The sequence below is a fragment of the Bacillus sp. T2.9-1 genome (genome assembly GCF_950097965.1).
Taxonomy (GTDB): Bacteria; Bacillota; Bacilli; order Bacillales; family Cytobacillaceae; genus Niallia; species Niallia hominis.
In genome coordinates this window covers 2096-53502 of sequence record NZ_CATNHG010000082.1, presented here as the reverse complement: position 1 = coordinate 53502, position 51407 = coordinate 2096, and the positions used below count along the sequence as shown (strand labels likewise).

Below are 51407 nucleotides of genomic sequence, written 5' to 3'. Positions count from 1 at the left end.
CGACTTGCATGTATTAGGCACGCCGCCAGCGTTCGTCCTGAGCCAGGATCAAACTCTCCAATAAAGAGTTGATTAGCTCATTGCTAAACTCTAGCTTTTTTGTTACTTGTTGTCATTCTATAACATTTGTTATAAAACGATTATTGTTGACGTTTGTTTGTTCAGTTTTCAAAGAGCAATTTGTTTGTTGCTATCAGAAGCAACTTTTATATCATACCAACCTTTGATGAGTAAGTCAATTACTTTTTCAAAATAATTTTCTTTCTTGCTATCAATCAAAGTAATCAATAGCTTTCATAAGGCTGTTTTTATAAAATAACATCTGTTTACATTTTCGTCAACAAAAAACGATAAAATTATATCTTTTTAAATTAACATTGTTAATATAGCTATTCCCTCTATATCTATCATCTATCCAAATTATTATTTCAATAAAGTGAAACTTCCATCAGTTGGTGCTTTTTCCCCCATACTGAAGTTTAAGAGTAGGATAAAATTAAGTATTACTTAACAAGTTATTACAATCCTTTAAACTCCAAGTAACCTTACTTCTCATTATTCCGTTTAACAATCGCTTTTTTCCCACAATCCCCCCCCTTATATATAGAAAAAACCCGATCAAAAGACCGAGTTTCTTCTATATATATAATTACTTAGTAATCTTTACTACATCTTCTTCTTTTAGTTCCACATTACCAAGTTTATTAATTTGTACAGATTCACCCTCAGCTAAATTTGTAAATACAACAGGCGTAATAGTTGAAGTTGCATTTTCTTTAATATAGTCAAGGTTTACTTTCAATAGAGGTTGTCCTTGTTTCACTTGATCATTTTCCGAAACAAGTGTTTCAAAACCTTCCCCTTTTAACTTAACAGTATCAATACCAAAGTGAATAAGAATTTCTCGACCATTATCAGCCAAGATTCCAAGGGCATGTTTTGTTGGGAATAAGTTAACAATTTTCCCGTCAACAGGTGAAACAACTGTACCTTCTGAAGGAATAATCGCAAAACCGTCTCCCATCATTTTCCCCGCAAAAACTGCGTCAGGTACATCTGTTATAGCTACTAGCTCCCCTTTGATAGGAGCAACGAAAGAATCTTCACCAGTTACATTACCTTGTAATGCACTTGGGTTTACATCTTCAATTTGCTCTTTCACTTCTTTATCCATAGATGGTTGAGCAGTTGGGCGTGGTCTTTTCCCACTCATAATATCTCTCATTTGGCCTTTAATCGTTTCAGAACGAGGACCAAATATTGCTTGAATATTATTTCCAACTTCCAGTACTCCTGCTGCACCTAGTTTTTTCAGACGATCTTTATCAACAGATTTAATATCATTAACTGATACACGAAGACGCGTAATACATGCATCTAAATGCGCAATATTTTCTTGTCCACCCATCGCTTCTAATACATCATACGGAAGATCACTAGTTGTACCTTTAGCACTGCTTTCTGTTTCATCTGATTCATCTTCTCTACCTGGTGTTTTCAGGTTGAATTTTCGAATTGCAAAACGGAAACCGAAATAGTAGATTACAGCAAATACTAAACCAACAGGGATAATAATCCATGCATTTGTTTGTGGGTTAATAAGACCGAATAATACATAGTCGATTAAACCACCAGAGAATGTCATACCTACTTTTACATTTAATAAATGCATTGTCATAAATGATAAACCTGCAAAAACAGCATGAATACCGAACAATATTGGAGCTACGAATAAGAATGAGAATTCTAATGGCTCTGTAATACCTGTTAAGAAAGAAGTTAATGCTGCTGAAGCCATCAACCCACCAACAATCGCCTTTTTCTCAGGACGAGCCTCATGGTAAATAGCAAGAGCCGCAGCAGGTAATCCAAACATCATGAACGGGAATTTACCAGTCATAAATGTACCTGCAGTTAAGTTTTGAACACCATCTTTAATTTGGTTCATAAAGATAGCTTGGTCCCCTTTAACAATTGTTCCAGCATTCGTTGTATAACTACCAAACTCGAACCAGAAAGGAGAATAGAATATATGATGTAAACCAAATGGAATTAACGATCTTTCAATTAACCCGAAAATAAACGCAGATATTGTTAAATTAGCACCCAACATATTTTCAGAGAATACATTTAGACCATGTTGAATCGGCGGCCAAATAACAATCATAATTAAACCTAAAATAACAGCACATGCAGCTGTCACAATCGGAACAAAGCGTTTACCTGCAAAGAAACCTAAATAAGAAGGTAACTCAATTTCAAAGAAGCGATTATACATCGCGGCGGCGATAATACCGACAATGATACCACCGAACACACCCGTTTGAAGAGTAGGAATTCCTAAAACAGCTGCATATTCAGTACTTCCAACTAATGCATCAGCATCAATCCCTAAAACTGTTCCCATAGTAACGTTCATAATAAGGAATCCAATAATAGCAGCTAGACCTGCTACACCTTCACCGCCAGCTAAACCAACAGCAACCCCAACAGCAAATAGTAAGGAAAGGTTACCAAAGATGATATTTCCTGCATCCTCCATAACGGACGCAACCATTTCCACTCCACTATTATTCAAAAATGGAGCAATATCAAGAAGCGTTGGATTTTGCAACGCATTACCAAATGCAAGCAAGATACCAGCAGCTGGAAGAATAGCAACTGGTAACATAAGTGCTTTACCAACTTTTTGTAAAACACCAAACAACTTTTTAAACATTTTGTTGACCTCCTAAAGCAATTTTTCGGCTCAAAAAAGCGTTCTCAAACAAGAGTAAAAAACAAAAAAGGCATGAGCGTAGATAGATTGAAATAAACGCTAAGGTTAGGTTACCCTAAAACATTTAAATCAATCATCTTTTTCACTCATGCCTGATCGTATCAGTAACACGTTTATAAGATAATAACTATTTAATTTTTTTCTGAAGTCTTTGTAGATGCATCGTCAGATAAACTGCTTCTGCTTCAAAGACTGGCTTTTTCAATGCTTGTTGCATCACTTTTATGAGCTTCCATGCAAGATTATAGCACAGTGGATACTCACTCTTCAATAGCAAAATTATATTTTCTGGTTCTTCTACTTTTTCTCCTGAATTAACCCGTTCTATCGTAAAACGCAAATGTCTAACAAGACGCATATAGTCGATGCTATCTTTATCAATTTTTGTATCTAGTTGTTCCTCTATGAGATTCACAAGATGTGTAACTAATTGTGAATGCTGATTGACCTCTGATAAACTTTTGTTCATCATTGCACTATGAATATGCAATGCGATGAAACCGATTTCACCTACTGGTAATTGAAGCCCTGTTTGTTCTCCGATTAATTTCACAACCTCTTCAGCGATTGCATACTCAAACGGGTACAATGCCTTTGTTTCAATCAGAAATGGATTATTCAATACTAGCCCGTTTGTAACACGAGAGGCAGCAAACATAATATGATCCGTTAACGCTATATGGATATGCTCGTTAAGCTTTGTATTTGTCTTATTTTTAATTAACTCTATTGATGAAATAATTACATCCAACAACTCATTATCCACTTGTGGAAGAAGCTTCAAGTAATTGCTTTGTTCCTTTTCATCTTTTAGGACAAACAACTTTTCTACAACATTAACATCAATATAATCTCCACTTTTCTGATTAAAGCCTATTCCTTTCCCTATAAGCACTACTTCCCCATAGGATGGATGGTCTCCAATGAGCACATTATTATTCAGCGCTTTCTTTATTAGTAAATTAGGCATACTTATTTCCCCACTTCGACAGACTTCTCGGTACCTCAATGTTATTAAAGTCTTTATAGGAAGTCAACGAAAAAATGAGAAAAAGGACATCCAAAATGGACATCCCTTTTCTTCTTAGCAAAAAGACTTTTTCTCGCAACCCCAAAATAATACAATATAATATCGTTAACCCTTTATCACAATGAGTTATGAATCATCTTCCCTTCTATTGTAAGAAGATAAAGTACAATGCGAAGATGACAAAGAATATATACATAATTGGATTAATATCTTTAATACGACCTTTAACAATCATAACAATCGGGTAGAAGATAAACCCAACAGCTATACCTGTTGCAATACTATAAGTCAAAGGCATCGCAACGATAGTAAGGAATGCTGGAACGGCCACTTCAAACTTAGCCCACTCAATTTTCCCAAGGGATGAAACCATCAAAATACCAACCACAACTAAAGCTGGTGTTGTAACAGCTGATGTTACTACTTCCAACAGTGGGAAGAAGAATAAGGATAACAAGAAGAACCCTGCTGTAACAACTGCAGCAAATCCAGTACGAGCTCCAGCAGCAACACCTGCTGATGACTCAATATAAGAAGTCGTTGTAGATGTACCGAAAATAGAACCTACCATGGATGCAATAGAATCGGCAAATAACGCTTTTCCTGCTCTCGGTAATTTATTTTCTTTCATTAATCCAGCTTGGTTTGCAACTGCTACTAATGTACCAGCGTTATCAAAGAAATCAACAAACAAGAAAGTTAAAACAACAACTAACATACTTTGTGTATAAAATCCAGGATCCCCAAGCGCGGAGAACAATGATCCAAAAGTTGGCTCAATACTAGGAACGGTAGAAACCACTTTAGAAGGCGTATCAATTACTCCAAAAATCATTCCTACTACTGCTGTGATGATCATTCCGTAGAATACTCCACCGTGTATTCCTCTAACCATTAAAATAATCGTAACGAAAATACCAAAAATGGCTAGTAATGTACTTGGCTTGGTTAAATCACCAATATGAACAAGTGTCGCAGCGTTACCAACAATAATTTCGGAATTCTGCAATCCAATAAATGTTATAAATAATCCAATACCTGCGCCGACCGCAAGCTTTAATTCAACTGGTATCGCATTAATTAGTTTTTCACGAAGACCAGAAAGTGTTAGTAGTAAGAAAAATACACTTGAAATAAATACAGCTGCTAAAGCATATTGCCACGGATGTCCTTGTGTTAAAACAACGGTATATGCAAAGTATGCATTTAATCCTAAACCTGGAGCTAACGCAATTGGATAATTAGCAAATATCCCCATAATTAGAGATCCTACTGCTGCAGCAAGTGCTGTCGCCACAAACACCGCTCCATAATCCATTCTTAATGCATCCGGAAGATCAGCTACATCTCCTAATGTTAATGTAAATGGGTTTACTGCTAAAATATAAGCCATCGCAAGGAATGTAGTGAAACCACCTAAAAACTCTCTGCGGTAATTTGTGCCTAGTTCTTCAAATTTGAAAAACTTCTTCATTGATCTTTCCCCTCTCATAAATGCTTTAATAATCGACTAAAACAAAAAAACACTCCTACGATTAAAGGAGCGTTGACTAGGGTTTGTGAATACGAATAGGGAAACTTTCTCTTAAAATAAATATATAAATGAGTTCTCATTATTCCCTATTTACACTTACCTCGTAGTCAAGCTATTTACGGTAGCTCGGTAGAAACTTTTGGGCCGTATTCCCCAATATTATACGAGTAAAAAATATCTATCTCAGTTGTAAATCTAGTTTAACAGTTTAAAGAAAGCTCGTCAATACAAAAAGCGAACAATCGATAATAAAAATATACGATCGTTCGCTTTTTCTATAGAACTTATCTTTATAAAAGGAAAAGCTACTATTTTTTTCCTTTTACTCCCACTCAATCGTAGCAGGTGGCTTACTCGTAATGTCATACACTACGCGGTTAATATGGGCTACTTCATTAACGATTCTTGTAGAAATCACTTCTAGTACATCCCAAGGAAGTCTTGCCCAGTCAGAGGTCATTCCATCTATTGAAGTAACTGCGCGAATTCCGATAGTATAATCATAAGTACGCGCATCCCCCATTACCCCAACACTTCGGATATCAGGAAGAACTGTAAAGTATTGCCATACATCACGTTCTAAGCCCGCCTTTTTAATTTCTTCGCGTAAAATTGCGTCGGATTCACGCACAATTTCTAATTTTTCTTCTGAAATAGCACCTAATACCCGAATCCCTAAACCAGGACCTGGGAATGGTTGTCTCCATACGATATCATCAGCTATTCCTAATTCAGAACCTAGAGCACGTACTTCATCTTTAAATAGCGTATTTAAAGGTTCAATTAATTGGAATTGCATATCTTCAGGAAGCCCGCCAACATTATGATGGGACTTAATTGTTTGCGCAGTAGCTGTTCCACTCTCAATAATATCAGTGTAAAGAGTACCTTGTGCTAAGAAATCAATACCTTCTAGTTTAGCTGCTTCATCATCAAACACATAGATGAACTCATTTCCGATAATCTTACGTTTTTTCTCCGGATCACTTACGCCTTCTAGCTTAGACATAAAACGCTCTTTTGCATCAACTTTAATTACATTCATATTGAAGCCTTCTGTGAAAGTCTTCATAACCCCTTCCGCTTCCCCTTTACGAAGAAGTCCATGGTCTACAAAGATACATGTTAATTGGTCACCAATTGCTTTATGAATCAAAACAGCAACAACAGAAGAATCTACACCGCCACTAAGAGCACATAAAACTTTTTTGTCGCCAACTGTCTGACGAATTTTTTCCATTTCAATTTCAATGAAGTTTTCCATAGACCAGTCACCTTTGCATCCACAAACCCCAAACACAAAGTTTTTTAACAATTCGTTTCCATATACAGAATGACGAACCTCTGGATGGAATTGAACTGCATATAATCCTTTTTCTCCATTACTCATTGAAGCGATAGGACAAGAAGCACTTGTTGCATCAATTGTAAATCCAGCAGGAGCTTCTACAACTAAATCACCATGACTCATCCAAACGATTTGTTCTGTTGGAAGGTCAGCAAATAATTTCGAGTTATTTTCAATATTAATCGCTGCTTTTCCATATTCACGATGCTTTGCTTTTTCCACTTTTCCTGCAAAATGCTGCGTCATCAATTGCATACCATAACAAATACCAAAGATAGGAAGCCCTAAATCAAATATTTTCTCATCAACACCAAATGCATTTTCATCGTAAACACTGTTAGGGCCACCTGAGAAAATTATTCCTGAAGGGTTTAATTCCTTAATCTCTTCAGCAGTAATGGTATGTGGATGCAACTCACTGTATACTCCAAATTCTCTTATTCTTCTTGTAATCAATTGATTGTATTGACTACCAAAGTCTAGAACAACAATCATTTCCTGACCTTCTATATGCGCTTTCCCCATTCCTATTCACCCCAATTAATCTATTTGAATTTCTCTTATTACTATTGCCAAACACCTTCATCATTCATGCCTCTTATCTCCATTTCACCATCTTTTTTTAAGAAAAAAAGACTAGAATCGGCCTCAAATAAAAACGAAGGCAGAATTCTAGTCTTTTGGATTCCATGAAGAAGCTAAATTGGAAAGACTTATCTGCCTTCATAGTCAGATCATTTAAGGCGACCCGGTAGAGACTCTCGAACCATATCATCGAGGATATATGAAGGAATTATATATAGATGAGAATATTGTAACAACATGTCGAATCGATGGTCAAGCTGTTGTTTTTTTAATTAAATTTTCCCATAATTCCCTCAAATCTTCCCAGCTGCCTTTTTGCAATTGACCTTTATACAGATATTCCTCATATTTAGCAGTCAACAAGCTCATTTCATCACTTGAATAGATGTGATCAATTTGCTTCGCATACTCTCTTAAGGTAACTTCTTCCTTTTTCTTAAGGCCTGCTATTTCTAATAAATGCAACAATACGATATACGCTTTTGGAAAGTTATTTTCGCCAGTTGCATGTTTGAATTTCCAAATATAATAATAAGGCAACCATTTATATCGAAATTTATAAATAGCAACTCCTAACAACCCGATTAAAGCTAGTACAAAAGCAACCCATTGCCAATTTCCTTTGACTACAGCTGGATAATTACTCCACCCCTCCGTAGTTTGGGATGTTGGTTCTAACGTTTGTTCTTGCTCTTCCGGTTTGTTTTCAGGAGTTTCTTGCTGTTGTTCTTGTGCATCTGGTGTTTCGGATTCTGTATTATTAGAATTTGATTGATTTTCTATATCATTCATATACGTATTCGCATTGGAGAATCCTTGTGTTGGTTCAAAGGAAACCCAACCAACCTCTGGAAAATACACCTCTACCCAAGAATGGGCATTATTATTTGTTACTTCATAACGACGAATTTCACCATCTGTCTCTACAAAATCCCCTTCTGTAAAGCCCTTAACCCATCGAGAGGGAATGCCAATAGAACGCAGCAAGGTAACCATAGAAGTAGAATAGTTATCACAATACCCTAGTTTTGTTTCAAATAAGAATTGATCTACATAATCCTCCTCCCCATTCGGAATGGCAACATTACTTTGACTATAAACAAATCCATTAGAGGAGAAATAGGTTTCTATCGATCTTACTTTCGCAAACACATTTTCATCATTTTTCGTTATATCAACAGCAAGATCCTTCACTCTTTGCGGCAATGAATCTGGAAGTTGAAGATAACGATTCGCAATAGCTGGATTATCCATCACAAAGGCTTCCATGTCCGCCGTTGTTAATGCATCTAAGCTGTATTCCGGTATATCATATGTTACGGAATAACTTTCAACATAGCCATTAAATACCCCGCGCTCATTCCCACTTTCAATTTCCATATAAGAATTCGCAGCAGTCATTTCTTTTACTCCTAACGGATATAGGAAGTATGAAAAACCATTTGTAAATTGAACCGTGCTTTGCGATTCTGTCCGCTTCACATTTTCTCCATCAACAAAAGAAAGAAACGGAATCTCTCCACCGTGATCTAATACTTCAAAGTTATCTCGGCTCAATTGCAAAGATTCCTCTGACTGCACCCAGCCTTTTCCTGTATACGTATCTTTTGTTTCTACTTTCCAATAATGGGGCTCTTCCACTTCTGCGACAAAAACCATGGAGGAATCACCAATAAAGTCCCCTCCTAATCTAGAATCATCTACACTATATCCAACCCGATGAACACCATCTTCTCCGGTGCTGCCTCCTTCGTTCTCTCCACCTTTATTCCCCATCGTTTGAATAAAAGGAACTGGATCTGGCCAAATAGGATCTGCCTTTGGTAATAAGTAGCCAATTCCAGCACTCCCTATTACAAATACGAGCAACGGGATCATCCATTTTATAGTTGAACGATGGTTATTCTCAGAGCCTTCTTTGTCATTTAATCGAAAGAATGTTAACATCCCCATTACTGTAAAACCAATGATTACCGTCCGAATAATAGCACTAGTAGCACTATATATTGTAAAGGTATCTAATACTGTAATATAGATAATCGTCAACAAAAAGAAAGTAAAAATCTTTCTTCGTTTAATTAGCCAGTAATCGATTAGGTAGGCCATTAGCCATAGTAAAATAAAGCAGAGACAGCTTTTAAACATATTGGTCATTTCCGACCAATTTGTATCAAACACTAATACTAGATTATCAATAAATTCAGTAACAAAAGGCTGGATCCATTGGAAGGTTAAAAAGGACTCCTCAAAATATAAAGATTGAAGAACAAAGATAATATAAACAGTCTTTAATGTTCCGCTTAACAAGCTTGGTGCTCTAAAAAAGGCTAGTAATAAAGAAAGCGCAAGAAATAGATTAAATACAATCACATTCTCTGTATTCGTCAACGCTTCCAGCGGTCTAAGCCATTCCCAAATTAATAAAAATCCTAAGATATACAATAGAAAATTGGATATTGTGATGTGCTTTTTGCTAAAAGATGAACTCATTTAAGCCATCACCTCCAAAAAAGCCTCTTTATATCTTCCTTCAGAAACATGGATAACGCGAATCCCTCTTTTTACAGCAAAAGCACTTAATGTTTTTTCCCCACTAGATAAGCCTTCATTTTTACCTGTAATGACAAACACCGCTATATTATACCTTTTGCTAGAAAGCCAGCCTGCTTTATCTACTAGCTCTTTCGTTAACATGGATGTAATCAGCATAACTGTAGCTTGTTGCTGCAACTGACTGCTTTCATTATCCAAAACCTCTGCAAGTGTTATCTCCTTTGTAGTCCGAATCTTTGCTAAATGATAGAGTAATAGTTGTTGTTGACTTTCTCCTCCTCTTATTGGAAAAATTGTTCGATCTGTATCAACTGATAAAAGCCCTACCTGAGCACCTTTTTTTAAAATGGCACGAATTACTGAAGCCGTAAAAGAAACTACTCCTTCAAATCTCTTATTCTCTTCGCAATCCACAACAATCATAATGTCATGGGTCTGCTTTTGTTCAAACTCTTTTGTCATCATATTATTCCGCCTTGCACTTGCCTTCCAGTTAATCCATGAGAAGCGGTCACCAGGCTGATACTCTCTTATTCCAACTGCCATTGTCGTATCTCTTTGCACTCGTTCCTTCGAAGAAGTCATCCCTTGTTCAAAATGATTTTCCAAAGGCTTGTAAACCATCTCTTCAAAAGGAGGATAGACAAGTATCCGATCAACTTGAATATAAACTTTCTCCTTTTCAACAAGACCTAAAGGATCTCCTATTTGCAGGAAAATCTGATCAAATACATGCTCTCCTCTCGACAACTCTTTTACCGTATATTTATAAGTAAGAGTACGTCTGAACCCAGGCATTAACAGCTTCTTTCCCATTATCTTTTCCCCTACAGTCGAGCTAAACGAATCTTCCACCATGACATAGAAAATAGGGAAGAATGTCTTTCTTTTTAATTCAATTTCTACATGCATTTCTTCTTTTGCACTGTACTCATATTTTTGAATTTTTCGTTTTACCTGCCAGTCTCTAATTGGGTAACCAGCAATCAGTAGTCCATATAAAGCAAAAGGTAAAAAACTATAGAATAAAAACCAGCTAACAAATCCTCCTTGGAACATAGCATAAGAAAAAACCATCGCTATTAATAAAAATAATAAAATTAGTTTCCAAATCCGATTTAATTTTTGCAAAAGTCTTTTCATTACTTCACTAACCTTTGCACCGGTACAGAGACTTCCCCAACAATTCGATTGATAATTTCCTCTGGCGATATTCCATCAAATTTTGTCTCTGATTTTAAAATAATTCGATGGGCAAATACAGCTTTCACTAAAAATTGAACATCATCAGGAATAACATAATTTCTTCCTTGAATAAAGGCATAGCTTTGTGATGCTCTCATTAATGCAATCGAACCTCTAGGGCTGACTCCTAAATAAATTCCCGCATGTTCTCTTGTTGCAGTAGCAAGCTCCACTATATATTTCTTTATTGTGTCATCCACATACACCTGTCTAACTTCATATTGAAGAGTAAGCAGTTCATCCAAGGTCACAACTGACTCTAACTTTTCAATAGGAGCAGCTACTTGGACTCTAGTTAACACTTCCATTTCTTCTGCCACGGTTGGATATCCCATCTGCATTTTTAATAAAAATCGATCTAGCTGAGCTTCAGGGAGAGGGTATGTTCCTTCATATTCAATTGGATTCTGGGTTGCCATAACAAAGAACGGCTTTTGTAAATGATGGGTAATTCCATCAATTGTTACACTACTCTCTTCCATCGCCTCCAAAAGGGCTGACTGTGTTTTGGGCGATGTTCGATTAATTTCATCTGCAAGAATGATATTTCCCATGATCGGCCCTGGCACAAATTGAAATTCCAGCTCTTTCGGATTATAAATGGAGACTCCTGTTACATCAGATGGTAAAAGGTCTGGGGTGAATTGAATTCTACGGAAATTAGCACCAACTGATTTCGCCAAAGCTCTTACCATCATTGTTTTCCCGACTCCAGGGACATCTTCTAATAAAACATGACCTTGGGCAAGTAATGCAATTAAACTAAGTTCTGCTACGTCTCTTTTCCCAATCATTACTTTTTCGATATTACCGATTATTCTGTCAATTACTAAACTATGATTTCCTGCCATCCTTCTCCTCCTGTTGTATTTCTATTAAAATGCACCTATACTCACCCGAGCAATGGGAGTTACTGATTTGACGGAATACAATAAAGAAAAACTTCCATCAGTAGAGAATTTCATCCCCTCCACTGATGATATGTTAAACCATTCCGACATTACGAAAAAGTAATCTCCCGCCTATCTTTCTTGTATACATATTTGCAAGAGATTTCTTTTAGACATTCTCTCCCAAACTATTCTATTAAAACTGGTCTTCTATTCTATTATGTCCTATTCTTAAGATAAAAATTCCTGTGGATTCAATCCTAATTCTCGGCATATTTCTGTCACTACTTGTTTTTCTCTGTGATCAAAATGACCGTCTGCATAGCCAATAGCAATGCAATACCGTGCTACTAGTCTTGCAACCTCTGGCTTTGATCGCACTTTCCCTAACGCTCGAAAACACTCTGTCTGACCAATAATTTGATCGTATTCTATTTTGCGAACAAAGTGATTAAATTGCTGAACGACTCTATTTGTATCAAAAACACGCAATTCTTCACTTTGATGGATAAACTCCATCATTTTTCGTTCTTCTGAAGGATCTAATCTTCCATCTGCCATCCCTACTAATGCACATGCAGCCACAACAGCGTCTAAAACTTCCGGATTTTTATATCGCATGAAGAGGTCCTTTGCCCGTTGCTTCTGCTGTCTCCCCCATTCAGCATAATCTGTCTGAGATGGAGACCAATTATAACCACAACTATTGCAGCTAATTTTTAATTGGCCTTTTCCAATAAAGCCACCCAGTAGTCCAACTGGTCCTAAAATTAACCCGCCTATAGCCGCTTTTCCAATTCCAAATCCTTTTTCACCTGTACGGACATTCGTGCTATGGCACCTAATACACTGGAAATGGTCACTAGAATGATGATTATGCTGAGAAGCTTGTCCATACATTTGCGGATTATTTGAATAAGCCGAATGACCGGTTGGCTGGTATGCCTCTCTATTAGAAGTGGGATACGTTTGTGTTTCAAACGACTGGAAAGGAGGTCTATTTGGTTCTTGATAGCCTTGTTGAATAGATGGAACAGGTGCTGTTGGTTCATCATCAACAGTTACCCCAAAATTGCGGCATAATGCAGCTAAACCACCTTGAAAGCCACTGCCAACAGCATTAAACTTCCATTCTCCATTATGGCGATATAGCTCTGCTGCGACTATTGCCGTTTCAATTGTATAGTCTCTTCCAAGATTAAAACGAAGAAGTTCTACTTGCTCTTCCTCATTATATACTCTGACATAGGCATTAGATATTTGTCCAAAATTTTGTCCTTTTTCATAAGCATCATGGATGGTAATGGTAAAAGCAATACGTTGAATACTGGATGGTACTTGAGATAAATTCACTCTAATTTGTTCATCGTCCAATCTACCATGACCCGTCCGGTTATCTCCACTGTATATTACAGATCCATTAGGACCAGATGGATTATTGTAAAAAATAAAATCATTATCGCTCCATACTTTATGATTTTCTCCCAACAAAAAAGCAGAAGCATCTAAATCATAGTTGGCACCCTGTTGATTGATATCCCAGCCTAAACCAATTACAACATTGCTTAATCCAGGATGAGCTTTTGTTAAATCTACCTTTTGACCTTTGCTTAGCATGACCCCCACAAAGAATCTCTCCTTTTACATTCATATTCTTCCAACCATGTATTACCTATTATTTTACAGCATTATCTAGGCATTTGTACGGATATTCATTTACATTTGTATTACAACTATACCTATTACGATACAGCACATCAAAAAGTTTCTAGTTTTCACCATTTTCTCTTTCCATTCCTTTCTATATTCACCTATTCCTCTAGCAAGCTGTAATGTTTTTTTGGTGATTGTCATAAAAAAGATAAAGAAGACATCTTTGTAATAGATTTGGTAGGTTCGTAACGGTTATTTAACCAAATATTACTGACCACTATTGTAGAATGGATAAGTAAAGGAGTTGTTACTTTTGTTATTTGGTTCACTTATATGCAAAATACGAAAATATCATAAATATAATTATTATTACAGTGGGATATGCATCACTTGTGGAGATGTAAGAAAAGAGTATGAGAGAAAACAAGAAGATACAGAAACGGAACATGTAGAGGAGAAAGATTCTACAGATCAATCAATTAACCAGTAATCATTTATTATATAAAAGTTTTCCAACTACTTCATTATAATTATAAGGAGTCTAAAAACTTATTTGAGGGAAAAGAAGAGGCCGTTTAGATAGGCTTCTTCTTTTCTTTTGGAAAAAATAGTAAAGGGAAAGTTCCCGAAGAAATAGTGGCTGAAACGTAGTTAATATGGAATAGAATTCATGATTCATAACATTTCCTTATATATTTCTAGTCCTTGATGATGATGCTCATTCGTTTCTATAGGCAACTCATCATTTTTCAGCATATAAGAAAATCCTGTTAAAAGGATGAGTCCAAGACTTAAGGTAGCTGAAACGATTAAAAGATTGGAAGTGAATCTTCTTTTACTAGATTGATACTTCTTCACAATATGATAGATAACGAAACTACTTAGCAGAAAAATAGCATCTACCATAATTATTATTAAGACCGCATCTCCTTCTTTCAGCATAACTCCTAACATTGCTCCCATTAAAGCCCCTATAAAACTGGCTGCCCCTGCTTCTATCATTGCAACTATTGTGCTTTTAATAAAAAGGAAAAGAATGAAAGAGAAACTTACAATGATGGAAAGAATTGTAGCCATTCCTAATTCATTAGGCATAATGGTACCAAATAAAACGCCGATGGCCACACTAGAAGACATACCATACAGCATAGGCAAGCATTTCGCTGTTATTTGATTTTCGGGTAGGTCTTGTATCTGTGAATAAATAAAGAAGCTAAAGCCAATAAGGATGAGTGCACTAAGAATCCAAAGCATATACTGCCTCCTCTATTCAGTTATTGATTTCCTTAACCTAAGGAATTACACATTGTATACCATATGACAATAGGGAATGATATATAACTAGTTCCAATAGATATGTTGATTAGGATGGATGCATTTAGAAGTATCTACCAAATCCCCCTAACTTTGCTACTACACCAATAACCACGAACCCAATTGTTGCAAATCAGCTTTATTCCTGGTTATAAACTGAATATTTGTTTTGCAGAATGTGATAGCTGTGCTGCTGTACTACCCATTACAGCTTCATTGAAAATAATTCGTGTCATTTTTTAAATTTTCAGCTTTTTTCACATAGAATCTTACCTAAACTAGAGGTATAATTATATAAACTATATCGTCTCACGATATATCGCAAGAAGATATAATAAAAAAGGGAAGTGATTTCTATTTCAGGACATAACACGAACCATGCATTATCAGAATCAACTTACTATATTCTACTCTCTCTTCTTGCTCCTCAACATGGTTATGGAATAATGCAGGATGTAAAAAAAATGAGTAATGGCCGTTTAACACTAGCTCCCGGCACACTTTATGGTGCCCTTAAAGCTCTCTTAGATAAAGGATGGATTGAATTTACGAATAATGATGTCTTGGAGAAAAGGAAGAAAGTATATATCCTGACTAACGAAGGCTATCAAGTAGTTCAATCTGAAATCGTCAGACTAAAGGAGTTGTATCAAAATGGATTAATAAGAATGGGGGACAACTAAATGATTAAAAAAGTAAAAAGAAGTGTATTTAAAGATTTCTTTATCAATATTGAAAAAGAAGAGGCTTGGATAAACAATATGTGTAAACAAGGCTATGCCCTACAAGAAATTACTGATGGATACTATGTTTTCGAAACAAGTACACCAAGTAAATATATATACCGTATTGAATTTCTTAAACAAGATGTTTTTCAAAAAGAAAAGGATGACTATTTAGCACTAATGAAGGAGTTTAGCGTGGATCAAGTTGCATCTATTAAAAGATGGCATTACTTTAGAAGAGATGCTTCCTTAGGTGAATTTAAAATCTATTCTGATATTGATTCCCAAATTGAACATTACCAAAGAATTAATTTCATCTGGTATATCCTGGCTATTATCTTTATTTCTTCCGGGCTTTCTCAAGTCTTTCTCTTTAGAGACATCCATACTTTTGAAGTGATCCTAAATGCTGTTTTAGTTATAATAGGAATCTTCTTTCTTATTCTTGGATTTCCACTTACTAAAAAAATTTATGCATTAAAAAAGAGAAAAAAATTGTTTTAATGATTTTCTAAATCGCAAGGATTAGAGAGAGCGTCCATCCTGTTACAGCTTAGGTTTTCGATATATCAGCCAATACTGTTGGGGTTCCAGCCAATCTTCTATTTTATCAGCCAAACATACTAGGATATCAGCCAAACCAACCTGCATACCTAGACGCTTCTTCTCTAATTAATCTTTATAATCCCCCACTGCCTCCGCAATCGTCGTTTCACCAGAAACTATATCAAAAGCTTTATTAAACACGTTCGATTCCTGTAGTGAGGCAATTACCGTCTTTGCTACATCCTCTCGCGGAATCATCCCTCTTTCAAGATTCTCCCCAATCGTTACCTTTCCAGTTCCATCTTCATTCAAAAGGCCACCTGGACGAATAATCGTATACGTTAATCCGCTTTCCATGAGGATTCGATCTGCATAATGCTTTGCTACATAGTAGGGCTTAAGTTGTTCATTCCAGTTTTTTCGATTATGTGCTTGTAGTGCGCTAACCATTACAAATCGCTTGATTCCCATATTTTTTGATGCTTCGATCATTTTAACCGCACCATCAAGATCAATTAGCAACGTTTTATCATACCCGGTTTTCCCGCCTGAACCTGCAGTAAAAATGACTGCCTCACAGTCTCGAACAACACTCTCTAGCTGCTCAACCGTCTCCTCCAAATTGCCCATCACTGCCTCTACTCCGCTTTGTTCAAATGCTTTTAGCTGACCTTCTGTTCTGACTAATGCCCTAACAGAGTATACATGGCTCGCTTGTAATAACATTACTAACTGTTGGCCTATTTGCCCATTCGCTCCAACCACTAATACCTTCATTGTAAAAACTCCTTTCCGTTCCATCTTCTCCTACTATTATTTCATTTAAGAATATCTATTTCAAATAAGGCGCCTAACTAAAAAAGGCTTTCGCTCGACATAAGAACGAGCGAAAACCTTTATATATTTAATCAAAGTATCTTTCTATCTCCATTATTACTTCTTTTATCTCATTTACTATCCGATTTCGTTGTCTAATGAAAAAGGTACTGATAAACAGGAAATCTTCTTGTGTTGTATTGCTTCGATAGACGTCCTTCACTTTGGCTAAGCCAGGATAAGGCTGAAAAGGATACGTGTTATCATAATCATATCTACTGGAATAAGAGAACTTAAGTCTATTGAGTTTTCCACCAATCGATTTTAAAAGCTTATTATAGGAAGTTTTATCTGATTCTTCCTTTTCCAAAAGCTCTCCCGCCATTATCGAAACCCTTTCAAAGATTTGATGAATTTTAGTGAAATCGAAAGCTTCATCAGAATGATTGTCTAGATCTTTTATAATCTCCTTACTTTTTGCTAAAAAGCGAAGAAGGTTAATTGGCAAGATCGGTACATTCACCAAGTGATTCACTAGATCTATGTGCATCCCTGTATCTCTCTCCAATAAATCACAATCCACTTTATCAACGAGATCCTCTTCTGTATGCCACCACCAGTTCCCTCCTGGTGTTTGATACCTTTTTTCTTGATCGATTGGTTCATACTTTAGCATTAGATGGATAGGAATATTCGTTCCCCAAAAGGATTGATCCGCTCCCCGAGGCAAATAATCTGATCGAGATGGTTCCTTCTTTGTATAATCTCGAATAATATCGGTTAAAAGTTCTTCCTTTTCCATCGCTGTTGATCTTGGAACTACTTGAACATTTCCTTTCGTCCCTGGAAAATCAATATTAATATGTGCTACACACTTCTCATTGATTTCCTCCCAAAATTGATCACAATACCAGGCAGACCCTGCATATCTACCATTTGAATGTCCTGGCCACCAAGCTATTTTAATGCTTCGTTTACTTTTTTGAGTAGAAAATATCCGGGCCATCTCCAGCATCAAAGAATTGGCTGTTGCATTATCTGTTGCCCCTTTATGCCAGGAATCATAATGTCCTGATACCAAAATATACTCTTCAAGTTCCCCGCGAATAGTAGCAACTGGTAAACTAGTCTTTTTAACAGAATTTCTCACCTCTGTTTTCAATACGACTTCTACAGAATGCTCCTCTTTTATCCACTCAAGCAACTTGCTCCCATCTTCATGGTTTATGCCAACGACAGGAATTTTCGTCAGTTGGTCCACAGTTCCCATCGTAGGGGTACCCCAAATTGTTCCCACCGTTTCTTCATGAAGCGCCTTTTCCTTAGATGGCCATATATGAATAAGCCCTATTGCTCCTGCACTTTCTATTTTTTTCACATAATCCTCGTAATAGTTCCAGCTGATAATAATTTTGTCTTTCATCTTTTCATAACGCTCGACTGGTCCGCTTATCCCTGTTGAGTGTTCACTAAAGAAATCATATAGAAGATTTCCCTTTACCCCATTCGGAAGATTGGCACCAAATGATCTTGCTTTTGCGCGAATAGCCAGTTTCATAGGTGCTGTTACAAACACTGCCCCATGAATAGGATCACTAAAGTATCCATCGAATTGGTAACGATTATATGAAATATGATGCTGTTGCAAATTTCCCACTATATAATCTACCGCTCTTTCAGCTTCTTCCTCTCCTGTTAACCGTTCATATGCAGAAAGTTCCTTAACATGTTGATTTAAAAGTTCCTTATCCATTAATTCAATAAGCTGGGGGTTCATCATTACTCATCCTCTTCATCAATAGTGAATAATATCTGCGACGATGACAAAAACTCCGCCAATAACAAGCCATATCACCAATAATGGCCAGAAAAACTTTACCCATTCTTGATACTTTATTTTTGACACCGCTAAGCTTCCCATTAACATGGCAGAGGTAGGCAGGATACAATTAGATAACCCATCTCCTAGCTGATAGGCTAGAACAGCTGTTTGTCTAGTAACATCAATTAAATCAGCTAATGGAACCATAATCGGCATTGTTGTTGCAGCAAGTCCTGTTCCAGAAGTGATAAAGACATTCATAATCGTTTGAAAGAAGTACATGCCGAGAACCTGAATGTAACTTGGCAGATGGTCAACCATTATCGCTAATCCATTTACAACCGAATCAATAACATGTCCTTGCTCTAAAACAATAACGATTCCTTTTGCTAATCCGACAATAAAGGCACCAAAAGTGATATCTTTTGCCCCTGCCACAAATTCACTTGCAATTTTGCTAGGCCCATATTTAGATAGAAACCCTACTATAATACCTAACGCTAGAAAAAACGCAGCTAATTCTTGCATCCACCATCCCTTTTCTGAAACTCCCCAGATAAGGAAACCAAATCCTGCTAATATAGCAATGATTGTTAAATAGTGATTGACCTTCATGGATGATAATGAAGTCATATCGATATTTTTATGCCCTTCTTCTTTTTCAAGCTGGACAACAATACTTGATGATGGATTCTTTTTCACCTTTTTTGCATAACGTATAATATAAAAACTAGTAGCGATTAGCAGCACAACTAAAATAATCGCACGTAGCCACATTCCTGAAAACATTGGAATTTCAGCAATTGATTGGGCAATCCCAACATTAAAAGGATTTAGTAACCCTGCTGTAAAACCTGTCGCTGCACCTAACATAACCATGGCTGTCCCAGTTAACGCATCATATCCTAATGCTCTAGCAATCGCGATTCCAATAGGTACAAACGCCATTACCTCTGCTGACATCCCAATTGTAAAGCCACCGAATGAAAACAGGGTCAAGAAAATTGGAATAATAACTAGACCACGGTTCATAAAGGTTTTTCCAACTCTTCCAGCAACTGCTTCAATCGTTCCTGTAGAATTGATAATTTGGAAAACACCACCAACGATAAAGATAAAAAAGACTGTATCGCTTGCACTTACCAAACCTTGTACAACTGCTAGTGGCAGATTAAATAGACTAATAGGATTTTGTTCAACATGTTGGTAAGAATCCTGTACTACTACTGTATTTCCTGAGTTTGCATCTTCTACCCGTTCAAATTCTCCTGCCGGGAGTATGTAAGTAAGTACAGCTGCAAATAACACCATACATAAAATGATGACAAATGTATGTGGCATTCGAAGTTTCTTTCCCTTATTTGTTACTGGAGATGCCACATTGGACGCTAGCTTATTCGTTTTCAACCTATTCACCCTTTACTTTTTTATTCATCTATTATTTCACTTGCTGTTTGCTTCTTTTCCATTCCTCGAACTCACTGCGAATCGCTTTTAGGGATTGTTCGTTTGTGCATAGATCAAACGCTGTGAGCGCCAATGCTTTTGCAGCTTTATTTAGTCCTTTCATCCCTTCTTCTGAACCAGCAGCATCTACAAACTCTGGAGTGTGTGTATTGGCTGAATCCGTGATTTTAATATAAGGATGAATGGTTGCTGTCACTTGACCAACATTGCCAATATCAGAGGAACCGATTCCGCCTTTTTTAGGAGGATCACTTACTTCTTCATCCAAAAGCTCCAAATTGTCTTTGAATAAATGGGCAAGGGCATGATTATTGTTTCTTTCGGCATAGATAAGTCCCTCTTCAATCTCTAAAGCGGCCCCTACTGCCTCTGCAGAATATCGAGCAGCAGCATATACTTTTTCTCGAACTAATTCCAGCTGCTCTACGTTTTCCGCCCTTAGTAAAAATTCGGCTTCACAGTAAGCGGGCACTACATTTGTAGCCTCTCCACCTTTTGTGATAATCCCGTGAATTCTCACATCATCCTTAAAAAACTGACGCAAAGAGTTAACCGCAACAAATGTATGGATGACTGCATCCAATGCACTGATTCCTTGTTCAGGACTAGCAGCTGCATGGGCTGCCTTGCCATAATATTTAAATGTTGCATCTACACAAGCCAATCCTCCCCGCAAAACCATCGATTTCTTATGGGGATGACACATCATGGCAGCATCCACTTGATCAAAAACACCTTGTTCCACCATTATAATTTTTCCGCCACCTAGCTCTTCTGCCGGTGTTCCAAGAACAACGATTTTTCCTTTTAAATTTGGCATTGTCTCCTTTAGCGCTATTGCCGCACCTACAGCTGAGGTTCCGATAATATTGTGTCCACAGCCATGCCCTAATCCTGCCAACGCATCATATTCTGCAAGTAATGCAATCGTTGGACCACCAGGTGTCCCTTCCCAAGTCGCTCTAAATGACGTTTCTAATGTCGCAATCCCTTTTTCTATGACAAACCCCGCCTCTTCAAGTGGTTCTGTCAACCAGTTCATCGCTTGTTGTTCTTGAAAACTCACTTCTGGATTCTGATGAATCTTTAATGCTAATTCGCGTAATTGGTTATCCATCGCATCTACCTTATCGATAAGTGCTAGTTTTTCTCCGGCCTTCTCCAAATACATAAATATACAACCCCCGAAATATTCTGAACAATGATAATTATATTCACCATTGTAATACCCCTGTATAAATAAGTAAAATCAAGCTTTTTTTCGTTATTCATAAAATTTTTTTATGGATAACAGCTATTTTTGCATAAACAAAAATTTATAATTATACAAATATGACAAAAAAAAGAGAATCACATACTCATTCTCTTTCTACGAATTTTTCATATATCGAACAAACTCAGCTACTGTCGCGAGACTCATCGATTCTTCTCTATAATACATCCACGTTCTTCTTTTCATTTCCTGACCATTTTTAAAAATAAGCGGAGCATTATATAAATCGTCCGTCTGCTTTAAAAAAACACTAGGGATAATCGCATAACCAAGCCCTTTTTTCACCATTTCCTTACACGTTTCATAGCTATCCACTTGCATCGTTACTATTGGTGGTTCAATAAACCTTTGATTCCACCAATATTCAACGCTTTGCTCGAAAGGATTATATGGACTTGTCTTATACTTCAGAAGTACTTTAGGCTCTTTTCTATTAATCATCGGCATCTGAGGAAGCTTTTTTACATCAATCGGTTCGTTTGCAATAATACAGACATTCTCTTCGCTAAGTAGGTATTTCCCATCTGACCAGTTATAATCTCCTCTTACAATTGCCACATCAATTTGCCCATCTACTAGTAAATCCATCATTTCCGTACTAAATCCAGTATCTACATTCAATTCGACTTTCGGAAACATCTTTATTTAATCCTTTAAAATCGACGGCAAATTGTACAAACCAAAGTGACTATTCACACCAATTTTCAAACTTCCAATCAGTTCATTTTCCAAATTTAGCAGAAATTCTTTCGTCTTGCGCAAATCGCTAAGAATTCTTTTTGCATACTCTACTAAATGTTCGCCAGCTGGTGTCAGTCTTATATTTTTCCCATTTTTAGAGAGGATTTCAACCTGAAATTCCTTTTCAAGTTGGCGTATGCGATAGGTCAAGGCAGGCTGTGTCATAAACAGATGTTCCGCTGCTTTCGTTATATTTTGCTCCTTCTGTAAATAGAGGAGCAGCAAGCAATCCTTCTCATTCATTTCGTTTCCCCACCTGTTTCTTAGATTATCTCCTATTTAAGCATAGAGGAATAATATTGACTAGACCTCTTTCTCCTCATTAAAACAAACTTGTTTTCCCATAACTCTATTTTCTTTCTTATAATAGAGAAACTAAATATGATAAAATGGATGAATGACTAAAAATGAGTGCATACATTTAGCTAACTGCTTAATATAACATCCATCTTTTACTTATAGTAACTTAGGAGTGTACTTAGAATGAACAAAAAAGATATAGCAAACATTCGAAAACAATTCAAAATGAACAACGATCTACTTAGAATTACAGACATGTTTAATGTCTATGTCATGAAAGAATCGAGTGATATATTCCATTATCAAAGCCAACCATTCGGAATGCTTGACCAAGATCAACAAGAGTTATTTTTGCATAACTTTAAAAAATTACTTGCCGGCAATTTAGATGAAAAGCTCTTTGAATTAAAGTTTCAAAGGGATGCAGAGAATAATAGCCAGCTTATTTTACATAAAGGATTACTTAGCTCTGAAGTAGAAGATTGGAAAGACCAAATGCTGCAGATAGTGGAAAAGATGCTTAATAGCAGGCAATATGAAAAAGATATTGTCATTACATTCATTCGCGGAGAATATTTAAAGCCAAAGAAACGCCGCAATGCAGAGTCCGAAGAAAGTGAAAGAGATACGGTTTTCTCCCATCCTTTCATTTTATGCAGCATTAATAACACACAAGAGCCAAAAAAAGAATTGCTATTTGATTATGTAGAGAAAGAATTTAAATACAATATTGTTGTTGACCCCATTATTAATCTGAATGCACCCATGGGGGGATTTCTTTTCCCAAGCTTCACAGATAATGCGGCAGATGTTAATCATATTCTCTATGCTGCGGGCAAGATTCATGAGCCGGATTATCAATTTATCGAAGAAGTGCTCAACGGCGAAGAAATGATGACTGCTCAAGATGATAAAATCGTGTTTGAAGAAATAATTAAGGACGTAACTGGAGATCAGCTAAGCACCTCTACTCTTTCCAATGTTTACGAAGAAATTAACCGGATGATTGTAGAAAATGAAGAGGAAGAAGTTCCAAAATTAGATTCCAAAGACGTCGAACAAGTCTTAAAAATGAGTGGCGTGGAGGATATTAATCCAGAAAAAGTTGAATTTGCTTTCAAAAAGATCATTGATGATGATAAGTACGAGTTAAAAGCAAGTAATATCTTGCCAAAATTCACATCAAAGTCGATTAAAATCAGCACAAAAATTGCCAATATCGCAATAAGTCCACCAGACTTACGATATGTAAAACAAATCGAATTTAGCGGAAAAAGGTACTTGATGATCGAAGTCGAAGAAGACACCGTAATCGAAGGATTTACAATGATTCCCGAAGCTTTTGGCGGAAGTTCAGAAGAAGAATAAGATTCAAAGAGAGGTTGGGACAAAAGCATTTCAACCAACAACAAACACGAACTATAATGTAATTAATTTACAAAAAGTTCGTGTTTGTTTTTTAGAAAAAGGTTTAAAAACGAAGTGTAATGGAGCGGAAGACGCTCGACTCCTGCGGGAAATAGAGGAAAGACTGAGACCCCGCAGCGCATGCGAGGAGGCTCAGCTTCCTCCCCGCGGAAAGCGAGCATCTGTAGCGCAATGGAACGACTTAGTTTTTAAACTTAACTATATTAAAAAACATAGATAACCATCATGAGAAAGTAGCTTTATTTAAGAGCTAAATTAAAGATTGTTCGTCTTTAAAGACTAGTTATTTACTTATGTCCCAGCCTCAATATATCTTCCATACCAATTTTCAACTTACTGCTCTAGTCGCCACTAACACCTTTATTGACTAGGTTATTTACTTTTATGTTTTTCGCGAATAATCCTGTATAAATAAGAACAGTCCCCACCATCACAATAATGCCAATGTAGACAGACATCATCGTTGGAATTAAAAATGCCCCGATAATAATACTAGCTCTTGCAATTAAATCTGCTCCACTAAATGACAAGTTGGAAAAAGCAGAGTAAGATCCACGTTTATCGCTTGGAATCATATTCGCCTGCTCTGCATTTCGAATCGGCGAATAAATTAATTCGCCTATCGTTGCTATCAAATTAAATAAAACAAGCATATACCACGTATTTGACGAAGTAACAGTCGCATATCCAATTCCATATAGAATAAGACCTGTTATTAAAGCATTCTTTTTATTCATCTTATCTGTGAACCGATTGATAATAAAAGTAAAACAAACTACAAGCAGCATATTTTCTATATTTAATATACTTAGCATTCGTACCCCAACAATTTCAAAGCTTCCAATACGAACTGCTTCAAAAGTTTCAGCAAGGCGAATCCCAATATAACTATTTAATGAAAATTCTGCTGCAAAAATAAAGGTGGAGCCTGCAACCACTTTTACAAAGGCTACATCTTTAAACGCCACTTTATAATTGCTAATTAAGTCAACCAAGACATTCTTGTGCTTTTTGTGTAACTGATTTGTGAACTTGTCCTGCAGCCAAATCCCATAGGCAATTGGAATCATTGTAGATGTACAAGTCAGCATGATGAATAATTCTTTCTGATGATTTAAATATAAAAGTCCTCCAAGTGCTGCCCCAATAGTCATCGATAAATTCACTAGCCAGTAATCCAGTGTATAAACTGCCTTTCTATTTTCTGGTGTTGTGGAATCAATAATAATCGCATGCATTGCAGGTCTCCCTAGACTGCTTGTAATAATAAATCCAACATACGCCAAAGCAAACAAGACAATTACTTTATTGGTCGGAAATAGACTGATCGTCATGATTAAAAAGAAGAGTGCATTCAGCCAGGATGTTATCATTAAAACCTTTTTTCTGGGAAAGCGGTCAGAAATATATCCTCCAACTAAATTAATTATAAATCCGATAACCACAGTACTAATCAAAAATAAACCCGCCCAAATTTTGTTTAATTCCTGTGCAAAGAATAAAGCCATAAATGGCATAACAGCTGATGAAACCGCCCGATTAAAGAAAGAGGTAATCATCCTAACTTTGATATTTCTCGGTAATTCCTTCCATTTCATGTTGTCTCCCCCTTGTTATTACTGTATATTAAACTAGACGAATAATTCTAAAAATAGACAATTAATAAAACAATGTCCCCTTTTAGGAGGAAAAAGGATGGATAACAAATTACTTACACTTTGGAGATATTATCCTTCAGGCAGTATTCGAATGGAGGAAATTTCTGAAACCTTGCAATTGAGCTCGAAACAAACAACACGTTATTTAAAAAAATGGATGGAGGAAGGCTGGCTATCCTTTACACCCGGACGAGGACGCGGAAACATTTCAACATTGGTATGGAAAAAAGAGGTGGAAAGTTCTTACGAAAAAGAGGTTTTAAAGCGAATTGATCTGGAACCAGTAGAACAAACAAGCAAATACTTAATGTATAATTGGTCCACAAACAGCAAAATGAGGTTAATGAATAAATTTCACACAAAACTTGGCTTTGTCCAAGAGTCGAATGATAAATTAATCGTACCAAAAAGATATCCTTTCCATTCCACCCATCCACTTGAAGCTGGGGATGTCTTCAGTGCCCATTTAGTGGCAAACGTGTTTAATCGGCTTGTCACTCATACAGAAGAAGGGAAAGTATTACCTGAAATTGCCCATAGTTGGGATAGCACCACTTCTAAACTAAGACTCTATTTAAAAAAGGATATTAAATTTCATGACGGTTCCGTTTTGACAGCAAATGATGTGGCCGAATGCCTTGAAAAACTTCGGACACATGCTTATTACAAAGATTTATGGACACCTGTCAAAAGTATCGAAGTAAAGTCTCCACTTATACTGGATATTATCCATCCCAATGGATGCACCTATATCCTTCCTATGCTTAGTATGATGTGTGCAAGCATCTATAGAGAGACGAATGAAAAAATATTGGGCACCGGTTACTTCATCCTTCAACAAAACATCGATAAAAAAACAACTTTAACTGCTTTTCAAGATCATTTTCGAGAGAGGCCATTAATTGATGTAGTAGAATTCATTCAAGTTCCTGAGGATTTTAAAGGAATCTATCATTCTCCTATGGAAAAGGATACCTCTTCCTCCATCGAAGTAGAAAGCGACTCGGGGTTTGGTATCATCGTAATGAACTCCTGTAGAAATTCTGCTATTAGACAGAAGCGAGTAAGAGATTACCTCCATTGGATTATCGCTAAAAATCGTCACACAATTGGTGACCTAAGTTCAAGACTAATACCGAATGATAAGAGTATAATAGTCGGTCAAAATCAACAGCTGACTATTTCTGAAGTAGAACGGCCAACATTTTCTAAACCCATTGTGATAAGAGGTGCTAGACATACTGCTAATACCACACAATGGCTTGCAGAAATATTCGCAAAAGAAAAAATCCCTATAGATATTCAATGGTTTTCCTTTGCTGATATATTAACAAAGCATCCTAAGACATTAGATGTAGATCTTTTCGTACATGGAGAAGTTTTTGAATTCAATCAAGATTTTTCCTTTTACTATTTTTTAATGAATGGGTTTTCTCCTCTTTCCCAAATGATAGCAAACAATGGAACACTTACAAACTTAATGGGAAAATATAAGGATACACCATTTGAACAATGGACAGCTTTAAACCTAGAAATCGAAAAAAAATTGATTAATCAATCGATTATGATTCCACTTTATTATCAAAAGCGATATATTCCATTTTCAACCGATATAAGCAATATTAAAATTAGCCATTTTGGCTATGTAGATTTTTCAAAAGTATGGGTTCGGCCGAAAGAATGAGTGGTATAGGAAAGACACAATCTCAGGATTTTTTTAATGAAATGCATTATTAACTTAGTAAAACAGCACATAGAGTTCCAGAAGATATGGCAATATAAAAAGATACACTGCTGGACTCTATGGAAAGGAACTAAACAGATGAAGATTCGCTTTGGCTATGTGGCAAATGCATTAGGATTATGGGATGCAAGTCCTTCAAAGGCTTTAACCTTCTCTCGATATTCAGCCCTTCCTAAACAGGAAGCCACAGAAAAGCTACTTGCTGTTACGGCTCAAAATTTAAAAAATACGAAAAGAATTCTCTACTATAATGCCGCCAATGAGATTTCATTGTATCGGTTATCCAGTTCGTTAGTGCCATTAGCAACTCATCCAGAGTTAGAATGGGATTTCATTACTCCCTTTAAAGAGCAATGGAGAGAACTTGGCCAATTAATTAGACAATTTAAACTTCGGGTTAGTTTTCATCCCAATCAATTTACACTTTTTACTAGCCCTAGAGAAGAAGTAACCATAAATGCTGTAAAGGATATGGAATTTCATTATAAAATGCTAAAAGCCATGGATGTACTCGATACTAGTATCATTAATATTCATATTGGTGGGGCATATGGAGATAAAAATACTTCTTTACGTCGATTTCATCAGAATATAAAACAATTGCCTGTAGAAATCAAAAATCAAATGACGCTTGAAAATGACGATAAAACGTATAACGTGAAAGAAACACTGATAACTTGTGAACAAGAAAACATTCCGATGATTCTTGATTATCATCATCATATGGCAAATAACGAGGATATAGATTTATCTCTTTATTTAGAAAGAATTTTTAACACATGGAATAACAAAAAAATGGTCCCTAAAGTACATATTTCTTCACCAAAATCGATCCAAGCCTTTCGTTCTCATGCTGACTTTGTTTCCATTGACTTTGTACTCCCCTTTTTAAAAATGGCAAAAAATCTTAAACAGGATTTTGACATTATGATAGAAGCAAAACAAAAAAACCTTGCCATGTTGAAGCTGATTGAGGACATCGCATCTATTAGAGGAGTAAAACAGACTTCTGGTGGAACGATAGAATGGTAGGAATGACTTTTGAATTATATATTAAGAGGTGACATCTATTGACCATTGTCCGACTTGGATACGTTGCGATGAGCATGATTGTAAAAAATTCATCCCCATCAAAAACAATGACATATACTCATTTTCAGAAAATCGAGGATCGGGAAGCAGCACTCCGTAAGTTAGAACGGATTGCCTTACAAAACCTCCAGAATACCCTTCGCCTCTTAAGGCACACTGCAGCTTCCGATATACATTTTTATCGTTTAACTTCAAGGCTTATTCCGTTGGCAAACCATGAGGAACTTCTTGATTGGGATTATATGAAACCACTAAAGGAACCTTTAGGAGAATTGGGGGCATTTGCAAGAAAACACAAAATGAGAATCGATTTTCATCCTGATCACTTTGTTCTCCTTAATTCGCCTCAGAAGCATATTTTGAAAAACTCGATTAAAACGTTAAAATTGCACTATTTATTATTAAAAGGGATGGGCATAGATACAATGCATCGATGTGTCATGCATGTTGGAGGAAATTACAAGGACACAGAAGAGTCTTTAGAACGCTTTATAGAAAATTGGATGCTTGTCCCAAGATCACTTCAAACCATGATTATGCTTGAAAATGATGATACCTCCTTCACTTTTGAGAATACACTTTACTTATGTGAAAAATTAGGAATTCCGCTTGTATTTGATTATCACCACCATCTTGCTCACCATTCTAATAATCCCCATTGGGAAAGTAACTGGGACCGGGTCATCCAAACATGGAGAGATTCTTCTCTCCCCATTAAAATGCATATTTCGAGCCCAAAAAGTGATAAACTTTTTCGGCATCATGCCGATTATATCGATATAAATATGTTCTTCGATTTTCTAAAAAAGATTAACGGAAGTATAAGCCAAATCGACTGTATGATTGAAGCAAAAAAGAAAGATAAGGCACTTTTTAAACTTATGAAAGAAGTTAAATTACGAGGGGACGTGGAGATTATTGATGGCTCTTCTTTCCGTCTAAAGTAAAAGGAAAGAAGAGTCTGTTGAGTGATTCATTCATTTTCTAATGATAACTCTTGGGGCGGTTCACCGTGCATATTTAAAATCCGAACCACTTCAGGAGTTATTTGGAGATATACATAGTTTGGATCTTCAGGCCCTTCAAACCATTCTTGAAAAGAGTCATCCCAAAACTGTTTTTTCAATGTTTCTGTATTGTTAATAGCAGACTTCCCTGTTATTTCAATATACGTATCACTTTGCCCCTTTTCTTCATATCCTAACAATACAGCAACGTAAGGATTTTTTTCGATTTCCTCTATCTTTTCTGTATCCATTTGAGTTGGTGTATATAATGTTAAATCATCATTGTAATATGTCATATATCGTGAGTGGGGTTTATTATTTTCAACAGATGAAAGTATTCCTGTCCTATGACCTGAGATAATTTTAATAGCCTGATTTTTAATGTCTTGATTTGTCATAATCTGTTCTGCTCCTATTTATTGTTAATTTTCTACTTTTATTAGTGTTCTAATTGATTGAATTCCTGCATGCATTCTTGAACCAATGTAACCCCTTGACTCATAGTTGCTCCGCCTCCAAATGCAGCAGTTACACCCACAGCTTCTAAGATTTCCTGTTCGGAACAGCCTTGATCCAAACATCCCTTTGTATGATAAATAATACAGTACTCATCCTGTGCGTGAAGGCTGATTCCTAAAGCAATTAATTGCTTTTGTTTTTGAGATAAAGCTCCTTCTCCAAAACATGCTTCTGTAAAAGCATTAAATCTACTTGCAAATTCAGGCATCTTCCCAGTAAAATCACCAAGCCCTTTTTTATACGTTAACAGTGTAGTTTCGATTGAATTTCTAGCATCCATTTCTTAAACGCTCCTTTTTATCATTGTGTATATCAGCATTATTATGAGCAAAAATAGAACGATTTAATAAGCGGATTTCATTTCCCACCACTTCCAAAAAAAGTAATACATACTTAAAGAATCCAATGTAAAAAATCTTAATAGATTGAATGTAGAAAGTGAGTGAATGACACTGTATAACGAAAACCAAACCTTTCAAGCCGGAGATATCGTCTATGTATTTTACAGAAACCCACATACCCAAGATGTAGCTAATATTCAAGCTGCAGCTATAGTTAAAAATCCTGACGATTCCAATCAATTATCTTTATTTTTATACGAAAATTACTATCCTCTATCTAACGAGGTTGCTGTATATACTACAGAAGAAGAAGCTCAGCAAGCTTACAATTACTATTATGGAGATGTTTCGGAAGGGAGATTGGAATGATTAAACCATTTACACCGAAGCTAGTTTATTTTGAACCAGATGCACTAAACTATCCATTAGGGAAAGGGCTACTTGAAAAGTTTGAGAAAATGGATGTAGAAATCCGGCACACAACTTCCCATAATCAAGTTAGAAACCTTCCTGGAGACAATGATTTTCAGCGTTACCGGGTAGCAAAATCAACCCTTGTCGTCGGCATTCGGAAGACGCTCAAATTCGATACCTCGAAGCCTTCTGCTGAATATGCCATTCCTTTTGCAACCGGCTGTATGGGACATTGTCACTATTGCTATTTGCAAACAACGATGGGAAGTAAGCCTTACATCCGTACCTATGTAAATGTTGATGAAATTTTAGAAGCTGCCGATCATTACATGCAGGAGCGCGCTCCTGAATTTACTCGATTTGAAGCATCTTGTACATCCGATATTGTCGGTATTGATCATTTAACCCATACCCTTAAACGTGCGATTGAACATTTCGGAGAATCGGATTACGGAAAACTGAGGTTTGTAACAAAGTTTCATCATGTTGATCACTTACTCGATGCCAAGCATAATGGAAAAACCCGCTTTCGTTTTAGTGTAAATGCTGATTATGTCATCAAGCATTTTGAGCCTGGAACCTCTCCTCTAGCAAAAAGAATCGAAGCTGCTGGAAAAGTCGCAAGAGCTGGATATCCCCTTGGATTTATTGTCGCTCCAATTTATCTCCATGAAGGATGGGAAGAAGGATATCTTCACATGTTCGAACGACTGGATGCTGAGTTGCCGGCCGAAGCAAAAAAGGATTTAACATTCGAATTTATCCAGCACCGTTTTACAAAACCAGCCAAAAGAGTCATACAAAAAAATTATCCGATGACAAAATTAGAGCTAGATGAGGAAAAACGAAGATATAAATGGGGAAAATATGGGATTGGGAAATATATTTATCAAAAAGAAGAAGAAGAAGATATTAAAAATCATCTTCATTCCTATATGAAAAAATTCTTTCCAGATGCTAAGTTAGAATATTTCACGTAACTAGTGGATACGGAAATGGTTACTTGATATAAAGATGTTTAAATAGCCACTTCACTTTAAAAAATAGCGGCAGCTTTCTAAATATTTTATTCAAAACCAAGCGATTCTTTTTAAATGGCTGTTTTCTAAAAGAGTGTTTCTTTTTCAATAGAAAAAACAAAATTAATTAGAAATACTGAGCTTTTGACTCCTTATGGTAAGCAAAGTGGATTCATCATAACAAACTTTACGAAAACAGCCTTTTAAATAGATTACTTTTTCTTATTCCATCTCATTCATCTTCTTCATCCTCTTCCAGCCAATCTAAAGAATAATAAATAGCACAAATATCATCATGATATCCCCATCCAATTCCATCTGTGTCACCGACAATCGAATAAAGACGATCTTTAAAAATGTTGTAAAATCCCTCGCTCTTATTGCATTCATTCACTACTTTGTTATACATGGAAACCATACTATTATAGAATTTTTCCTCTATATCACCATACGTATTGGTAAATTTTGTTCCAGTTTCAACAAAGTAAAGCATCAAATCTATTGTTTTACCCTCATCAGAGGAAAGTTTCTTAAAAGTTGAAATCGCATCTCTTGCTACTCCCAATCGCATTTTCGCAAAACCGCGCTCTGGGAAGAATTCATCCCTCACTATCTTTTTTGTTCTCTCATACAAGTCTTTAATGGCTTCTTCTCCTATAAACTTATTGGACAAATACTGCTGAACATCTTTATTAATTTTATACATCTCTGAAATTAACTGAATTAATTCATTTTGTTCCAACTGTTTTAGTTCTTTTTTTAGTTGATTTAGTTTTAATAATGCCATTTGTCCACCATTCCTTTACTATAAATTATTGCAAATGCTAATAGAATTTTCCAAAAGTATTCTACATAAAAAAGCTTTACTTTTATTTAAAGCAAAGCTTCACTAAAATGCAATTAAATTTTTCTATAAACAACACTATAATTTATCTAAATGCTAAGGAACCATATTACCAAACCATGCTAGAATCTGAGGATCTTCTATCTCCACACTCCCAATCGGAAACGGATTCCTTGATTCCGGTCCATGAAAATCACTTCCTCCAGAAATAAGAAGATTCCTATCTACTGCTAATCCTCTCCAATAGTCTTGGTCCTTCTTAGTATGTTTGGAGTGATACACTTCGATTCCATCCAAACCAGAATCGATTAAGTGATGAACATTAAAATCGTGCTTATACATTCCTGGATGAGCAAGAAAGGCAAGACCACCAGCCTCATGAATTAGCTTAATGGCATCCACTGCAGAAAAAGTTCCTCTTTCTTCAAAGCCTGGCTTCCCCTTTTTTAAAAGTTCTTCATACGCCTGTTTACTGTTGTGAAAGTATCCAGCTGCAACTAACTCATCTGCAATATGTGTTCTAACAAGAACTCCTTTTCCCACACGTGCAAGGCAATTTCCAAAAGAAATATTAAATCCTAGCGTCTTCAATTTTGCTACAATTCTTTTTCCCCATTGCAACCGATCCTCCACTCTCCAAAGGACATGTTCCTTTAAGCTTGGATGCTCTGGGTCAAAGTTGTAGCCTAAAATATGAAGTTCTCCTAAAGGACCATCTGTATTCAATTCAATCCCAGGAATAATTTTCAAGCTATTATTTCTATAGAATAGAGCCTCTTCATAACCCGCCAATACATCATGATCGGTAATCGAAATGATTTTTAGCCCCTTTTTTATACTATCTTCTACTATCTCTCGAGGATTCCAGGAACCATCTGAGTATTCAGAATGAATATGCAAATCAATCATCCTATTTCCTCCCTACCTGCTACCTACTAAAACAGCTTTTTGGGCTGTGCCAGTATATATTTTTAATGAAACAGAGTCACCTGGTAGGAATCTTTTTTCAAAAACAGAAGCATAAACATTAATCATCTCTTCACCAGACTGAATGCTGTAATGGATTTCATTCCCTTGAAATTGGGCAAATTGAACAATTCCAGTCATCTGATTCTGATCCACCTCGCCAAGCTTCCATTGCTCCGGGCGAACAGGATAAAGATTTTGAGCTTTTATTTCCTTTGCTATGCCAATATCTGTCCAAGAAACAGCAGGAAAATCAGCTGGAATAAATTTATCCTCATTCACCCACTCCCCTTTTATTAGATTGCCTTTCCCAACAAAAGTGGACACAAATACGGACTGCGGAGTATTATAAATACTTTCAGGTGTACCTATCTGCTCTATCTTCCCATGGTTCATTACAACAATTCTATCGGCCATCGCCAATGCTTCCCCTTGATCATGAGTAACATAGATAATTGTTGTACCCATTTTTCGGTGAATCGCGCCAATCTCTCTTCTCATTTCCATTCGAAGTTCTGCATCAAGCGCACTTAACGGCTCATCCATCAAGAGAAGAGACGGCTTTGGAACGATTGCCCGTGCTAGTGCAACACGTTGTTTTTGTCCACCGGAAAGTTCAGCAGGATAACGATCTTTCAAATGAGAAAGTCCTACCATTTCTAATGCTTCAGAGACCCTTTTTTCCTGCTCCTCCTTCGCATTTGTTTTGCCAAATCGATGATGCTTTAGGGGAAATCGAATATGCTCTTCTACTGTCATATGCGGCCATAATGCAAAAGATTGAAATACCATACTAATATTCCTTTTTTCAGGTGGGACAAGTTTACTGGAGCTTGCTGCTATTTCATCGTCTATGGAAATTGTTCCTTCTGTTGGTTTCATGAATCCTGCCAAAAGCCGTAGCAATGTAGTCTTCCCACATCCAGAAGGACCAAGTATAGCGATAAATTCTCCGTTTAATAGCTCCAAATCAATATTCTCAAGAGCCGTATAATTTCCATAATTCTTTTTTAACCCATCAATTCGAATCACTCTTCATCACCCTCTTCTTCCATATTTTTTCGAAAAGAACAAACAAAATCCCCATTGTTAATACTGCTGTTACAATCAATGTTGAAAATGCTGTGGAATAAGTGGAGTATCCAGCTTGCTCAAAACTAAAGATGACAACACCAATCGTTTCAGAGCCGCTTGACCATAAAAGACTTGAAACCGTAAGCTCCGTTAGAGCAGTCAAAAACACAAGAGCAGCCCCGCTTAATACTCCAGGCATAAGTAGTGGAAAAAGGATACTTTTCCATTTAACATACGCCCTTGCTCCTGAAGTTCTTGCTGCTTCCTCCATAGAAGGATCAATTTGCGAAAAGGCAGTCAGGCTTCCTCTCATTTGTAGAACCGTAAATCTAGTTATATAAGCAATCAATAAAATCCATATCGTTCCATAGACTCCTGGTTGCACACCTGGTAATGGCTGAAGCCACATTAAAATAATCGCCAAGGCAAATACCGTTCCTGGCAAAGCATACGGAATAGTAACAATGATTTCCGAAGCCTTCACAAAAAAGGATGGCTTTTTAAAGCGAATATAGGCAATCACTGTTCCAATAACCATACAGATTAACATAGTAGCAAGTGCTAGGGTTACGCTATTCCCTATCGCTGAACCGGTTTTAGCATCTTCAAATAGCAGATATCGGTAATTTTTCAAAGAAAGATTTTCCCACGAAAGCGATAATCCATATGCCCTGATAAAGGAGGTAGAAGCCATAACAATCAACGGCACAAGGGTTGTGAGCAACAAGAAAATCCATAGCGCTGACTCCGCAACGTTCCTCCACCCCCGCGTGAGATAATATCTTGGCTCTGTATCTCTTGCAGTTGTTTCACTTACATTACTTTTTCTAATAATCGCCCATTGCACCACTGTACCAATTAACGCGATCACGCCAAGAATAACGGAAAGTACAGCGGCTCTGGAAAAGGCAGATGGTCCATATCCAATTATCTGTTCATAAATATAAGTACTTAATACACGAATATTTGCTGGAATACCAAGAAAAGCAGGAATGCCAAAGTTATCAATATTAGATAGAAAAGCAAGAATACCACCACTAGCAATCCCTGGCAGCGCCATTGGAAGGATAACTTTTCGAAATACAACTCCACCAGACGCTCCGGAAGTGCTGGCAGCATATTTCAGCTCTCTTGGAATACGACGAAATACCTCCACACTCATCAAATACACAAGGGGATAATGAGAAAGCCCAAGTACAAAAATAATTCCTCCCATACTGTACAAATTAACAGATTCATTAAATAGAAACTGGATGGGACCATTTCCTCCAAAAAACTGAACCCAAGCAAGTGTTGAGATATAGGAGGGGATTAAAAACGGTAAAAAGATAAGCAATTGCAGCCATTTTTTTGCCCGGATATTCACATATGCCATTGTAAAGGCAAGCCCTACTCCTATAACTAAGGAAAGTACTGTACTGGAAATCGTAATAATAATGGTATTTTGAATCGTCCTCCAGGTTGCTTTTTCTAATAGTATTTCCTGATAAAGCATGAGACCAACTTCTTCTCCATTGGAAACACTCAGCCAAACAAGACGACAAACAGGAAGCAAAAATACAAAGATAAGCAACAGAAAGCCGGGAACGCCCCACCAATTACGGGTAAAATAAGAAAAGGAGAACGGAGATAAAGCTTCCGTTTTCCTTTCTGAACTCTGAACATGTGAGTTCATTCTGTCCACTCCTTCTTAAAAAATGTTCTATTCGCTGATAACTGTTTCAAATTCTTTTTTATCAGCATCTCTTGTCTTATACAATTCCTGCACATCTTCCGAAAGGACCTTTATTTCATCAATTGTTTTTAGTCCTTCAGGAGCTTCTATCCCTTTACGAATTGGAGTATAGCCAAGCTCTGCAGCAAGCTTTTGTCCATCTTCTGAAAGAACGAAATCAACAAAAGCCTTTGCTGCTTCTACATTTTGTGCGTCCTTCATGATTCCAATGGGTTCCGTAATAACTGGCACACCCTCTTCTGGATAAATGAGCTCAACTGGAGATCCCTCTGCTTTAGCACGTGTAACGAGATAGTCAACAATCATTCCATAGTCCTTTTCTCCGCCGGCAACACCTTTAAGTACATCGCCATTCCCCTTTGTTACTGTTACATCGTTTGCAGCAATATTTTTATAAAAATCCCAGCCAAATGTATCTTGACGTGTAAACACACCTAAATTATAAGCAGCAGCACCAGAGTATAACGGGCTTGGCATAATAATTTTTCCTTTTACCTCTTTAGAAGTCAGCGCATTCCAACTCGTAGGCATTTCTTTAACATTTTCCGTATTTACTACTAAGCCTGTAGCCATAACCTTTGTTCCAAAGTAAGTATGGTCTGGATCAATAAGCTCTGAAGGGATTTCAGTAGCTTCTTCTGTTTCATATGCTTGAAGCATATCTTCTTCCTTTAAGCTTTCAAATGTTACTGCATCTGCAACCAACAGTACATCAGCCTGAATCTTTCCAGCCATTTTTTCTGCTTTAATTTTTGAGATTACTTCTTCTGTACCAGAGCGAAAGGTTTCTACCTTTACATCAGGATATTTAGCTTGAAATCCTTCTACCAATTTGGCAGCATCTGCATCCGGCTGAGAAGTATAAAAATGGAGAGTGCCCTCTACCTTCGCCTCTGTAGTATCCGTATCTTCTGAAGCATTACTTGTCTCACTGCTTTCCTTACTACCGCACCCTGCAGCAAAAGCCATCAAGATTCCAATTATTAAAACAAGCATCCATTTACGCATAATCTATTTCCTCCTCATCTGTACTAGTAAAATTTAAATGAGCAAACCATCTTTCAATTTGTTCTTGTTTTCTTTTATGAAACGTTCTAAACTCAATCGGTGATACAGTGACAAACCCGTTTCTTAGTAAAAAGTAATCACTATCTGTCTCAAAATCTTTCATATTATGTAGCTGATCCTTCAACCAGTAATAGACTTGTCCATGGGGATCATTTAAGCCTACATAGGAATATCGAGCAACTTTCATATCAAGTGGAATAATGCGGACTCCCTTACACATTTCCCTTGATAAATAAGGTAGATTTACGTTCAAGAAAACACCCTTTGGAATCTTGTTCTGTAGAAGCACCTCCATAAGAGGATAAAATAGCCTTTTTACCTTTTCATAATTAATGTCCTTGTCAAAAAAGGCATTCAAAGATACTGCCAGAGCAGGAATACCATAAAGCAATCCTTCTACAGCCCCAGCCATTGTTCCTGAGTAATAAAGGTCACGACCTAGATTTGGTCCAAGATTTATTCCGGAAATAACAAAGTCAGGCTGCTGTTTCATTAATACTTCCATCCCCAGCTTCACACAATCTGCTGGTGTTCCATTAACTGCCCAACAACCTTTTACACCAGGAAATAGGGGAAGTGGCTTTGCCTTTAAAGGCACTCTCAACGTAATCGAATGACTGACTGCGCTTCTTTCCTGATCTGGACAGACCACATATACATCAGCAAAATGCTGCAACACTTCAACCAGCGCCTGAAGACCAGGAGCAAAAATGCCATCATCGTTTGTCACTAGAATCTTCATTGAGGCACCTCCTTCTGTATTTCCAGGCTTTTTAAATAGTGAAGATTATGCTTCCACCAATTTAGATTTTCCGATGCATCGAAACCTTCGACCACTACGGGGAGAGATGTGATAGCAAAAAACTCTCTCAGCATATTACGATCTAGTATGCCAGTACCAAGGGGAACATGTAGCTGACTTTCGGTATTATCACTAACATGAATTTTGTCCACATTTATTAAGTCGGCAAAGGCACGCCCGGGAGCTCCCTCCGAAATATGAGCAACATCAAAGGTTGTTTTCAGTTCCGGTATAAAGCTTGCAATCAATCGATTCATCGTATCAGGGCTTGTCACAAATTCCTTTGCTTTTACCTCCATTAATTCTATGCTAAGGGTTTTCTTATACTGCTTCGCTGTTTCTATTAAAGTAAAAATAGATTCCATCATTAAAGTCTCATATATTTCCTGTTTCATTTGGGGAAGAGTCAGCCTCCCTGGGTGGAATGTAATAGAGTCTGCACCTATCTCATCTGCTAGCTTAATGGAATGTTGAATTTGCCTTACAGAGCTTTCTCTTATTTCTTTTTCTATAGAGCAAATGTTCAAGTCCCAGCTTGCGGCATGCATAGTCAGGTTGATAGACTGATCTAGATTCGCTTTACGGATTTTTTCTGGATTTGTTCCGTGAAACCATACCTGCTCTGCCCAAACCTCCAATCCTGATAATTCATTCTTTTTGGCAATCTGTACCACTTCGTCTACTGGATAAGCCCAAGCTAACGTTGAAGCAAAATGCATAAAACTCCCTCACTCCTTTGATAGAATTATTAACAATGTTGTTTCTTCTATAATTAAATTCTAGAAAATAAATATAAAGGTACTTTGGGGAGTAATGTAAAATTATTATTAATAAGGCGCAGGAGATTTTTTGAGAGATGTTTGATTTATCAATAAAAACGATATCTTTTGTAAAGTGAAAGTAAACTTTTTACATTACGTTAAAATGCACGACTAATTATGAGAATGATTATTTACAGCATTTTTTAAATCTAGATATTTACAGCGGAAAAGAAGCAAATTTTTCACAATGTAAAAAATCCTCCTGCTATGGCAGAGGGATTTAAATCTAACTTTATATTCAAGAACAATTCTTATATTCCCTTTTAATAAACAACTACCTTTTTCATTTTCAAGAAAAATTCAATATGCTCTCTTAAAAATTCAACATAACGATCTACCTCTTCCATCGTTGAATAAGGAGAGATTGTGAAAAACTTATGTGCATATATAGATACTCGCTTATTGGAATCGGCTGCTTCTACAAGACGCTGTTTTTTTGTATTTCCAAAGAAGACGGTATCTCGTTCAGCACCAATTATTTCGGCAAACTCGTCATTAAATTGATTAATTTCATTTATTTCTTCCACTGTTAAAAGTCCACCTGATTCATCCTTCCATTTAGAAGTTTCAGGATAAAAGCGGAATGTTGTAATCGGCGAAACTTCATTCGTAATTGCCACATTTGAAATTTCCCTTGTTAACGTCTCTCTAAATTTCATATTAACGCGAAGATAGTTGGCTAGAAGCTTTTGATACCCTTCCATCCCAAATGCTAATAAAGATGCATAGATGGAAAGAGCACTTCCCATTCGCGAACATTCTAATGTGTAGCCTGTATGATAGCTTCCATAGCCACGATTCCCAACATACGGAGTTTCCTCTTCGTCTAAATCAACATACTTCAGATTCTCTCTATTTTTAATTAAAAATAAACTCGTAATATACGGAGTTTGACCTAGCTTATGAAAATCAAAGACCATACTATCTGCAAGCTTGATCTGCTTAAACTTCTGCTGGTAGGATTTCAATACTACCTTAACATTGTCTTCCAATTGAAGTGGGTTATTATCAAAGCCGTACGCATTAAAGAAGGTGTACAATCCTCCCATTGCTGAGTCGGCATGAATATAGATGGGGCTAAGACCATGCTTGCGCTCTAGCTCTTCCGCTAGATGCTTCATGGCCTCTATATCATCAATCCCAAATGTATCAGTTGTTCCCATTGTTGCAAGTATATAAAGTGGAACACCGCCTTTTGAAATTACCTGCTCCATTTTTTCTTTTAAATCTTGGAGATTCATAGAATGATCCTGATTCACCTTCACACGAATCATGTTTTCTACCCCAATCCCCGTTGCTTCTACAGATTTATACAAGCTGTAGTGGGATAACTCTGAACAGAAGCAATAAAGATTTTTCGGAATCCCCTTTTGATTAGAGGAAGGTGCATAACGGGCAATTGCAAGGCGTAAAGAATTAAACACCGCTCCTTGTCCTCCCCAAGTTGTATATCCAGCACTTAGATTTTCATCATAGCCAATTAGCTTGGACAGCATACTTGTTATTTCGACCTCCGCTGTAGCGGCCGCCGGACCTTCTACATCCCAAAGGTTGTTCCCATTGACAAGCACCATAACTAAATTCCCAATGATACTAGCAATATTCGGAAGGGGCGCCGCATTGGCTACATAGTTTCGATTTACATATCGATGTCCTTCCACTAATTTTAGAAGCTTCTGCATCACTTCCTCCATGGATACACCCATTTTCGGAACATCTGCCTTTTCAATAACACGATTATAGTAGTCCTCTGTGTATTCTGGCATTTCTCCTAGAGTTAGTTTGTTAGGATCCTTTAATTCATCTATTTTCGTTAAAATGGTTTTAAAGTAGGACAATAATTCCTCTCTTTGAAAGTTGTTCCCGTCCATGCTTGGGAATAATTGTTGTATTTCCTTCATTATTTGACCTCCGTGATGTTCTTGCTAGAAGTAGCTTTTATTTAAACAAAGCTATAATCCAATCTGATAATCCTGCCGCATCTAAGAAAACGACAATAATCGCAATGGGAACGATGTACTTCAACAGAAAATAACAAATGGAAAAGAATGTGTATCTTACATTCGATCCTTGCTTTAATTCCGCAAATAAATCTTCTCTTGGAATTTTTCGCGATACAAAAATCGCGATTAATAAGGCACCTAATGGCATTAAAATATTACTAACCGTGTAATCCATCAAATCAAAAATAGTCTTATTAAAAAGATGGACATCTGCAAGTACACCATAAGATAGACAGGATGGAACACCAACAATAAAAATCAGCATCCCAATTATCCATGTACTTTTCTTCCGTTTACTTGCATCATTTTTCGTAACTGCTGATACTATAATTTCAATCATAGAGAATGCTGAAGTGAAAGCGGCAAATAAGAATAATAGTAAAAATGCCAAGAAGAAAAGCATCCCAAAAGGCATATGGGCAAACACTGCAGGTAAAACCGAGAATATTAAAACCGGCCCTGCATTCGGTTCCATGCCAAAGGAGAAAACACCTGGAAAAATAGCTAATCCCGCTAATAAAGCTATAACAATATTTAAGATAATAATAGAAATAGCTGATTGAGGTAGATTTTGTGTTTTAGGTAAATAAGAAGCATATGTAAGCATAACCGAAACACCTAAAGATAATGTGAAAAATGCTTGCCCAAGGGCAAATAGGATACTCTCAGATGTCAGCTTTGAAAAATCTGGTACAAGTAAAAATTTCACACCCTCCATTGCTCCATCCAAGCTTAAAGAACGAATCACTAGTATTAAAAACAAAAGCAATAACGCTGGCATCATCACTTTACTTGCTAACTCAATCCCTTTTTGAATCCCTTGAGCAACGACAAGGATTGTGACAAGCATAAATACAAGCTGTGCCGCAATAGTCGGATATGGGTTAGAAATAATGTCGCCAAAAAGCTCTCCATATTGATCCTGAGTCAATCCAGCTAATCCACCGCTCAAAAGCTTCACAATGTATAAAATAATCCAGCCACCAACAACGCTATAAAATGATAGCAGTAAAAAGCTTGTAAAAACACCGAGTTTCCCGATAAAGTTCCACTTTGGATTTAATGCTAGCTTGCCATATGTTTGAACCGGATTACTTTGTCCCATTCTCCCAATCATAAATTCTCCTAATAATAAGGGCATTCCCAATACTAATGTAAAAACTAAAAATAATAAGAGAAAGGCTCCGCCGCCACCTGTTCCAGCTACATAAGGGAATTTCCATATAGCTCCTAATCCTATCGCTGATCCAGCTGCAGCTAAAACAAATCCTATTTTTGATTTCCATTGCTCTTGTTGTGCCATTTCTACTCCCTTTCCTTTTGAATACTATCCTTCTGCTACGATAGACAAATCCAAATAAAAAAAGTCCACACCAAGGAGGACGTAAAAAAGCAATATATTGCTTGATTAGTAACTATCCAACCTTTTCGGCAACCCGGCTACCATAGAAGTACTTCTTTAGGCCCGCAGCTTTGCGTCCTCATCTTTCAATGAGTTTGCTATTTTCGAAGGAATATTACAAAATACTTTATTAAAATAAATTATTTCAATTAATCTACAAATGAAAGCTTCTCACAAGTTTAATCACCTATGAGAAGCAGTTTCCAACTTAACTGGCTACACTACCCTTACCTTCAATTTGTTGACCCACTTCTGTTTCAACACCCTGATTCCACGTAGAAAGTAGTTTGTCTACATCATTTTTCAATTCCAAAAGATTCTCCGCTTCCTGAACTAGTTTTTGAATCGTTTGTAGCTCTCCATCACTAATCCCGATTAATTCCTCAAACATTTCAACAGATTCTCGCGAAATAGCCGCTATCTGAACAATCGTTGTCATGATTTGTTGAGAAGCCGAGGATAATTCTTCTGTGCTCGCAGAAGAATTTTCATTATTTTCAGCAATGACCTTTGTAGTAGAGAGAATTTGTTCGAACATCGTACCAACTTCTAAAATATTCGTGTTCGTGTCTTTAAACTCTTCTGTACCCTGCTGCATTGAATTCACAACTATCCCTGTTTCCTCTTGGATATTTCTTACAATATTTGATACTTCAGAAGATGATTGACGGGACTGTTCAGCCAGTTTTCGCACCTCATCAGCTACGACTGCAAAACCTTTACCATGTTCCCCCGCACGAGCTGCTTCTATTGCTGCATTCAATGCCAATAAGTTAATTTGCTCAGATATTCCTGTAATTACCTTTACAATTGTACCAATTTCTTGAGACTTTTCTCCAAGCTTATTAATGGCATGAAAGGTTGTATTGATTGTTTGGTTAAATTGCTCCATTTTTTCTAAAGAGTCCTTAAGCTTTACATTTCCTTCTTGCGTCAATTCTAAAGTAGTATTGGACTGTTCCGAAATTTGATTGGACCTTATCGATAAATCTTCGATGGCCTGGGCCATTTCTTCCATTGATAGGGCGCTTTCCTCTGTTGCTACTAATTGTTTTTGTAATCCTCTACCTACCTCATCAATTGCTGCTCGGACAATATCAGCTTTCTCCATAGCATTTTCACCAATTCCAGCTAGATTTTCTCCTTTTGTATGGACATTTTTTGAAAAAGAAAAAAACTTTTCCCTTACACGATCTAAAAACGCAATTAGTTCATTAAATGTAATATGATAAGAACTTGTCCCATCTACTTTGCCACTTCTATTTCCTGCAGCTATTTCTTTCATCCCGTTTATTATTTCTTTGTTAATAGATGGATGATGTTTCAGCGAAAAATATCGGTAAGCAAAATACACTGTTGTTCCCAATAAGATAACAATAATAGCTAATAATATAGCCTCCATAATAAATAACTCTCCTATTTATAAAATTTAATTAGACTGCTGAAAGTTTAAATTTCTTTAATAATTATATAAGTGCCGTCAGCAATCGTTGTAGGAATATCTTTTAATCTACTATTCTCTTGATATTTATGAACAATATAATTTCCTTCTACATCTTTATATTTTTCCATCTCGTAATATTTCTCCATCACACGTATAGATTTAGGATTTGTCGCTTCTGCTAAAACAGCCTTCAATCCTTGTGAAGAGGCTTTCGTTATTAGTGTGCTTCCTAATTGCTTAATAACATCGTGACGTTCCTGTTCGGCAGTTACACCTAACATGAATAAATGCAATATTTCTCCATCCTTTAGCTCTCTTCCATTTCGTTCTTTATAATCTGCTAGGAAACGTTTATCTACATCTTCTAAAACATGTAGAATAACATTCATATCAGAAAAAGAACCTTCAAACACATCTTCTCCAATAATCTCTGGCGCATTTATATCTCCAGCTAGAACACCAACAACCTGTTGATTACTATCTAAAGCTACTGCACAATATCCTTGCTCTACAGTAGATTCTATATATTCTTTCGTAAACTGATAAAAATCTTCATAATCTATATTTAAAAGACCTACCATTGGCTCTTGAACCAACTTCCCTGCTATATTCAATCCTATAAATGAGCTTGCAAGACAGTCAGCTGCCTTTTCAATCAAAGCCGTTTGTCCTTTTGATAGAATTTCATATGTATATAACGTTTGTACTTGTTGCACTTGATGACTCCCTTTTCAATTAAAATATATAACTCTCTTAAAATAATTTATACCTAACCTTACATAGAGTGAGATACTTGATCAATAATTTTACCTGTGAACTCAATTCTTTCTAAGGCATTTCTAATTTGCACTTGGGCAATTTTAGAAGAAGGCTTTACAACAAGAACTTCCTTAAAACCTAAGCCAGAGTAAAATTGCATCGTTTGTTCCAATTGTGGTACAACTTTTGATGGGACTGGTGTTTGGTGAGTAGCATCCACAACAAAGGTATAATCTCGTCTTGACACTTTATTAATCGTCTCTTGCAAATCCACCATATATTCCTCTGCGTCTTCCTCTCTCATCAATCCATGAACCTGTACATGGATTTCTTTCGAGCCTTCATTAATCGCCATTTTATACTTCTTTTTGTCTACTACAATCATATCTATTCTCCTTTTCCTTATATCCATGTTTTCATCTTTTTTCCAAGAAGTCCAAAATAAATAAAGCTATCCCAGGAATAGACAGGGATAGCCAAATAATCGTTGGTGGTTATTTCTGGCAACCCGACTATCATTATCCAGAAGGATTTTAGACTCGTAGCTTTGCGTCCTTACCTTTCGATAAGTTTGCCTTTTTCAATTTTAGAAAACTTCAGTACTATTTTCACGAATACAAATCACTACTTCATTATAAAGAACTTGTCATTTTTTGTCGATACTAGTATTTTTTATTCATATCAAATATACAAAAATAGTACTAATTACTCTATTCCGTTTCGCAACCACAAAATAAAAACCCCTTCCTCCTAAAATGTCGAAAATACGACAATTACTAGGAGGAACAGGCCAATATAGATTACTAATCTATTATTATGTCATTAAACATTTGCCCAAATACCGACACTCTTTATCTCCTTATACTCAGGCTGCCAAACAGCATCGACCACGGCTTTTGGAATATCTGTAAGCTCCACTCTTGCTATCCCTTCGTTTAGAGCAGCCTTTGCTACTTCTATTGCAACATAGATAGATACATCATGTAATTTCTCAACCGAAGGAAGCAAGGAAGCTCCAGGTTGGTTGGGTTCGCACATCTCAGCAACTGCATTTGCTGCTGCCGCAAACATTCCTTTTGAAATAACTTGCGCTTTTGAAACAATGGCTCCAAGCCCTAGTCCTGGGAACACAAATGCGTTATTTGACTGACCGATTTCATAGCAAACACCGTTATATTCTACATTGGCAAAGGGGCTTCCTGTGGCAATTAGCGCCTTACCATCCGTCCATTTAATCAAATTTTCTGGAACTGCTTCCGCAAGTTGTGTAGGGTTGGACATTGGCATGATAATTGGACGTTCCACATGCTTTGCCATCTCTTTCACAATTTCCTCCGAAAAAGCTCCGCCTTGGCCGGAAGTACCAATGAGGATGGTTGGTTTCACCCTTTTCACCACTTCCAATAATGAAATGATTCCGTCCTCATTTTGATCCCACTCCTTTACTTCCTCCGCTTTTCTTACATAAGGCATTTGGAAATTCAGTACATCTGGTGTTTCATCTGTCAGTAGCCCTCGATAGTCAATAGCCCAAAAATGATCATAAGCCTCTTTTTTTGTTAATCCTTGATTTTCCATGGCATCAACTATTTGGTCTGCGTTACCGAGACCACCAGCACCCGGTCCAAAGACAATAATACGTTGATCCTTCAGAGAATCTCCTGTAACTTTTAACGCAGACATAACAGCAGCAAGTGTCACAGCACCTGTTCCTTGGATGTCATCATTAAAGGTAAGGATTTTGTCACCATATTTATCCAAGATATTTCGTGCATTTACATTTCCAAGATCCTCCCAATGAAGAAGTACTTCTGGGAAAAACTTTCTTGAAGTATGAACAAATAAATCAATGAAATCATCGTAACGCTCACCACGGACACGAGGGAACTTATTACCAATATAGATAGGGTCTTCAATTAAAGACTGATTGTTCGTACCAACATCCAATACAACCGGCAGAACACGGCTTGGATCAATACCAGCTGCCGCTGTATATACTGCTAGTTTACCTATTGCAATATTAATACCGCCTACTCCTTGATCCCCTATACCGAGGATACTTTCAGAGTCCGTAACAACGATTAAGTCAATGTCATTTCTGGACTTCCCTAGATTATAAAATGCTTTTTCAACCCCTTCAGGGTGATCAATGGAAAGATACAATCCATCTGGACGATGGTAGCTATGAGAGTATGACTGGATAGCATCACCGACAGTTGGGGTATAAACGATTGGAAGCATCTCTGCTAAGTGTTCTTTTAAAAATCGATAATACAAAACGACATTTCGATTATATAAATCGTTAAGCAAGCCGTATTTAAAAAGATTGGTGGTCCGCATCGAATATTGCTCATAGATTCTGTTTACTTGTTCTTCAAGTGTAAGTACTTGTGGCGGCAATAGACCATCAAGTCCCAGATTTTCTCTTTCCTCTTTCGTAAAAGCAACACCTTTATTTAAAAAGGGATTGGAGAGAATTTCTTTTCCTTTTAATGTTGTGATAATTACATTTTCAGACACACTCATAGTGGTAGATCCTTCTTTCTATATGAAATTAAACTATTAACCTTACATTCTCAAAAACAAATTTCTTCCTTCTCATATTAATACTGATTGCTATTTTCCACTAGGATATTTAATTTAAATTCATTATTTTGTAACGAACAATGCAGCAAGTAACCAGGATTGCTTTCCTCTTTATTTCATTCCCTATCCTTATTTATGCTGCTGGTACAATCGAATTCTTAGCTTTTTTCTTTTCCGATCTTTTATAAACATAGCTAACAATAATTGGACAGATGATTGCAGATACTACGCATGCTGCTGCAACTTGGGCAGTAGCTGCTGGTGCTATAGAAGCTAAAGTTGGGTCTGCAGCTGCAACAACTGCTGGTGTAGCTACAGCATTTCCTGCAGTTGATCCTGTTGCTAAACCAACGATAGGATTTTCTTTAAATAACTTTAAAAGGAAGTAAGCCCCAATTCCAGTGAATGCAGCTATCAATCCTAGTAATAAGCCAGGGCCTCCCGCTTCTATTATCGTCCTAAGATCCATTCCTGCTCCTAATGGGAAGGAGAAGAATGGGATTAATAATAATTTACTGCTTCCTAGAAACTTTCTCATATCAGGATCAATATTTCCTAAAATCATTCCTATTAATATTGGGATTAATACTCCTACAAGCGCATGAAATGGAATGGAAGCAAGACCAGAAGCTCCTAATGCAACTAATGTAAAAAATGGACCGTCTTTTAAAGAAAATAACGCATATGCTCCTACATCCGTTTCATCACCATAGGAGGAAGCAAGTGATGCGTACAAACCACCATTAGCATTTAATAACGCTGCAAGAATGGCTAAAGGGGATAATCCTAGAATTCCAGCTGGCCCAAAGATTATGGCTACTGCAATCCCTATACCTGCCCCTACTATAAATTTTCCTGATAGTAAGATTGCCCCTTTTTTAATTGCCTTTGGAGCTAATTTAAAATTAATTTGCGAGCCAATTAAAAACATAAAACATGCCAAAATGGTCGATGATGCTTCTTTACTAAATAATGCCGTAGTAAAATGATCAATTTCTAAAAATTGCGGGAAAAATGTGTTCGTTAATACCCCTAAGAATAATGGAACAACCATCATCCCACCTGGAATTTTATCAAGCGTTTTCTTAATCGGAATATGCATACTTTATCCTCCTAAAAAAAGTTTATATTATTACTTGTGAGGAAGCGATCTAAACATTTTGATTGGACCACGAATCCCCTTTTGTTTTTACATGTTCATCATACCCTCCGGTTAAACGCTTTCATAGTTTGTGTAAGTTTAATCATTCTTTTTGTAAATAAAAAAAGTAAGCGGTTTCCAAACCTGCTTACAAAAAGTTTTTTATTAAGTGTTCCTTCCAGTAATTATATTCATGTTGATAAACAGGCCTTCCAATCGTTCCATAGATAACCTTCACTTCAAGTATTCCTAAATCCTTTAGGAAATTAAGATACTTTCTAGCAGATACTCTTGATATTCCAACAACATTTGCTACATCATCCCTTGAGAAAGGTGCTTCCTTTAATTTCTGAATCGCATCCCATATTTGCTTCAGGGTATCTTTTGTTAACCCTTTTGGCAGTTCCTCTACAATAACAGCCTCTTCTCTATGTAAAAGGAAGGAATCCAGTTCTTGTTGACTAATAGAATCCCGCTTATCCGTCATCCTAGTTTGCTCAAGGTAAGTAGTGAGAGCAGCATTAAACCTTTCAAACTCAAAAGGCTTAATTAAATAGTCGACAATACCCTGCCTTAAGGCTTTCTTAATTCGTTCAAAATCCGAGGCTGCCGATATAATGATAACATCAATTTCAAGTTCATTTTTTCTAAGATAGGCTAACAGTTCTAATCCGAGCTTGCCTGGCATAAAAATATCTAAAAGAATCAGCTGTACTTTTTCTTTTTTCAATAAAGCGATCGCTTCATCTACTGAATTAGCTGTTTTTGCCAATTGAAATCCATCTATTTGCGAAAGGTATCGTTTATTTATTTCCGCTACCATCGGGTCATCTTCTACAATCATTACATTAATCATTTTTCCTCACCTCTACTTTATAAGGTATATACACGGCAAAAGTTGTCCCCTTTCCAGGCTTTGACGAAATAATGAGATCCCCTTCCAATCTTTCTACTGCTTGCGTTAAAAGAAACAAGCCAAATCCTCGATTATTTCCTTTAGTAGAGAAACCTTTATCAAGAATTTTATTTTGCAGGGAATTCGTCATTCCCATCCCTGTATCTTTGACTTCAATGGTTAAAATCTCTTCTGCATAATCCAATTTAAGATCTACCTTTTTGTTTATACTATCTACACTCGCCTCAATAGCATTATCAAGGATATTCCCAATAATCGTGATTAGTTCATGGGTAATTTCCGGGTTTGCAGGCTTTGGAAGTTTATTTTCACAATCAAAGTAAAGCGAAACTCCAGATTCTCTGGCAAAGCTTAACTTACCAATCAGAAACCCAGCAAGAACAGGATCTTGGACTTTCTTCGTAACAAAGCCAACTTCTGTTTCCCGATGATTTACCGTTTCACTTACATAATTAGCAAGTGTATCGTATTGTTCCGTCCGAACGAGACCAAGGATAACATGAAGTTTATTCATAAATTCATGTGCTTGGGCACGGAGAGCATCCGCATAATTACGTACACCTGTCAATTGTTCAGCCAATTGCTGGACCTCTAATTTTTCACGGAATGTTGCAATAGCACCCACTACTTGATTTTCCACAACTACTGGTACCCGGTTTACTAAAATAGTCACACCATGCAAGTTCTGCTCTTGGTCCAAATCCATTTCAGCCGATTTTATAATGCGTGTTAACCGAGTATCTGGCAAATAATCTTCAATATTTTTACCAATAGCATTCTCATCAAGACCCGCTTTTTGAAAAAGCTTACTAGCTGCCTTATTAACAAGGGTGATTTTGCCCTCCTGATCTATTGCTATAATTCCCTCGCGTACAGACTGAAGCATAGAACTACGCTCTTCTAGAAGCTTAGCAATAGCAAAAGGCTCAAGTCCTAACAGAATTTTTTTGAAGTATCTTGCCAGAGACACGGCCCCAATTACACCAATCAAAGTCCCAATCAATGTTCCCATAAAGATGCCCATCCGTCCTTTATGGACAGCCTCTGTCACACTCTTTAAAGAAATTCCTACAGCAACTGCGCCGATTTGTTCTCCTTCTTCGTTCTTGATAGGAGTAAACGCTCGCATGGAATGGCCAAGCGTTCCCTTAGAAATGGAAACATACTCCTTTCCCTCCAGCACTGGACCTTCATCTCCTCCGCTGAAGTGCTTCCCCACTTTACTAGGTTCCGGGTGGGATAGACGATTTCCGTCCATATCCATCACAACAACAAAGTTAACATTTGTTTGTTCTTTTATTTCATTTGCAAAAGCTTGAATTTCTGTCTGGCTACCTTTTCCTTCGAGAACCTCTTTCGCCTGTGGAGTAACGGCCACCATCCTTGCAACATCCAATGCCTTCTCTTCCTGTGTTCCTTCTACACTGGAGGTTATTCCTTTACTTATAATCAAATCGGTTATTAAAAGGGATAACACAACAACAATACATACAAAAATAATAATAATGACTTGTAAGTATGAGTAAAATGTTTGTGGGAGAATAAATATCCTTTTTGTCTAGTTGGGGGACGCGTCCCCCAACTAGACAAAAAGGCCACCAAGCGAGAGCGCGGTAGCTGGAAAAAATGAAGCATTAAAAAAGNGTATGAGTAAAATGTTTGTGGGAGAATAAATATCCTTTTTGTCTAGTTGGGGGACGCGTCCTCCAACTAGACAAAAAGGCCACCAAGCGAGAGCGCGGTAGCTGGAAAAAATTAAGCATTAAAAAAGAGAGCTTCCTTTTGTAAAGTAGAATTTGGCGAAAACTACGAAAAGGAGAGGCTCTCATGAATCAATGTAACACAAAAATGCCATCATTAAAAGAATTGGAAAAAACTTTATTTCGAACACTCCAAATGACGTTTCAAGAAATCCTTGTTCAAACGTTAGAAAATTGGGATCAAGAGATTGCCCAGCAACGAGACAAAAGAAGATTTGCTTTACGTGATAAACGAGAAATACG

General features: G+C 36.8%; 44 protein-coding genes, 1 rRNA gene and 4 riboswitches. Of the genes, 10 read left to right on the top strand and 35 right to left on the bottom strand.

Annotation, left to right across the window (positions count from 1 at the left end):
• The 9 genes from QQZ16_RS09115 to QQZ16_RS09075 form a co-directional block, all read right to left on the bottom strand.
• Positions 1–64: ribosomal RNA gene (locus QQZ16_RS09115) — 16S ribosomal RNA — on the bottom strand; the annotation flags it as partial.
• Positions 65–649: 585 nt separating this feature from the next.
• Positions 650–2719 carry a glucose-specific PTS transporter subunit IIBC gene (gene ptsG / locus QQZ16_RS09110; RefSeq protein ID WP_048718080.1) on the bottom strand — a complete coding sequence of 690 codons (2070 nt, stop codon included), beginning with the start codon at positions 2717–2719 and terminating at the stop codon, positions 650–652.
• A 187-nt stretch (positions 2720–2906) separates the two neighbouring features.
• Positions 2907–3749, bottom strand: coding sequence for a glucose PTS transporter transcription antiterminator GlcT (gene glcT / locus QQZ16_RS09105; protein WP_031539103.1), 843 nt, complete (start codon positions 3747–3749; stop codon positions 2907–2909).
• 205 nt (positions 3750–3954) lie between these two features.
• Positions 3955–5283: an NCS2 family permease gene (locus tag QQZ16_RS09100; protein ID WP_031539104.1), complete on the bottom strand. Its 1329-nt coding sequence runs from the start codon at positions 5281–5283 to the stop codon at positions 3955–3957.
• A 144-nt stretch (positions 5284–5427) separates the two neighbouring features.
• Positions 5428–5530, bottom strand: a riboswitch (purine riboswitch).
• A 135-nt stretch (positions 5531–5665) separates the two neighbouring features.
• Complete coding sequence (guaA, locus tag QQZ16_RS09095; protein WP_048718082.1) at positions 5666–7216, bottom strand: glutamine-hydrolyzing GMP synthase; 1551 nt, start codon at positions 7214–7216, stop codon at positions 5666–5668.
• A 181-nt stretch (positions 7217–7397) separates the two neighbouring features.
• A riboswitch (purine riboswitch) is annotated at positions 7398–7499 on the bottom strand.
• Between the two features lie 29 nt (positions 7500–7528).
• Positions 7529–9766 (bottom strand): DUF4129 domain-containing transglutaminase family protein, encoded by a 2238-nt coding sequence (locus tag QQZ16_RS09090; protein ID WP_284561306.1) that lies wholly within the window; start codon positions 9764–9766, stop codon positions 7529–7531.
• Positions 9767–10972: a DUF58 domain-containing protein gene (locus QQZ16_RS09085; protein ID WP_048718086.1), complete on the bottom strand. Its 1206-nt coding sequence runs from the start codon at positions 10970–10972 to the stop codon at positions 9767–9769.
• The gene (locus QQZ16_RS09080; RefSeq protein ID WP_235251861.1) at positions 10972–11925 is read right to left on the bottom strand and encodes an AAA family ATPase; all 954 of its coding nucleotides are present in this window, start codon (positions 11923–11925) and stop codon (positions 10972–10974) included. Before QQZ16_RS09080 ends, QQZ16_RS09085 begins: the two co-directional genes overlap by 1 nt.
• Positions 11926–12195: 270 nt before the next feature.
• On the bottom strand, positions 12196–13590 hold the full coding sequence (locus QQZ16_RS09075) for a TerD family protein (RefSeq protein WP_048718088.1): 1395 nt from the start codon (positions 13588–13590) through the stop codon (positions 12196–12198).
• A gap of 340 nt (positions 13591–13930) precedes the next feature.
• Between QQZ16_RS09075 and QQZ16_RS09070 the strand changes: the two genes are divergently transcribed.
• Entirely contained in the window at positions 13931–14107 is a 177-nt protein-coding gene (locus tag QQZ16_RS09070; protein WP_155986777.1) for a hypothetical protein, read from the top strand.
• 185 nt (positions 14108–14292) lie between these two features.
• Here the strand turns inward: QQZ16_RS09070 and QQZ16_RS09065 are convergent, their stop codons facing one another.
• Positions 14293–14871, bottom strand: coding sequence for a hypothetical protein (locus QQZ16_RS09065; RefSeq protein WP_284561305.1), 579 nt, complete (start codon positions 14869–14871; stop codon positions 14293–14295).
• Between the two features lie 407 nt (positions 14872–15278).
• Between QQZ16_RS09065 and QQZ16_RS09060 the strand changes: the two genes are divergently transcribed.
• Together QQZ16_RS09060 and QQZ16_RS09055 are read left to right on the top strand one after the other, a co-directional pair.
• The gene (locus tag QQZ16_RS09060; protein ID WP_202908300.1) at positions 15279–15614 is read left to right on the top strand and encodes a PadR family transcriptional regulator; all 336 of its coding nucleotides are present in this window, start codon (positions 15279–15281) and stop codon (positions 15612–15614) included.
• Entirely contained in the window at positions 15615–16160 is a 546-nt protein-coding gene (locus tag QQZ16_RS09055) for a DUF2812 domain-containing protein (RefSeq protein ID WP_031539119.1), read from the top strand.
• Between the two features lie 168 nt (positions 16161–16328).
• On the opposite strand, the gene QQZ16_RS09050 is transcribed toward QQZ16_RS09055, so the two are convergent.
• From QQZ16_RS09050 to QQZ16_RS09025, 6 genes are all read right to left on the bottom strand, one after another.
• On the bottom strand, positions 16329–16979 hold the full coding sequence (locus QQZ16_RS09050; RefSeq protein ID WP_284561304.1) for an SDR family oxidoreductase: 651 nt from the start codon (positions 16977–16979) through the stop codon (positions 16329–16331).
• 127 nt (positions 16980–17106) lie between these two features.
• The gene (locus tag QQZ16_RS09045) at positions 17107–18798 is read right to left on the bottom strand and encodes a M28 family peptidase (RefSeq protein ID WP_031539121.1); all 1692 of its coding nucleotides are present in this window, start codon (positions 18796–18798) and stop codon (positions 17107–17109) included.
• A gap of 15 nt (positions 18799–18813) precedes the next feature.
• Complete coding sequence (locus tag QQZ16_RS09040; protein ID WP_231512586.1) at positions 18814–20247, bottom strand: YfcC family protein; 1434 nt, start codon at positions 20245–20247, stop codon at positions 18814–18816.
• A gap of 31 nt (positions 20248–20278) precedes the next feature.
• A complete protein-coding gene (locus tag QQZ16_RS09035; RefSeq protein ID WP_048718094.1) occupies positions 20279–21478 on the bottom strand; it encodes a M20 family metallopeptidase in 1200 nt (399 codons plus the stop codon).
• A 198-nt stretch (positions 21479–21676) separates the two neighbouring features.
• The gene (locus QQZ16_RS09030) at positions 21677–22219 is read right to left on the bottom strand and encodes a substrate-binding domain-containing protein (RefSeq protein WP_051641001.1); all 543 of its coding nucleotides are present in this window, start codon (positions 22217–22219) and stop codon (positions 21677–21679) included.
• 6 nt (positions 22220–22225) lie between these two features.
• Positions 22226–22564 carry a LysR family transcriptional regulator gene (locus tag QQZ16_RS09025; protein WP_051641002.1) on the bottom strand — a complete coding sequence of 113 codons (339 nt, stop codon included), beginning with the start codon at positions 22562–22564 and terminating at the stop codon, positions 22226–22228.
• A gap of 240 nt (positions 22565–22804) precedes the next feature.
• On the opposite strand from QQZ16_RS09025, the gene QQZ16_RS09020 reads away from it, so the two are divergent.
• On the top strand, positions 22805–23989 hold the full coding sequence (locus QQZ16_RS09020) for a DUF4317 domain-containing protein (RefSeq protein ID WP_048718098.1): 1185 nt from the start codon (positions 22805–22807) through the stop codon (positions 23987–23989).
• A 401-nt stretch (positions 23990–24390) separates the two neighbouring features.
• On the opposite strand, the gene QQZ16_RS09015 is transcribed toward QQZ16_RS09020, so the two are convergent.
• Positions 24391–25647: an MDR family MFS transporter gene (locus tag QQZ16_RS09015; RefSeq protein WP_284561303.1), complete on the bottom strand. Its 1257-nt coding sequence runs from the start codon at positions 25645–25647 to the stop codon at positions 24391–24393.
• A gap of 97 nt (positions 25648–25744) precedes the next feature.
• On the opposite strand from QQZ16_RS09015, the gene QQZ16_RS09010 reads away from it, so the two are divergent.
• The 3 genes from QQZ16_RS09010 to uvsE (QQZ16_RS09000) all read left to right on the top strand — a co-directional run bounded on the left by QQZ16_RS09010 (position 25745) and on the right by uvsE (QQZ16_RS09000) (position 29490).
• Entirely contained in the window at positions 25745–27391 is a 1647-nt protein-coding gene (locus tag QQZ16_RS09010) for an ABC transporter substrate-binding protein (RefSeq protein WP_031538974.1), read from the top strand.
• A 138-nt stretch (positions 27392–27529) separates the two neighbouring features.
• A complete protein-coding gene (uvsE, locus tag QQZ16_RS09005; protein WP_031538976.1) occupies positions 27530–28483 on the top strand; it encodes a UV DNA damage repair endonuclease UvsE in 954 nt (317 codons plus the stop codon).
• Between the two features lie 38 nt (positions 28484–28521).
• Positions 28522–29490: a UV DNA damage repair endonuclease UvsE gene (gene uvsE / locus QQZ16_RS09000; RefSeq protein ID WP_284561302.1), complete on the top strand. Its 969-nt coding sequence runs from the start codon at positions 28522–28524 to the stop codon at positions 29488–29490.
• Positions 29491–29516: 26 nt separating this feature from the next.
• Here the strand turns inward: uvsE (QQZ16_RS09000) and QQZ16_RS08995 are convergent, their stop codons facing one another.
• Together QQZ16_RS08995 and QQZ16_RS08990 are read right to left on the bottom strand one after the other, a co-directional pair.
• Positions 29517–29948, bottom strand: coding sequence for a pyridoxamine 5'-phosphate oxidase family protein (locus tag QQZ16_RS08995; RefSeq protein WP_031538978.1), 432 nt, complete (start codon positions 29946–29948; stop codon positions 29517–29519).
• A gap of 41 nt (positions 29949–29989) precedes the next feature.
• Positions 29990–30349, bottom strand: a complete 360-nt coding sequence (locus QQZ16_RS08990; protein ID WP_031538981.1) for a carboxymuconolactone decarboxylase family protein — start codon at positions 30347–30349, stop codon at positions 29990–29992.
• Positions 30350–30515: 166 nt separating this feature from the next.
• Between QQZ16_RS08990 and QQZ16_RS08985 the strand changes: the two genes are divergently transcribed.
• Both QQZ16_RS08985 and splB read left to right on the top strand, forming a co-directional pair.
• Positions 30516–30779 (top strand): transcriptional regulator SplA domain-containing protein, encoded by a 264-nt coding sequence (locus tag QQZ16_RS08985; RefSeq protein ID WP_031538982.1) that lies wholly within the window; start codon positions 30516–30518, stop codon positions 30777–30779.
• Positions 30776–31804: a spore photoproduct lyase gene (gene splB, locus QQZ16_RS08980; protein ID WP_284561301.1), complete on the top strand. Its 1029-nt coding sequence runs from the start codon at positions 30776–30778 to the stop codon at positions 31802–31804. Before QQZ16_RS08985 ends, splB begins: the two co-directional genes overlap by 4 nt.
• 271 nt (positions 31805–32075) lie before the next feature.
• Here the strand turns inward: splB and QQZ16_RS08975 are convergent, their stop codons facing one another.
• The 16 genes from QQZ16_RS08975 to dcuS all read right to left on the bottom strand — a co-directional run bounded on the left by QQZ16_RS08975 (position 32076) and on the right by dcuS (position 50947).
• Entirely contained in the window at positions 32076–32630 is a 555-nt protein-coding gene (locus QQZ16_RS08975; protein WP_031538984.1) for a DUF6155 family protein, read from the bottom strand.
• A gap of 153 nt (positions 32631–32783) precedes the next feature.
• Positions 32784–33596: a PHP domain-containing protein gene (locus tag QQZ16_RS08970; protein WP_031538985.1), complete on the bottom strand. Its 813-nt coding sequence runs from the start codon at positions 33594–33596 to the stop codon at positions 32784–32786.
• A gap of 12 nt (positions 33597–33608) precedes the next feature.
• Positions 33609–34685 (bottom strand): ABC transporter ATP-binding protein, encoded by a 1077-nt coding sequence (locus tag QQZ16_RS08965; RefSeq protein ID WP_031538988.1) that lies wholly within the window; start codon positions 34683–34685, stop codon positions 33609–33611.
• Positions 34672–36402, bottom strand: coding sequence for an ABC transporter permease (locus QQZ16_RS08960; protein ID WP_031538990.1), 1731 nt, complete (start codon positions 36400–36402; stop codon positions 34672–34674). The genes QQZ16_RS08965 and QQZ16_RS08960 overlap by 14 nt, the downstream gene beginning before the upstream one ends.
• 27 nt (positions 36403–36429) lie before the next feature.
• Positions 36430–37470 carry an ABC transporter substrate-binding protein gene (locus QQZ16_RS08955; RefSeq protein ID WP_235251852.1) on the bottom strand — a complete coding sequence of 347 codons (1041 nt, stop codon included), beginning with the start codon at positions 37468–37470 and terminating at the stop codon, positions 36430–36432.
• A complete protein-coding gene (gene surE, locus QQZ16_RS08950) occupies positions 37463–38272 on the bottom strand; it encodes a 5'/3'-nucleotidase SurE (protein WP_235251851.1) in 810 nt (269 codons plus the stop codon). Before surE ends, QQZ16_RS08955 begins: the two co-directional genes overlap by 8 nt.
• Positions 38269–39051, bottom strand: coding sequence for a sugar phosphate isomerase/epimerase family protein (locus QQZ16_RS08945; RefSeq protein WP_031538995.1), 783 nt, complete (start codon positions 39049–39051; stop codon positions 38269–38271). The genes surE and QQZ16_RS08945 overlap by 4 nt, the downstream gene beginning before the upstream one ends.
• Before the next feature lie 365 nt (positions 39052–39416).
• Positions 39417–41054: a pyridoxal phosphate-dependent decarboxylase family protein gene (locus QQZ16_RS08940; RefSeq protein WP_031538996.1), complete on the bottom strand. Its 1638-nt coding sequence runs from the start codon at positions 41052–41054 to the stop codon at positions 39417–39419.
• 37 nt (positions 41055–41091) lie between these two features.
• Positions 41092–42459 (bottom strand): sodium-dependent transporter, encoded by a 1368-nt coding sequence (locus QQZ16_RS08935; protein WP_031538997.1) that lies wholly within the window; start codon positions 42457–42459, stop codon positions 41092–41094.
• Positions 42460–42583: 124 nt separating this feature from the next.
• Positions 42584–42668, bottom strand: a riboswitch (cyclic di-GMP riboswitch).
• A 98-nt stretch (positions 42669–42766) separates the two neighbouring features.
• Positions 42767–43567: a methyl-accepting chemotaxis protein gene (locus QQZ16_RS08930; protein ID WP_446715450.1), complete on the bottom strand. Its 801-nt coding sequence runs from the start codon at positions 43565–43567 to the stop codon at positions 42767–42769.
• A 440-nt stretch (positions 43568–44007) separates the two neighbouring features.
• On the bottom strand, positions 44008–44718 hold the full coding sequence (locus QQZ16_RS08925) for a hypothetical protein (RefSeq protein WP_031538999.1): 711 nt from the start codon (positions 44716–44718) through the stop codon (positions 44008–44010).
• A gap of 59 nt (positions 44719–44777) precedes the next feature.
• On the bottom strand, positions 44778–45146 hold the full coding sequence (locus tag QQZ16_RS08920; protein WP_031539000.1) for a hypothetical protein: 369 nt from the start codon (positions 45144–45146) through the stop codon (positions 44778–44780).
• Positions 45147–45260: 114 nt separating this feature from the next.
• A riboswitch (cyclic di-GMP riboswitch) is annotated at positions 45261–45347 on the bottom strand.
• A gap of 236 nt (positions 45348–45583) precedes the next feature.
• Complete coding sequence (locus QQZ16_RS08915; protein WP_048716382.1) at positions 45584–47287, bottom strand: NAD-dependent malic enzyme; 1704 nt, start codon at positions 47285–47287, stop codon at positions 45584–45586.
• A gap of 193 nt (positions 47288–47480) precedes the next feature.
• The gene (locus tag QQZ16_RS08910; protein ID WP_031539004.1) at positions 47481–48449 is read right to left on the bottom strand and encodes a 2-keto-3-deoxygluconate permease; all 969 of its coding nucleotides are present in this window, start codon (positions 48447–48449) and stop codon (positions 47481–47483) included.
• Positions 48450–48636: 187 nt separating this feature from the next.
• Complete coding sequence (locus QQZ16_RS08905; RefSeq protein ID WP_235251850.1) at positions 48637–49344, bottom strand: response regulator; 708 nt, start codon at positions 49342–49344, stop codon at positions 48637–48639.
• The gene (dcuS, locus tag QQZ16_RS08900) at positions 49337–50947 is read right to left on the bottom strand and encodes a DcuS/MalK family sensor histidine kinase (protein WP_081836695.1); all 1611 of its coding nucleotides are present in this window, start codon (positions 50945–50947) and stop codon (positions 49337–49339) included. Before dcuS ends, QQZ16_RS08905 begins: the two co-directional genes overlap by 8 nt.
• A 284-nt stretch (positions 50948–51231) precedes the next feature.
• Between dcuS and QQZ16_RS23240 the strand changes: the two genes are divergently transcribed.
• Positions 51232–51407, top strand: a 176-nt coding sequence (locus QQZ16_RS23240; RefSeq protein ID WP_446715449.1) for a UPF0236 family transposase-like protein, incomplete at its 3' end; no start/stop codon positions are given.

Bases quoted from the DNA above. Each gene is read 5' to 3' on its own strand.
- ptsG (WP_048718080.1), bottom strand. From the start codon at position 2,719: ATGTTTAAAAAGTTGTTTGGTGTTTTACAAAAAGTTGGTAAAGCACTT.
- glcT (WP_031539103.1), bottom strand. From the start codon at position 3,749: ATGCCTAATTTACTAATAAAGAAAGCGCTGAATAATAATGTGCTCATT.
- QQZ16_RS09100 (WP_031539104.1), bottom strand. From the start codon at position 5,283: ATGAAGAAGTTTTTCAAATTTGAAGAACTAGGCACAAATTACCGCAGA.
- guaA (WP_048718082.1), bottom strand. From the start codon at position 7,216: ATGGGGAAAGCGCATATAGAAGGTCAGGAAATGATTGTTGTTCTAGAC.
- QQZ16_RS09090 (WP_284561306.1), bottom strand. From the start codon at position 9,766: ATGAGTTCATCTTTTAGCAAAAAGCACATCACAATATCCAATTTTCTA.
- QQZ16_RS09085 (WP_048718086.1), bottom strand. From the start codon at position 10,972: ATGAAAAGACTTTTGCAAAAATTAAATCGGATTTGGAAACTAATTTTA.
- QQZ16_RS09080 (WP_235251861.1), bottom strand. From the start codon at position 11,925: ATGGCAGGAAATCATAGTTTAGTAATTGACAGAATAATCGGTAATATC.
- QQZ16_RS09065 (WP_284561305.1), bottom strand. From the start codon at position 14,871: ATGCTTTGGATTCTTAGTGCACTCATCCTTATTGGCTTTAGCTTCTTT.
- QQZ16_RS09055 (WP_031539119.1), top strand. From the start codon at position 15,615: ATGATTAAAAAAGTAAAAAGAAGTGTATTTAAAGATTTCTTTATCAAT.
- QQZ16_RS09050 (WP_284561304.1), bottom strand. From the start codon at position 16,979: ATGAAGGTATTAGTGGTTGGAGCGAATGGGCAAATAGGCCAACAGTTA.
- QQZ16_RS09045 (WP_031539121.1), bottom strand. From the start codon at position 18,798: ATGATGAACCCCCAGCTTATTGAATTAATGGATAAGGAACTTTTAAAT.
- QQZ16_RS09035 (WP_048718094.1), bottom strand. From the start codon at position 21,478: ATGTATTTGGAGAAGGCCGGAGAAAAACTAGCACTTATCGATAAGGTA.
- QQZ16_RS09030 (WP_051641001.1), bottom strand. From the start codon at position 22,219: ATGTTTCCGAAAGTCGAATTGAATGTAGATACTGGATTTAGTACGGAA.
- QQZ16_RS09025 (WP_051641002.1), bottom strand. From the start codon at position 22,564: ATGAATGAGAAGGATTGCTTGCTGCTCCTCTATTTACAGAAGGAGCAA.
- QQZ16_RS09020 (WP_048718098.1), top strand. From the start codon at position 22,805: ATGAACAAAAAAGATATAGCAAACATTCGAAAACAATTCAAAATGAAC.
- QQZ16_RS09015 (WP_284561303.1), bottom strand. From the start codon at position 25,647: ATGAAATGGAAGGAATTACCGAGAAATATCAAAGTTAGGATGATTACC.
- QQZ16_RS09010 (WP_031538974.1), top strand. From the start codon at position 25,745: ATGGATAACAAATTACTTACACTTTGGAGATATTATCCTTCAGGCAGT.
- uvsE (WP_031538976.1), top strand. From the start codon at position 27,530: ATGAAGATTCGCTTTGGCTATGTGGCAAATGCATTAGGATTATGGGAT.
- QQZ16_RS08995 (WP_031538978.1), bottom strand. From the start codon at position 29,948: ATGACAAATCAAGACATTAAAAATCAGGCTATTAAAATTATCTCAGGT.
- QQZ16_RS08990 (WP_031538981.1), bottom strand. From the start codon at position 30,349: ATGGATGCTAGAAATTCAATCGAAACTACACTGTTAACGTATAAAAAA.
- QQZ16_RS08985 (WP_031538982.1), top strand. From the start codon at position 30,516: ATGACACTGTATAACGAAAACCAAACCTTTCAAGCCGGAGATATCGTC.
- splB (WP_284561301.1), top strand. From the start codon at position 30,776: ATGATTAAACCATTTACACCGAAGCTAGTTTATTTTGAACCAGATGCA.
- QQZ16_RS08975 (WP_031538984.1), bottom strand. From the start codon at position 32,630: ATGGCATTATTAAAACTAAATCAACTAAAAAAAGAACTAAAACAGTTG.
- QQZ16_RS08970 (WP_031538985.1), bottom strand. From the start codon at position 33,596: ATGATTGATTTGCATATTCATTCTGAATACTCAGATGGTTCCTGGAAT.
- QQZ16_RS08960 (WP_031538990.1), bottom strand. From the start codon at position 36,402: ATGAACTCACATGTTCAGAGTTCAGAAAGGAAAACGGAAGCTTTATCT.
- QQZ16_RS08955 (WP_235251852.1), bottom strand. From the start codon at position 37,470: ATGCGTAAATGGATGCTTGTTTTAATAATTGGAATCTTGATGGCTTTT.
- surE (WP_235251851.1), bottom strand. From the start codon at position 38,272: ATGAAGATTCTAGTGACAAACGATGATGGCATTTTTGCTCCTGGTCTT.
- QQZ16_RS08945 (WP_031538995.1), bottom strand. From the start codon at position 39,051: ATGCATTTTGCTTCAACGTTAGCTTGGGCTTATCCAGTAGACGAAGTG.
- QQZ16_RS08940 (WP_031538996.1), bottom strand. From the start codon at position 41,054: ATGAAGGAAATACAACAATTATTCCCAAGCATGGACGGGAACAACTTT.
- QQZ16_RS08935 (WP_031538997.1), bottom strand. From the start codon at position 42,459: ATGGCACAACAAGAGCAATGGAAATCAAAAATAGGATTTGTTTTAGCT.
- QQZ16_RS08930 (WP_446715450.1), bottom strand. From the start codon at position 43,567: ATGGCCCAGGCCATCGAAGATTTATCGATAAGGTCCAATCAAATTTCG.
- QQZ16_RS08920 (WP_031539000.1), bottom strand. From the start codon at position 45,146: ATGATTGTAGTAGACAAAAAGAAGTATAAAATGGCGATTAATGAAGGC.
- QQZ16_RS08915 (WP_048716382.1), bottom strand. From the start codon at position 47,287: ATGAGTGTGTCTGAAAATGTAATTATCACAACATTAAAAGGAAAAGAA.
- QQZ16_RS08910 (WP_031539004.1), bottom strand. From the start codon at position 48,449: ATGCATATTCCGATTAAGAAAACGCTTGATAAAATTCCAGGTGGGATG.
- QQZ16_RS08905 (WP_235251850.1), bottom strand. From the start codon at position 49,344: ATGATTAATGTAATGATTGTAGAAGATGACCCGATGGTAGCGGAAATA.